The sequence below is a fragment of the Streptomyces sp. NPDC001027 genome (assembly GCF_040299045.1).
Taxonomy (GTDB): domain Bacteria; phylum Actinomycetota; class Actinomycetes; order Streptomycetales; family Streptomycetaceae; genus Streptomyces.
The window spans coordinates 1-57,175 of the sequence record NZ_JBEPBI010000022.1; the positions used below are offsets into that span (position 1 = coordinate 1).

The 57,175-nt window shown below is 72.9% G+C and carries 45 protein-coding genes and 2 pseudogenes (1 of these 47 cut by a window edge); 30 read left to right on the forward strand and 17 right to left on the reverse strand.

Annotated features, from left to right (window positions below; all coding sequences use genetic code 11):
- Positions 1 to 126 precede the first annotated feature (126 nt).
- Positions 127 to 690 (forward strand): hemerythrin domain-containing protein, encoded by a 564-nt coding sequence (locus ABT300_RS09660; RefSeq protein ID WP_351673728.1) that lies wholly within the window; start codon positions 127 to 129, stop codon positions 688 to 690.
- Between the two features lie 227 nt (positions 691 to 917).
- Here ABT300_RS09660 and ABT300_RS09665 read toward each other — a convergent pair whose 3' ends face one another.
- Complete coding sequence (locus tag ABT300_RS09665; RefSeq protein WP_351673729.1) at positions 918 to 1,436, reverse strand: hypothetical protein; 519 nt, start codon at positions 1,434 to 1,436, stop codon at positions 918 to 920.
- A 294-nt stretch (positions 1,437 to 1,730) separates the two neighbouring features.
- Positions 1,731 to 2,408, reverse strand: coding sequence for a TetR/AcrR family transcriptional regulator C-terminal domain-containing protein (locus ABT300_RS09670; protein ID WP_351673730.1), 678 nt, complete (start codon positions 2,406 to 2,408; stop codon positions 1,731 to 1,733).
- A 193-nt stretch (positions 2,409 to 2,601) separates the two neighbouring features.
- Between ABT300_RS09670 and ABT300_RS09675 the strand changes: the two genes are divergently transcribed.
- Positions 2,602 to 3,441, forward strand: a complete 840-nt coding sequence (locus tag ABT300_RS09675; protein WP_351673731.1) for an NAD(P)H-binding protein — start codon at positions 2,602 to 2,604, stop codon at positions 3,439 to 3,441.
- Positions 3,442 to 3,486: 45 nt separating this feature from the next.
- Here the strand turns inward: ABT300_RS09675 and ABT300_RS09680 are convergent, their stop codons facing one another.
- On the reverse strand, positions 3,487 to 3,945 hold the full coding sequence (locus ABT300_RS09680) for a hypothetical protein (protein ID WP_351673773.1): 459 nt from the start codon (positions 3,943 to 3,945) through the stop codon (positions 3,487 to 3,489).
- A gap of 250 nt (positions 3,946 to 4,195) precedes the next feature.
- Here ABT300_RS09680 and ABT300_RS09685 point away from each other — a divergent pair.
- The 3 genes and pseudogenes from ABT300_RS09685 to ABT300_RS09695 form a co-directional block, all read left to right on the forward strand.
- Positions 4,196 to 4,633, forward strand: a pseudogene (locus tag ABT300_RS09685) (RpiB/LacA/LacB family sugar-phosphate isomerase); the annotation flags it as partial.
- 379 nt (positions 4,634 to 5,012) lie between these two features.
- Positions 5,013 to 7,397, forward strand: a complete 2,385-nt coding sequence (locus ABT300_RS09690; protein ID WP_351673732.1) for a phosphoketolase family protein — start codon at positions 5,013 to 5,015, stop codon at positions 7,395 to 7,397.
- A gap of 364 nt (positions 7,398 to 7,761) precedes the next feature.
- Positions 7,762 to 8,739 (forward strand): ATP-grasp domain-containing protein, encoded by a 978-nt coding sequence (locus tag ABT300_RS09695; RefSeq protein WP_351673733.1) that lies wholly within the window; start codon positions 7,762 to 7,764, stop codon positions 8,737 to 8,739.
- Here ABT300_RS09695 and ABT300_RS09700 read toward each other — a convergent pair.
- Positions 8,723 to 10,531 (reverse strand): PAS domain S-box protein, encoded by a 1,809-nt coding sequence (locus tag ABT300_RS09700; protein WP_351673774.1) that lies wholly within the window; start codon positions 10,529 to 10,531, stop codon positions 8,723 to 8,725. The genes ABT300_RS09695 and ABT300_RS09700 overlap by 17 nt on opposite strands.
- Positions 10,532 to 11,042: 511 nt before the next feature.
- Here ABT300_RS09700 and ABT300_RS09705 point away from each other — a divergent pair.
- Positions 11,043 to 13,430 (forward strand): ATP-binding cassette domain-containing protein, encoded by a 2,388-nt coding sequence (locus tag ABT300_RS09705; protein ID WP_351673734.1) that lies wholly within the window; start codon positions 11,043 to 11,045, stop codon positions 13,428 to 13,430.
- Positions 13,431 to 13,526: 96 nt separating this feature from the next.
- Here the strand turns inward: ABT300_RS09705 and ABT300_RS09710 are convergent, their stop codons facing one another.
- Complete coding sequence (locus ABT300_RS09710) at positions 13,527 to 13,892, reverse strand: DUF6479 family protein (protein WP_351673735.1); 366 nt, start codon at positions 13,890 to 13,892, stop codon at positions 13,527 to 13,529.
- A gap of 178 nt (positions 13,893 to 14,070) precedes the next feature.
- Between ABT300_RS09710 and ABT300_RS09715 the strand changes: the two genes are divergently transcribed.
- The 3 genes from ABT300_RS09715 (at position 14,071) to ABT300_RS09725 (ending at position 16,492) form a co-directional block, all read left to right on the forward strand.
- A complete protein-coding gene (locus tag ABT300_RS09715) occupies positions 14,071 to 14,445 on the forward strand; it encodes a four-helix bundle copper-binding protein (protein WP_351673736.1) in 375 nt (124 codons plus the stop codon).
- Between the two features lie 118 nt (positions 14,446 to 14,563).
- Positions 14,564 to 15,742 (forward strand): acyl-CoA dehydrogenase family protein, encoded by a 1,179-nt coding sequence (locus ABT300_RS09720; RefSeq protein ID WP_351673737.1) that lies wholly within the window; start codon positions 14,564 to 14,566, stop codon positions 15,740 to 15,742.
- 93 nt (positions 15,743 to 15,835) lie between these two features.
- Complete coding sequence (locus ABT300_RS09725; protein WP_351673738.1) at positions 15,836 to 16,492, forward strand: maleylpyruvate isomerase N-terminal domain-containing protein; 657 nt, start codon at positions 15,836 to 15,838, stop codon at positions 16,490 to 16,492.
- Between the two features lie 95 nt (positions 16,493 to 16,587).
- Here the strand turns inward: ABT300_RS09725 and ABT300_RS09730 are convergent, their stop codons facing one another.
- Positions 16,588 to 17,715: a sensor histidine kinase gene (locus ABT300_RS09730; protein WP_351673739.1), complete on the reverse strand. Its 1,128-nt coding sequence runs from the start codon at positions 17,713 to 17,715 to the stop codon at positions 16,588 to 16,590.
- A complete protein-coding gene (locus ABT300_RS09735; RefSeq protein ID WP_351673775.1) occupies positions 17,712 to 18,380 on the reverse strand; it encodes a response regulator in 669 nt (222 codons plus the stop codon). The genes ABT300_RS09730 and ABT300_RS09735 overlap by 4 nt, the downstream gene beginning before the upstream one ends.
- 289 nt (positions 18,381 to 18,669) lie before the next feature.
- Between ABT300_RS09735 and ABT300_RS09740 the strand changes: the two genes are divergently transcribed.
- The 6 genes from ABT300_RS09740 to narI all read left to right on the forward strand — a co-directional run bounded on the left by ABT300_RS09740 (position 18,670) and on the right by narI (position 28,342).
- Entirely contained in the window at positions 18,670 to 19,911 is a 1,242-nt protein-coding gene (locus ABT300_RS09740; RefSeq protein ID WP_351673740.1) for a DUF418 domain-containing protein, read from the forward strand.
- 181 nt (positions 19,912 to 20,092) lie between these two features.
- Complete coding sequence (locus ABT300_RS09745) at positions 20,093 to 21,397, forward strand: MFS transporter (protein WP_502977906.1); 1,305 nt, start codon at positions 20,093 to 20,095, stop codon at positions 21,395 to 21,397.
- Between the two features lie 178 nt (positions 21,398 to 21,575).
- Entirely contained in the window at positions 21,576 to 25,259 is a 3,684-nt protein-coding gene (locus ABT300_RS09750) for a nitrate reductase subunit alpha (protein ID WP_351673777.1), read from the forward strand.
- 1 nt (position 25,260) lies between these two features.
- On the forward strand, positions 25,261 to 26,934 hold the full coding sequence (gene narH, locus ABT300_RS09755; RefSeq protein WP_351673741.1) for a nitrate reductase subunit beta: 1,674 nt from the start codon (positions 25,261 to 25,263) through the stop codon (positions 26,932 to 26,934).
- Positions 26,931 to 27,578 (forward strand): nitrate reductase molybdenum cofactor assembly chaperone, encoded by a 648-nt coding sequence (gene narJ, locus ABT300_RS09760; RefSeq protein WP_351673742.1) that lies wholly within the window; start codon positions 26,931 to 26,933, stop codon positions 27,576 to 27,578. The genes narH and narJ overlap by 4 nt, the downstream gene beginning before the upstream one ends.
- On the forward strand, positions 27,575 to 28,342 hold the full coding sequence (gene narI / locus ABT300_RS09765) for a respiratory nitrate reductase subunit gamma (protein ID WP_351673743.1): 768 nt from the start codon (positions 27,575 to 27,577) through the stop codon (positions 28,340 to 28,342). The genes narJ and narI overlap by 4 nt, the downstream gene beginning before the upstream one ends.
- A 58-nt stretch (positions 28,343 to 28,400) precedes the next feature.
- Here narI and ABT300_RS09770 read toward each other — a convergent pair whose 3' ends face one another.
- Complete coding sequence (locus ABT300_RS09770) at positions 28,401 to 28,847, reverse strand: anthrone oxygenase family protein (RefSeq protein ID WP_351673744.1); 447 nt, start codon at positions 28,845 to 28,847, stop codon at positions 28,401 to 28,403.
- A 90-nt stretch (positions 28,848 to 28,937) separates the two neighbouring features.
- Between ABT300_RS09770 and ABT300_RS09775 the strand changes: the two genes are divergently transcribed.
- Entirely contained in the window at positions 28,938 to 29,516 is a 579-nt protein-coding gene (locus ABT300_RS09775; protein ID WP_351673745.1) for a TetR/AcrR family transcriptional regulator, read from the forward strand.
- An 84-nt stretch (positions 29,517 to 29,600) separates the two neighbouring features.
- Here ABT300_RS09775 and ABT300_RS09780 read toward each other — a convergent pair whose 3' ends face one another.
- A complete protein-coding gene (locus tag ABT300_RS09780) occupies positions 29,601 to 30,035 on the reverse strand; it encodes a pyridoxamine 5'-phosphate oxidase family protein (protein ID WP_351673746.1) in 435 nt (144 codons plus the stop codon).
- A gap of 99 nt (positions 30,036 to 30,134) precedes the next feature.
- Positions 30,135 to 31,004 (reverse strand): universal stress protein, encoded by an 870-nt coding sequence (locus tag ABT300_RS09785; protein WP_351673747.1) that lies wholly within the window; start codon positions 31,002 to 31,004, stop codon positions 30,135 to 30,137.
- 308 nt (positions 31,005 to 31,312) lie between these two features.
- Between ABT300_RS09785 and ABT300_RS09790 the strand changes: the two genes are divergently transcribed.
- On the forward strand, positions 31,313 to 32,158 hold the full coding sequence (locus tag ABT300_RS09790; RefSeq protein ID WP_351673748.1) for an oxygenase MpaB family protein: 846 nt from the start codon (positions 31,313 to 31,315) through the stop codon (positions 32,156 to 32,158).
- 54 nt (positions 32,159 to 32,212) lie between these two features.
- Positions 32,213 to 33,304: pseudogene (locus tag ABT300_RS09795) on the forward strand (serine/threonine-protein kinase); the annotation flags it as partial.
- Positions 33,305 to 33,384: 80 nt separating this feature from the next.
- On the opposite strand, the gene ABT300_RS09800 reads toward ABT300_RS09795, so the two are convergent.
- Positions 33,385 to 34,275: an NUDIX hydrolase gene (locus tag ABT300_RS09800; RefSeq protein WP_351673749.1), complete on the reverse strand. Its 891-nt coding sequence runs from the start codon at positions 34,273 to 34,275 to the stop codon at positions 33,385 to 33,387.
- A gap of 169 nt (positions 34,276 to 34,444) precedes the next feature.
- Between ABT300_RS09800 and ABT300_RS09805 the strand changes: the two genes are divergently transcribed.
- From ABT300_RS09805 to ABT300_RS09820, 4 genes are all read left to right on the forward strand, one after another.
- The gene (locus ABT300_RS09805) at positions 34,445 to 36,067 is read left to right on the forward strand and encodes a phytoene desaturase family protein (protein WP_351673750.1); all 1,623 of its coding nucleotides are present in this window, start codon (positions 34,445 to 34,447) and stop codon (positions 36,065 to 36,067) included.
- A gap of 202 nt (positions 36,068 to 36,269) precedes the next feature.
- The gene (locus ABT300_RS09810; protein WP_351673751.1) at positions 36,270 to 37,379 is read left to right on the forward strand and encodes an NAD(P)H-dependent flavin oxidoreductase; all 1,110 of its coding nucleotides are present in this window, start codon (positions 36,270 to 36,272) and stop codon (positions 37,377 to 37,379) included.
- Positions 37,376 to 38,929, forward strand: coding sequence for an acyl-CoA synthetase (locus ABT300_RS09815; RefSeq protein ID WP_351673752.1), 1,554 nt, complete (start codon positions 37,376 to 37,378; stop codon positions 38,927 to 38,929). Before ABT300_RS09810 ends, ABT300_RS09815 begins: the two co-directional genes overlap by 4 nt.
- 217 nt (positions 38,930 to 39,146) lie before the next feature.
- A complete protein-coding gene (locus ABT300_RS09820) occupies positions 39,147 to 40,643 on the forward strand; it encodes an acyl-CoA synthetase (protein ID WP_351673753.1) in 1,497 nt (498 codons plus the stop codon).
- A 15-nt stretch (positions 40,644 to 40,658) separates the two neighbouring features.
- Here the strand turns inward: ABT300_RS09820 and paaK are convergent, their stop codons facing one another.
- Positions 40,659 to 41,957, reverse strand: coding sequence for a phenylacetate--CoA ligase PaaK (gene paaK, locus ABT300_RS09825; protein WP_351673754.1), 1,299 nt, complete (start codon positions 41,955 to 41,957; stop codon positions 40,659 to 40,661).
- Between the two features lie 132 nt (positions 41,958 to 42,089).
- On the reverse strand, positions 42,090 to 43,694 hold the full coding sequence (locus ABT300_RS09830; RefSeq protein WP_351673755.1) for an acyl-CoA synthetase: 1,605 nt from the start codon (positions 43,692 to 43,694) through the stop codon (positions 42,090 to 42,092).
- A gap of 177 nt (positions 43,695 to 43,871) precedes the next feature.
- Between ABT300_RS09830 and ABT300_RS09835 the strand changes: the two genes are divergently transcribed.
- From ABT300_RS09835 to ABT300_RS09860, 6 genes are all read left to right on the forward strand, one after another.
- The gene (locus ABT300_RS09835; RefSeq protein ID WP_351673756.1) at positions 43,872 to 44,672 is read left to right on the forward strand and encodes a crotonase/enoyl-CoA hydratase family protein; all 801 of its coding nucleotides are present in this window, start codon (positions 43,872 to 43,874) and stop codon (positions 44,670 to 44,672) included.
- A gap of 132 nt (positions 44,673 to 44,804) precedes the next feature.
- Positions 44,805 to 45,746, forward strand: a complete 942-nt coding sequence (locus tag ABT300_RS09840) for a Zn-ribbon domain-containing OB-fold protein (protein WP_351673757.1) — start codon at positions 44,805 to 44,807, stop codon at positions 45,744 to 45,746.
- Positions 45,743 to 46,813 carry a thiolase family protein gene (locus ABT300_RS09845; RefSeq protein WP_351673758.1) on the forward strand — a complete coding sequence of 357 codons (1,071 nt, stop codon included), beginning with the start codon at positions 45,743 to 45,745 and terminating at the stop codon, positions 46,811 to 46,813. Before ABT300_RS09840 ends, ABT300_RS09845 begins: the two co-directional genes overlap by 4 nt.
- On the forward strand, positions 46,810 to 47,976 hold the full coding sequence (locus ABT300_RS09850) for a thiolase family protein (RefSeq protein ID WP_351673759.1): 1,167 nt from the start codon (positions 46,810 to 46,812) through the stop codon (positions 47,974 to 47,976). The genes ABT300_RS09845 and ABT300_RS09850 overlap by 4 nt, the downstream gene beginning before the upstream one ends.
- An 83-nt stretch (positions 47,977 to 48,059) precedes the next feature.
- Positions 48,060 to 48,302 (forward strand): DUF397 domain-containing protein, encoded by a 243-nt coding sequence (locus tag ABT300_RS09855; protein WP_351673760.1) that lies wholly within the window; start codon positions 48,060 to 48,062, stop codon positions 48,300 to 48,302.
- 116 nt (positions 48,303 to 48,418) lie between these two features.
- Positions 48,419 to 48,916 carry a hypothetical protein gene (locus tag ABT300_RS09860; RefSeq protein ID WP_319165450.1) on the forward strand — a complete coding sequence of 166 codons (498 nt, stop codon included), beginning with the start codon at positions 48,419 to 48,421 and terminating at the stop codon, positions 48,914 to 48,916.
- A gap of 59 nt (positions 48,917 to 48,975) precedes the next feature.
- Here the strand turns inward: ABT300_RS09860 and ABT300_RS09865 are convergent, their stop codons facing one another.
- Together ABT300_RS09865 and ABT300_RS09870 are read right to left on the reverse strand one after the other, a co-directional pair.
- Entirely contained in the window at positions 48,976 to 50,967 is a 1,992-nt protein-coding gene (locus tag ABT300_RS09865; protein WP_351673761.1) for an N-acetylmuramoyl-L-alanine amidase, read from the reverse strand.
- Between the two features lie 170 nt (positions 50,968 to 51,137).
- On the reverse strand, positions 51,138 to 52,277 hold the full coding sequence (locus tag ABT300_RS09870) for an aminoglycoside phosphotransferase family protein (RefSeq protein WP_351673762.1): 1,140 nt from the start codon (positions 52,275 to 52,277) through the stop codon (positions 51,138 to 51,140).
- A 232-nt stretch (positions 52,278 to 52,509) separates the two neighbouring features.
- Between ABT300_RS09870 and ABT300_RS09875 the strand changes: the two genes are divergently transcribed.
- Positions 52,510 to 54,012 (forward strand): DNA-binding protein NsdB, encoded by a 1,503-nt coding sequence (locus ABT300_RS09875; RefSeq protein ID WP_351673763.1) that lies wholly within the window; start codon positions 52,510 to 52,512, stop codon positions 54,010 to 54,012.
- Positions 54,013 to 54,067: 55 nt separating this feature from the next.
- Here the strand turns inward: ABT300_RS09875 and ABT300_RS09880 are convergent, their stop codons facing one another.
- Positions 54,068 to 55,459 carry a PP2C family protein-serine/threonine phosphatase gene (locus ABT300_RS09880; RefSeq protein WP_351673764.1) on the reverse strand — a complete coding sequence of 464 codons (1,392 nt, stop codon included), beginning with the start codon at positions 55,457 to 55,459 and terminating at the stop codon, positions 54,068 to 54,070.
- Positions 55,460 to 55,808: 349 nt separating this feature from the next.
- On the opposite strand from ABT300_RS09880, the gene ABT300_RS09885 reads away from it, so the two are divergent.
- Positions 55,809 to 56,222 carry an SsgA family sporulation/cell division regulator gene (locus tag ABT300_RS09885; protein ID WP_351673765.1) on the forward strand — a complete coding sequence of 138 codons (414 nt, stop codon included), beginning with the start codon at positions 55,809 to 55,811 and terminating at the stop codon, positions 56,220 to 56,222.
- 13 nt (positions 56,223 to 56,235) lie between these two features.
- Here ABT300_RS09885 and ABT300_RS09890 read toward each other — a convergent pair whose 3' ends face one another.
- Positions 56,236 to 57,175: the 3' portion of a Gfo/Idh/MocA family protein gene (locus ABT300_RS09890; protein WP_351673766.1), read on the reverse strand. The gene runs 83 nt beyond the window's last position; the window shows 940 of its 1,023 coding nt (coding positions 84-1,023); its start codon lies off the right edge, out of view — the gene reads right to left on this strand; the stop codon is at positions 56,236 to 56,238.

Sequence of the window (57,175 nt, forward strand, 5' to 3'; positions counted from 1 at the left end):
GTTGAGTGGGGGCGTGCCTGGAGTTCCGCGGGGTGCTCTTCCGAGCGGGCGGCGCCTCGGCGCGGGGCACTCGGGCCGTGGCGGGCCCGTCCCGGGGCCGCCACGTCGAGACAGGAGGTGGAGGACATGGGCCATGGTGGGAACGTCATCGACGAGCTGGTGACCGATCACCGCGAGGTCGAGGAGTTCTTCGGCCGGATCGAGGCGCTGCCGGCCGGCGCGAAGGACCGCAGGCTCTACGCGGACCAGGCCACGATGGAGCTGGTCCGGCATTCGGTGGCCGAGGAGATGTACCTCTACCCGGCCGTGCGCGAGCACGTCCCCGGCGGCGGCGCGCTCGCCGACAAGGAGCTGCAGGACCACGCGCAGGCCGAGCAGCTGATGAAGGACCTGGAGGGCCGCTCGCCGGACGACCCCGAGTTCGACCGGCTGGTCGGCATGCTGATGAGCGAGGTCCGCGCCCATGTGGCCGACGAGGAGCAGAACCTGTTCCCCCGGCTGCGGGCGGCGTGCCCGGCGGAGGCCCTGGACGAGCTGGGCGACAAGGTCCGCAGGGCGAAGAAGACCGCCCCGACGCGTCCGCACCCCGCCGCCCCGGACAAGCCTCCGGCGAACAAGATGCTGAGCCCGGGCGCCGGACTGGTCGACCGGCTGCGGGACGCCCTGACGGGCCGCGGCAAGCCGGACTGACGGACTGACGGACTGGTGGACGGAGGGGACCGACAGACGCTCGCGTGGAACGGCCGTCCGCCTCAACGGCCGTTCGGTCCCCGGGCAGTTCGCCCGACCGGCGGGCGGACGGGGAGGCGCGGCGACGGGCAGGCGGCCGGACCGGGCAAGGGCCGGGAACCGAGCACAGGCCGCAACCGGGCACAGGCCGGATCGGGACGGACGGACCGGGTTCCTCGCGGAGCGCGTCAGGCGACGAGAGCCCGGCCCCGTCCGAGCCGGTCGAGGAGCTGAGCGCGGTGGAGCCGGGCCACCGGTGCGAGGAGGTCGGGATGGCGCAGCAGCGCCGCCGCCCGCCCGTCGCGCTCGTCGGGGGCCAGCAACCGTCGGAAGTCCGGCGTCGTCCCCCGCGTGTGGTCGCCCCCGGCGAGAGCGGCCACCGCGTCCGCCGCGAGCGCGGGATCGGCGAGCAGAGCGGCCGCCCAGCTTGCCGCGACCTCGTCCACCCAGCTGCGCCACGCCTCGTCGGTCCCGTCGGCCACGTCCGCGCCGCTGATCCCGTCGAGGCGGGCCGAGCCGCCGGCGCCGGCCATGCCGACCAGCGCGGCGTCCGTCGCCGTCGGGTACCGCAGCCACGCCGCGACCGTCGCGGCCTGGCGGGCCTGGGCCTCGCACAGGGCGGAGGCGAACGCGCCCCCGGACGCCGGGTAGGCGCGGGTCAGCCATTCGGCGGTGGCGGCGATGAGCGGGGAGAGATCTGCGAGCACGGGCGGCCGTCCGGGGTCTGCGGCGGGGAGCGAAGAGCTGCGGAAACCGTAGCCTGCTGCTCCCGGGGGAGGACATGGCCCAGAACCCTCCGGGCACGTGGTCTCGGCCACACGCCGGCCGCGGCGGGCGGGCTGCCGGCCGTTCCACCGCGCGCGGGAGTGCCAGGCCAGGAGCCCCCGCCCAGGGAGTTCGGGCCGACCGCTCGACCGCTCGACCGCCCGATCGGAGCCGGAGCCCGGAGCTGGAGCCGGACCGGGAGCCGGTGCCGGAGCCGGTGCGGGGCCGCCCGGTTGTCAGCCGGCGGGGGTGTGGAGGAGGCCGTTGATGAGGACGTTCAGGCCCCAGGCGTCGCGGTCGCCGGGCGACAGCAGCGCCCGGCGCAGTGAGGTGACCATCGGATAGCGGTCCGCGGGCAGGGAGGCGTAACGGCGGTCGGCCGCGGCGACGACGCTCTCCTCGCCCGCCGCCTGGGCGTTGTGGACGCTCTGCTCGGCGGCGGCCGCGGCGATGTGCAGATAGAGCAGGTCGACCGCCCAGGCGGCGGTGACGTCGTCGAGGCCGCCCTCCTTGAGCAGCGCGAGCATGCGGTCCAGGACGAGCAGTGCGTGGTCACCGGTCGGGATGGCGCCGAGGGCGACGGCGGCCAGACCCTCGTGACGGCTCATGGCCTCGATCGTGGCGACGGCCAGAGCCCGCAGGCGCTCCCGCCAGGAAGCCCCGGGGGCGCAGGGCGGGGTGAGGGGGACCTGGGCCAGGGCCGCGTCGAGCATGGCGGCCATGAGGTCGTCGCGGTTGGCCACGTAGACGTAGAGCGAGGCCGGGCCGGTGTCCAGCTCCTTGGCGACGCGACGCATGGTCAGGGCGTCCAGTCCGTCGCGGTCGAGGATCCGCAGGCCGGTCCGCACGACGGCGTCGCGGCTGAGGGGGGCCTTGGCGGGGCGCGTGCGGCGGCTGATCGGCTGCGAGCTCATGGGGAGAGCGTAGCCCCGGGCGAACGGCGTTTGGCACGAACATCGTTTGACACGAACACTGTTCGCTGCCTAGCGTGACACAAGTTGACGAACGACGTTCGTCACGAACATCATTCGCGGCCTGTGCCGGCCCGGCCCGTCTCGGACCTTTCGGCGCCCCGCGCCTCTGACCAGCAGAAAGACCCACGTCATCATGATTCTGATCACCGGTGGCCGCGGCGCGGTCGCCGCCCGCCTCACCACGCTGCTGCACCAGGCCGGCCTGCCGGTCAGGCTCGGCTCCGCCCGCCCGGAGGACCTCTCACCCCCCGCGGGCGTGCCCACCGTCAGGCTGGACCTCACCGACCCGGGCTGCTTCCCGGCCGCGCTGGCCGGCGTCACGTCCGTGTTCCTCTACGCCAGTGCCGACCGCATCACCGACTTCGTCGCCCACGCCCACCGGGCCGGGGTCGAACACGTCGTGCTGCTGTCCTCGGCCGGCGTGCTCGGACCCGACGCCGAGAACGACCCGCTCGCCAGGTCCCACCTCGACGTCGAGAAGGCCCTGCTCGCCTCGCCGATCACCACCACGATCCTGCGACCGGGCTCCTTCGCCTCCAACGCCTCGGCCTGGGCCTGGCCCGTGAAGGCGGGACGGCCGATCAGCCTGCCCTTCCCCGACGCGCACACCGATCCGGTCCACGAGGCGGACCTCGCCGAAGCCGCCCACGCCGTCCTCGTCGATCCCCGCCACCGCGGGGGCCGCTTCACCCTCAGCGGCCCCCGGTCGCTGACCTTCACCCAGCAGATCGACCAGCTCGCGGCCGTCATCGGCCGTCCCGTCAGGGCCGAGCGGGTCACCCCGCAGGAGTGGAAGCGGGAGATGGCGGACTACATCCCCGGCGTGTACGCCGACGCCCTCCTGAACTGGTGGGAGGCGAACGACGGCAAGCCCGTCGCCCTCACCTCCACCGTCGAGGAGCTCACCGGTCACCCCGCCCGCCCCTTCACCGTCTGGGCGGCCGACCACGCCGCCGACTTCACCGACGCCTGACCCGGGGCCGGCGGCGTGGCGGGCCCCCGACGTCTCGGCGGTCGGCTATCGGCTCGGCGCGTCCAGCCCCGACGACGTGTCCGGGTCCGGGTCGAACACCGGGTGGTAGCTCTCCGGCGGCGCGAGGCGGGCGGCGGGCAGGCCGCCGGTGTCGATGACGATCTGGTCCACGGCGATCGCCGGGTCGACCATGAAGACCCGCAGGACGTGCTCGCCGGGCTCGGCGACGGTCACCGACGCGGTCAGCTTCTCCACCCCCTCCTCGACGTTGCGCGCCCAGGCGTCGCCGCGGTTGCCGGTGGCCACGGCCCGCCCCGACAGGACGGCGGGCGGCTGGTCGTCCAGGGCGACGGCGAGCCGCCGAGCGCCCCGCTCGTCCAGCGAGGGCAGCCGGAAGAATCTCGTTCCCCTCGGCGGCGATCCCCAGCCCGGACGTCTCCCGCCCGGTGACCCGGGTGAGCGCCGGACGGCCCGGCGCCTTCGGGATCTGCGAGGGGTACGGATTGACGCAGCCGTTCCACTTCCCGCCCGCCACCTCGGTGTTGTATCGCTGGGTCAGCGCAGCCTCCTCGGCGTGCGCCGCCTCCGCGAGGTCCGCGAAGCGGTTGGTCCCGGCGCCGCGCCCCTGCCGTGCCGCCAGGGCGTTGCGGTCCTACACCCTGGGCCAGGGGGACGCCGCCGTCCACCACCGGGCAGCGCTGCGGTGAGGCGTTCCGGGCGACAGCGCGGGCCTGCCGTCAGTAGGCTCGCGGGCATGCGGATCTCCGTCTCCTCGGACATGGACGAACCAGTGGCCCGCGCCCTCGTCGCGGAGCTGCGCGGCCGCGGGCACGACGTCGTGCCGCACGGCGCGCTGCGCTCCGGCGACGACCCCCGGTGGGCGATCTGCTCCGCCGCGGCGGCGCGGGACGTGGCCGACGGGACGTCCGAGCAGGCGGTGGTGTGCTGCTGGACCGGCACGGGCGCGTCCCTCGCGGCGAACAAGATCGCCGGCGTCCGGGCCGCCCTGTGCACCGACGCCGGCACCGCCGAGGGCGCACGGCGCTGGAACGACGCCAACGTCCTCGCGCTCAGCCTGCGCCTGACCTCCGAGCCGCTGCTCAAGGAGATCCTGGACGCCTGGTTCGCCGCCGAGGCCGCCCAGGACGCCGAGGACCGGCAGAACCTCGCGTACGTCGCCGCACTGGACGCGTCAGGCGCGGCGGCAGGCGCCGCGGCCGGTGCGACAGGTGAGTCACATGCGATCGGTGTGTCACATGCGGCAGGCGCGGCCCACGGGTCGGGGGCGTCGGGCGGGTCGGGTGCGGCCCACGGGTCGGGGGCGCCGGGCGGGTCGGCGGCGTCGGGCAGGCCGGGTGCGTCGGACGCGGCCCGTGGTCACGTCCCCGCCCCTGACGGCTTCGGCGCGGGCGGGGCGCACTCGGGCCCGTAGGGTCCGCGCCCCCTTACGGACGGCTTCGCTGCTCCGTATGGGTCGCTCGGCCGTGTGGGGTACCCGCCCGGCGGGGAGGGTGGGCAGGTACGGACCGGCACGCACCTCCGAGCGAACCCGATCGGGAAGGGAACCCGAGATGCCCGTCGACCCGCAAGCGACGTCCGCCCGGCTCACCGACGACGAGCTCAGGACGCTGCACGCCCACTGGCGCGCCGCGAACTACCTGGCCGTCGGCCAGATCTACCTCATGGCCAACCCGCTGCTCAACGAGCCGCTGCGACCGGAGCACGTCAAACAGCGGCTGCTGGGCCACTGGGGCACCTCGCCCGGGCTGAACCTCGTCTACACCCACCTCAACCGTGTCATCAGCACCCGTGATCTGCGTGCCCTGTGCGTCTGGGGACCCGGTCACGGCGGGCCCGCGGTGGTGGCGAACTCCTGGCTGGAGGGCTCCTACTCCGAGATCTATCCGGACGTCAGCCAGGACGAGGCCGGCATGGCCCGGCTCTTCAAGCAGTTCTCCTTCCCCGGCGGCGTCCCCAGTCACGTCGCCCCGGAGACGCCCGGCTCCATCCACGAGGGCGGTGAGCTCGGCTACTCGCTCTCCCATGCGTACGGCGCCGCCTTCGACAACCCGGAACTGCTGGTGGCGTGCGTGATCGGGGACGGGGAGGCGGAGACCGGGCCGCTGGCCGCCTCCTGGCACTCCAACAAGTTCCTCGACCCGGTCCACGACGGGGCGGTGCTGCCGATCCTGCACCTCAACGGCTACAAGATCGCCAACCCGGCGGTGCTCGCCCGCCTCCCCGAGTCCGAGCTCGACGACCTCCTGCGCGGCTACGGCCACGACCCGATCCATGTCACCGGCGACGAGCCGAACGCCGTCCACCGCGCGATGGCGCAGGCCATGGACACCGCGCTGGACCGCATCGCCGCTCTCCAGCGCGCCGCCCGCGAGGAGGGCTCCGGCGAGCGCCCCCGCTGGCCGGTGATCGTGCTGCGCACCCCGAAGGGCTGGACCGGCCCCGCCCACGTCGACCGCGTCCCGGTCGAGGGCACCTGGCGCGCCCACCAGGTGCCGCTGTCCGCCGTCCGCGACAACCCCGAACACCTGCGGCAGCTGGAGGCGTGGCTGCGCTCCTACCGGCCGGAGGAGCTCTTCGACGAACGCGGCGCGCCGCGCCTCGACGTGCAGGCGTGGATCCCCGAGGGGGACCGCCGACTCGGCGCCGCCCCGCACGCCAACGGCGGGCTGCTGCTGCGCGGACTCCCGTTGCGCGCCTTGGACGCGTACGCCGTCCCCGTGGACAAGCCGGGCTCCGCCGTGCACGAACCGACCGCCGTGCTCGGCGACCTGCTCGAGGACGTGATGCGCTCCACCGCCGACCGGCGTGACTTCCGGCTCGTCGGCCCGGACGAGACCGCCTCCAACCGGCTCCAGGCCGTCTACGGCGCCACCGGCAAGGCCTGGCAGGCGCAGACCCTCCAGGTGGACGAGAACCTCGACCGGCACGGCCGGGTGATGGAGATCCTGTCCGAACACACCTGCCAGGGCTGGCTGGAGGGCTATCTGCTGACCGGCCGGCACGGACTGTTCTCCTGCTACGAGGCGTTCGCGCACATCGTCGACTCGATGGTCAACCAGCACATCAAGTGGCTGCGGGTGACCCGCAGGCTGTCCTGGCGGGCGCCCGTCGCCTCCCTCAACTACCTGCTCACCTCGCACGTCTGGCGCCAGGACCACAACGGCTTCTCCCACCAGGACCCCGGCTTCGTCGACCACGTCCTCAACAAGAGTCCCGAGGTCGTACGGGTCTACTTCCCGCCGGACGCCAACACCCTGCTGGCCGTGGCCGACCACGTCCTGCGCAGCCGCGACTACGTCAACGTGATCGTGGCCGGAAAGCAGCCCTGCTTCGACTGGCTGACGATGGACCAGGCCCGCGCCCACTGCGCGCGGGGGGCCGGTGTGTGGGAGTGGGCCGGCGCCGAGGACGGCGGCCGCGAACCCGACGTGGTGCTCGCCTGCGCGGGGGACGTGCCCACCCAGGAGGTGCTGGCCGCCGCCCAGCTGCTGCGCCGTCATCTGCCGGAGTTGGCGGTCCGCGTGGTCAACGTCGTCGACATCGCCCGGCTGCTGCCGAGCGGCGAACACCCGCACGGGATGGGCGACTTCGAGTACGACGGCCTGTTCACCGCCGACAAGCCGGTGATCTTCGCCTACCACGGCTACCCCTGGCTGATCCACCGCCTCGCCTACCGCCGCGCCGGCCACCGGAACCTGCATGTGCGCGGCTACAAGGAGATCGGCACCACGACCACGCCGTTCGACATGGTCGTGCGCAACGACCTCGACCGCTACCGCCTCGTCATGGACGTCATCGACCGCGTCCCCGGCCTCGCCGTGCGCGCCGCCGCGGTGCGACAGCGGATGGAGGACGCGCGACTGCGTCACCACGACTGGATCCGCGCCCACGGCACCGACCTTCCCGAGGTGGCGGACTGGGCCTGGGACGGCTGAGGCGACGGCCCGGCCACCGCCCTCCGGGAGCCCGGCCAGGGCGCACGGGGCGGGGCGGACGGCGCAGGGGAAGGGGCAGACGCCGAGCCGTCGTGCGCCCTGGCACGCTGGCGCGCCCGGTGCTTACAGTGGTCGGCCGGCCCCGCACACGGATCCCCGGGGCCCGCCCCACATCCCTGGTCACCGGCCGTCCGGCCCGGCGCCCGTCCGGGCCCGGCGACGGCCCGCACACCGGCGCGGCTTTCGCGGCGACGGGTGCGCGACCACCCGCGCGACAGGCACCATCCGTGACACCGCTCGGGCCGTGCGAGGGCCGTCCGCGGTACGAGCGTGCGTCGTGAGCCCGAGAGGCCTGGAGGCCGCTGTGTCCCGACCGTGCATCGCCCTGATCGCCGATCCCACCTCTCCCGAGGGGTGCCGTGAGTACCTCGCCGACGCCGTGGCACTGCTCACCGGCGCGCCGCCCGTCCGGGTCGACTCCCGGCACTTCGCCACCGGCGGAACAGGGCGGGCGACCCGCCACGACAACCGGTTACGGCTGCGGGTCCCCGAGGAGCGGCTCGACGTCGCGCCCGACGTCGTCCTGCTGTACGAGATCCCGCCGCACCGCCGCCGGGGCCTCGCCGGATTCCAGGAGCTCCTGGAAGCGCACGGCGTGGTCACCCTGGCCGCCGGTCCCGACGCCTGGCGGACGGCGACCGAGAAGAATCTGACCGTCGAACGCTTCCGCCGGGACGGCGTCGCCCAGATGGAGACCGTCGTGCTGTCCCGTCCCTCCGGGCAGGAGGCGGCCGACGCGTTCGACCGGCTCGGCGGCGACACCTGGGCCAGGCCGGTCGTCGGCACCGGCGGCAACGACACCTTCCATGTCACGACGTCAGCCCAACTTGCGGACGCCGCCGCCTACTACGCCGAGCGCGGCACCGACTGGCTGCTCTCCCGCGACGCCGGCAACCTGACGGCCGACGGAAGGCGCCATCAGTTCCGCGTCTTCGTCCTCGGCGACCGCGTCGTGCACGCCCGTGAGCACCTCCAGCCCGAGACCGACGCCCCCTGCAACACCTGTCAGGGCGCGACCGCCGTCCACATCGCCCCGCCGGACCTGGATCCCCGGCTGGCCGAGCTCGCCGTCGCCGCCACCGCCTCGGTCGGGCTGCCCTTCGCGGGCGTCGACCTGGCCGTGGAGCACGGCGGAGTCGTCTTCGAGGTCAACGTCCAGCCGGCCTTCGTCGACGGGGAGCGTGAACTGCACGCGGTGGCCGTGCCCTACGTCCAGGCGCACCTCGACGCCCTCGACTGGGGTTGCGGCGGCCCGCCCCGGGGGCTCACAGCCTCAGCGTGAACCAGGTCGTCTTGCCCTCGTCCGTCGGCCGCACGCCCCAGCTGGCGGCGAGGGCGCGGACCAGGAGCAGACCGCGGCCCGACTCCTCGTCCTCGACCGCCGAGCGCGGCTGGGGAAGCTGCGCGCTGCCGTCGCTCACCTCCACCGTCAGGTCGGTCGCCGTCCGGTGCAGATGCAGTCCGACCGGCCCCGTGGCGTGCTGGACGGCGTTGGTCAGCGTCTCCGACAGCAGCAGGAGGGCGTCGGCGGCGCTGTCCGCGCAGTTCCACGAGGTCAGCGCCTTGTGGAGGATGGCGCGCCCCTCCGGCACAGACGCCGGGACGGCCGGGAGGTGGGTGGTGACGGTGGCCAGCGGCGCGGCCGGGAGCTGCGCGAGCAGCAGGGTGACGTCGTCGTTGTGGCTGTCGGCGTCCGGCAGCAGACCGGCGAGGACGTGGTCCGCGGCGGCCTCCAGACACGGCGTGCCGACGAACAGGTCGTCCAGCAGCACGCTCAGTTCGCCGATGCGCACCTCGATGTCGCAGCCCGGCGTCTCGATCAGTCCGTCGGTGTAGAGCACCAGCGTCGCGCCCGGCGGTATCTCCGAGCTGGACTGCTCGTACAGCACGTCGCCCACGCCGAGCGGGGCGTTGACCGGACAGGGCAGGGCGCTGATCCCGTCGCCCGCCCCGGCCACCAGGACGGGCAGATGTCCTGCCGAGCAGACCGTCACCGTGCCCGCGTCCGGGGCGATCACCAGATAGCAGCAGGTGACGAGCTGGTCGGGCACGTCGAGGTCGGCGACGCAGGTGTCCAGCGCCCGCATCAGCTGCCGCGGCTGCATCCCGGTCTTCGCCAGTGCGTGCGCCGCCGACCTCAACTGGCCCATCACCGCGGCCGCTTCCAGCCCGCGGCCCATGACGTCGCCTATCAGCACACCGACCCGGTCGGCGCCCAGCGGAATCAGGTCGAACCAGTCGCCGCCCACGCCGGCGCCCTGGGTCGCGGGACGGTAGCGGCTCGCGGTGGCCAGGCCCGGCAGCGCGGGCGGCGTCCCCATCAGACTGCGCTGCAGCGTCAGCGCGATGTGTCGCTGCTGCTCGTACAGAGCGGTGAGCTCGGCCTCCGCGCGCTTGCGGTCGCTGATGTCGCGCACGATCGCGCAGGCCCCGACCACCGTGCCGTTCGTGTCGCGGGTCGGCCACAGCGTCACGTCCACGTCCAGCAACTGCCCGGTGGCGGTCAGCCGCAGCGTCTCGTAGTGCTCGACCTTCTCGGCGTGCCGCAGCCGCTTGAGCAGCTCGCTGACCTCCCCGCGCCGCTCCGCCGGGGCCAGCATCGACACATGCCGGCCGATGGCGTCCTCGGCGGTGTACCCGTACAGGCGCTGAGCGGCCGCGTTCCAGTAGGTGATGTAGCCGTCGAGGGTCTTGGCCAGGATCGCGTCCTGCGAGGACTCCACCAGAGCGGCGAGTTCGTTGATGCGCGCCTCGGCCGCCTTGCGGTCGCTGACGTCGCGCACGGCCGCCGACACCAGCAGGCCGTCCGGGGTCTCCAGCGGGCTCAGGCTGATCTCGACGGGGAACTCCGTGCCGTCCTTGCGCAGCCCGTGCAGTTCGAGACCCGCGCCCATCGGGCGCACCTGCCGGTTCGTCGTGTACCCGCTCCGGTGCGCGGTGTGCTGGCTGTGGAACCGGTGCGGGATCAGCAACTCGACGGGGCGGCCGAGCAGTTCCTCACGGCCGTGCCCGAACAGGGCCTCGGTCTGGGCGTTGACGAGCCGGATGGCGCCCGTGTCGTCGACGATGACCATGGCGTCCGGAGCCGCCTCGAGCAAGCCCCGGAACCGCTCCTCCGCCCCGCCTACCGCGTCCTGCGCCGGCTGGCAGGCGCACCGTTTTTTCTGCCCACCAGCCAGTGGGAAGCCCTGCTGTACGCCCTTCCCGTCCCTTTTCGCGTCCTGCCTCGCGTCCTGCTTCGCGCCTTGCTGTGCAGCGCCCGCCCCCGCCTTCGCGCGCCGCGCCGGTACCGCCCGCATCACGCCGGCCATCTTCCACCTCATCCCGCACGACGAATCAGGCCATCTCAGCGCCTCCGGCCCGGCGCCGCCGCGGGTTGTCGTTTACTGTCCGTCCCCTGTTCGAACCTGAACGTCACCGGACTCATCAGTATTCGAGAAGCGGCCGACCCCGGCCCGTGGATAGCGTGGCGTCGGATGGCCGGACGGCCAACTGGTCAGGTGGCCGGGCGGCCGGGTGCCCGGACGGGCCGGCCGGGCAACGGGGGAGCGCGCGGGTGCTCCCGAGCGAGTCGAGGGAGAGACGATGAGCATGGCCAGGAGGACGGACGCGCGGCAGTCCGCGTCCCACGTCGCGGACAGCCACGACCTGATCCGGGTGCACGGCGCGCGCGAGAACAACCTCAAGGACGTGAGCATCGAGATTCCCAAGCGCCGGCTGACGGTGTTCACCGGCGTCTCGGGCTCGGGCAAGAGCTCGCTCGTCTTCGACACGATCGCCGCCGAGTCGCAGCGGCTGATCAACGAGACCTACAGCGCCTTCGTGCAGGGCTTCATGCCGAACCTGGCCCGCCCCGAGGTCGACGTGCTCGACGGGCTCACGACCGCCATCATCGTGGACCAGCAGCGGCTCGGGTCCGACCCCCGTTCCACCGTGGGCACCGCCACCGACGCCAACGCGATGCTGCGCATCCTCTTCAGCAGACTGGGCGAGCCGCACATCGGGCCGCCCAGCGCCTACTCCTTCAACACCGCGTCCGTGCGGGCGAGCGGTGCGATCACCGTGGAGCGCGGCGACAAGAAGACGGTCAAGGCGACGTTCTCCCGCACCGGCGGCATGTGCACCCGCTGCGAGGGCCGGGGCACCGTCTCCGACATCGATCTGACCCAGCTCTACGACGACGCCAAGTCGCTGAACGAGGGCGCGCTGACGGTCCCCGGCTACAGCATGGAGGGCTGGTACGGGCGCATCTTCTCCGGCTGCGGCTTCTTCGACCCGGACAAGCCGATCCGCAGGTTCACGAAGAAGGAGCTGCACGACCTCCTCCACAAGGAACCGACCAAGATCAAGGTCGACGGCATCAACCTCACCTACGAGGGACTGATCCCCAAGATTCAGAAGTCGATGCTGTCCAAGGACATCGACGCGTTGCAGCCGCACATCCGCGCTTTCGTGGAGCGGGCCATGACGTTCACCGTCTGCCCAGAGTGCGACGGCACGCGGCTGAGCGAGGGAGCCCGGGCGTCGAAGATCGACGGGGTGAGCATCGCCGACGCCTGCGCGATGCAGATCAGCGACCTGGCCGAGTGGGTGCGCGGCGTCGAGGAGCCGTCGGTGGCCCCGCTGCTCACCGCGCTGCAGCACACGCTGGACTCCTTCGCGGAGATCGGTCTCGGCTATCTCTCGCTCGAACGGCCCTCGGGCACGCTCTCGGGCGGCGAGGCGCAGCGCGTCAAGATGATCCGCCATCTCGGCTCCTCCCTGACCGACGTCACCTACGTCTTCGACGAGCCCACGACGGGTCTGCACCCGCACGACATCAACCGGATGAACAACCTGCTGCTGCGTCTGCGGGACAAGGGCAACACGGTGCTGGTCGTGGAGCACAAGCCGCAGACCATCGCCATCGCCGACCATGTCGTCGACCTCGGCCCCGGCGCGGGCACGGCGGGCGGCAGCGTCTGCTTCGAGGGCGCCGTGGAGGGGCTGCGGGCCGGCGACACCGTCACCGGCCGCCACCTCGACGACCGGGCGGCGGTCAAGGAGACGGTGCGCAAGCCCACCGGCGCGCTGGAGGTCCGGGGCGCGTCGGCGCACAACCTCCAGGGGGTCGACGTCGACATCCCGCTCGGGGTGCTGGTCGTGGTCACCGGCGTGGCCGGCTCCGGCAAGAGCTCGCTCGTGCACGGGTCGATCCCGCCCGGGGAGGGCGTGGTGGCGGTCGACCAGGGGGCGATCCGCGGTTCCCGGCGCAGCAACCCGGCCACGTACACCGGACTGCTCGACCCCATCCGCAAGGCGTTCGCAAAAGTGAACGGCGTGAAGCCGGCGTTGTTCAGCGCCAACTCCGAGGGGGCCTGCCCCACGTGCAACGGCGCCGGCGTCGTCTACACCGACCTGGCGATGATGGCGGGCGTCGCGACGACCTGCGAGGAGTGCGAGGGCAAGCGGTTCCAGGCGTCGGTGCTGGAGTACCGTTTCGGCGGCCGTGACATCAGCGAGGTGCTGGCGATGTCGGTGACGGAGGCGGAGGAGTTCTTCGCCGCGGGCGAGGCGGCCACGCCGGCCGCGCACCGCGTCCTGCAGCGGCTCGCCGACGTCGGCCTCGGCTACGTCAGCCTCGGTCAGCCCCTCACCACGCTCTCCGGCGGCGAGCGGCAGCGGCTCAAGCTGGCCACGCACATGGCCGACAAGGGCGGCGTCTACGTCCTCGACGAGCCGACCACCGGTCTCCACCTGGCCGACGTCGAGCAACTGCTCGGCCTGCTCGACCGGCTGGTCGACGCCGGGAAGTCGGTCGTCGTGGTCGAGCACCATCCGGCGGTGATGGCGCACGCCGACTGGATCATCGACCTCGGGCCCGGAGCCGGCCATGACGGCGGTCGCATCGTCTTCGAGGGCACCCCCGCCGACCTCGTCGCCGCCCGTTCCACCCTCACCGGCGAGCATCTGGCGGACTACGTCGGCGCGTGACGTCCCCCGGGGCGGCGCACCGCCGCCCCGGCACGCCGCCCCTGTACGCCGTCCCTCCCTCGGGGGTCCGGGGGAGGGGCGGGCGGGCGTGCCGAGTCAGTGTGCGCCGAGTCCTCCGCCGCCGAACGAGCCGCTGCTGCCGCGGCTCCAGCGCGGCCGTTTCTGGTCCGCGCTGGCTCTGGTCTGCATGTTGGTCAGCTCGTAGGGGGTGAGGGGGCGTCCGCCGTCCGGCGTCCGCGGCACCTCCTCGGGCTCCCGGTGCTCGCGGATCTCGCGCACCGCCCCGCCGGGCGGGAGGTGCGGCTGTTCGTCGGGGCGCGGTCGATCCGACTCGCGCGACTTGATGCGCGCGCCCAGCCAGAAGCTCCCGCCCAGAACGATCACGAGGAGCACCGGGACCATGAACAACCCGAGGCTGAGCAGGCCGCTCGTGGCGGCCAGCTGCTGGCTTGCGGTAGTCATATCAGAAAAATACCCCTGAAACGGACCACGAACCGAACATTCCGCTTCCGGTTCCTGGCGCACCCGCGCGCCCCGCGCACCCCGTGCGCTCCGCTCAGGGTGCGCGCGCTCTGGTCGGCCGTCCGCATGGCCGCCGCCGCACGGTTTGGTCCTGCGAACACCGGCTACCCGATCCGACGTGACTTCGACGACATCCCAGCAGGAGCTCTTCCGGTTCCTGGAGGACCGCTTCGCCTGCGCGCAGGCGTGCGCCGAGTGCGCGCAGGCGTGTGCGCTGCGCGCGAGCCTCGTGGACCCGGACCGAACCGACCGGCAGGCGCTGGTGCGCCGCAAGGGCATCATGTGCGCGGAGGTCTGCGACGCGACCTGCCGCGTGCTGTCCGAGGAGAACCGGATGGACGAGGACGGCATCCGCGCCCAGTTGGAGTGGTGCCGCACCGTCTGCCTGGAGTGCGCGCACGCCTTCGACGGGCACCCCGGCGCCGAGGAGAGCGCGGCCGCCTGTCGGGCGTGCGCGCAGGCCTGCACGGAGTTCATCGCGACGCTGAACTGAGCCGGCCGCGTCGCCGGAGCTTCGTGGCTTTGCGTCGCCCCTTGTGCATTCCCAATTTCTGGAACACGTTCTACGGTGTGCGCCGTCAGGACACCGGCCTTGGGAGCCAGGAGGCGCCGTGCACCTCGACCACACGCCCGAGCAGCTGCGGCTGCGCGCGGAACTACGCGCCTACTTCGCCGAGTTGGTGCCGGACAACGCCTACGCCCGGCATTCCGACCCGGTCGGCGCGAAGGTCTTCTACCGCGCCACCATCCGCCGGCTCGGCGCCGACGGCTGGCTCGGCGTCGGCTGGCCGGAGGAGTACGGCGGCCGCGGCCTGACCCCGATCGAGCAGTTCGTGTTCTTCGACGAGGCCGCCCAGGCCGGCGTGCCGCTGCCCCTGATGGCGCTGAACACCGTCGGGCCGACGATCATGCGGTACGGCACCGACGAGCAGAAGGCGTACTTCCTGCCGAAGATCCTCGCCGGGGAGATCGACTTCGCCATCGGTTACAGCGAACCCGACGCGGGCACCGACCTCGCAGCCCTCAAGACCCGCGCGGTACGCGACGGCGACGCCTACGTCGTCAACGGGCAGAAGATCTGGACGACCAACGGCGACACCGCCGACTGGGTGTGGCTCGCCGTGCGCACCGACCCCGAGGCCCCGCCGCACAAGGGCATCTCCATGCTCCTCGTGCCGACCACCGACCCCGGCTACTCCTGCACCGTCATCCGCACGCTCGCCTCGCACGACACCACCGCCAGCTACTACGAGAACATCCGCGTCCCCGTCTCCCGGCGCGTCGGCGCGGAGAACCAGGGCTGGCGGCTGATCACCAACCAGCTCAACCACGAGCGCGTCACGCTCGCCGCGCACGGCACCATGGCCATCCGCGCCCTGCACGACGTGCAGCGCTGGGCGACCGAGACCAAGCTCGTCGACGGCCGCCGCGTCATCGACCTGGCCTGGGTGCGCCGCCGGCTGGCGCAGACCCATGTGAAGCTCGACGCCCTCAAGCTCCTCAACTGGCAGATGGTCACGGCCCTGCAGAACGGCACCCTCACCCCGCAGGACGCCTCCGCCGTCAAGGTGTACGGCTCCGAGGCCCGCCGCGACGCCTACGCCTGGCTCATGGAGGTCGTCGCCGTGCCCGGGACGCTCCAGGAGGGCTCCGCGGGCGCGGTGCTCCACGGCGAACTGGAACGCGGCTACCGCTCGGCCGTGATCTTCACCTTCGGCGGCGGCAACAACGAGATCCAGCGGGAGATCATCTCGTGGATCGGCCTGGGGATGCCCCGGGTACGGCGGTAGTGCTGTGACCGCGAACCTTTCGCCGGGTGGATGAGCCGCTGATCGATAAAAGAGGGGTCGGGTCGCTTCCTCCGGGCGAGGTACGGTCCTGCCATGTCCCGATCAGTCGATGTCGCCCTCTCCCAGCCCCCCGTGACAGCGGACGACCTCGACCTTGCCGTGCAGCTCGCCGTGTCGGCCCTTCGCGAGGCGCCGCCGGTCGCGTGGGAAGGAAAGGCCGGTTCGCTGGAATGGGACTGCTGGGAAACCGTCGAGCACCTCAGCGACGACCTCTTCGCCTACGCTGCGCAACTGGGCCCCAGAACGCCGCCCTTGGACGGCGAGGTGCCCTTCGTATGCGAGAGCCGACGGCCCGGCGGCCCGGCGAACGCCGTTCACGCGAACCGCGAGGCGGGGCCCGCCGGTCTGCTGCAGGTGCTGGAAGCGAGCGGTGCGCTGCTGGTCGCCATGGTGCGCACGACGCCTCCGCAGACCCGCGCCCACCACGTCTTCGGCGTCTCGGACCCCGAAGGCTTCGCCGCGATGGGGATCGTGGAGACGCTGGTGCACACGCACGACCTGGCACAGGGGCTCGGTCTCGCATGGAGCCCGCCTGCCGATCTGTGCGCCCGGGTGCTCGCCCGGCTGTTTCCGGATGCGCCGTCGCCCACGGACCCCTGGCGCACCCTGCTGTGGGCCACCGGACGCGCCGAACTGCCCGGGCGTCCTCGTCTCACCGCCTGGCGCTGGGACGGTACACCCCGGGCATAGGCTCGCGTACGTGCGCCGCCGCGCCGTGCCGCGCCGACGGTTCACATGCCGCCTCAAGTCCGCTGTTTCGGCCCCGGGGCGCCGAGTCGGGGGCGTCAGGCGTTGCGATGGGCCGGAATCCGCAGACTCACTTCGTAGCCGCCCCCGGAAGTGGGCCCGGACTCGAAGGCGCCGCCCAGGAGTTCGGCCCGCTCCCTGAGCCCGATCAGCCCATGACGGCTCCCGGGGAGAGGCAGCGAGGGCCGGGTCGGGGCGGTGTTCGTGATCGTCACCCCGAACGCCGTGCCGTCCTCGGCACGCCACAGCCGTACGACCGCCGAGGCTCCCGGCGCGTGCTTGCGGACGTTGGTCAGGGCCTCCTGGACCGTGCGGTAGACGGCCCGTTGGGCGGTGGTGCCGACCTCGGAGGGAAGTTCGCCGGAGATCTCGGCGTCGATGGCGCTGGTCGTGACCAGTGTGCGGAGGTCGGCGAGGGTGGGCTGCGGGGTGAGTTCGGTGGACCGGCCGCCGGACGCCCGCAACAGGGTCACCATGTGCCGCAGTTCGTCGAGGGTGTCGACGCTGAGGGAGCGGATCGTGCGTGCGCCGTCCCTGAAGTGCGGTTCGGTGGCGGCGACTTGGAGGGCGCCCGCCTGCACGGCGATGAGGCTGACCTGGTGGGAGACCACGTCGTGCATCTCCCGGGCGAGCTGGGCGCGTTCGCGGGCGAGGACGGCCTGGGAGTGCAACAGCCGTTCGTGTTCGCGGGCTTCCTCGATCTCGACGAGCCTGCGCGCCAAGTCACGCCGGGCCTGGACGAGTTGGCCGAGGAGCACGGGGGCGGCGGCGGTGGCGAGCGTGTAGAAGAAGTAGACCAGGGTCCAGGTGCGCTCGTGCGCGGAGAGGTCGTCCAGCGGCCAGGGGGCGGCCGAGGCGAGGGCGAACAGGACGGCGCATCCGACCAGGAGACGGCGGTTGCGGGAGCGTTCGGCCAGCGTGAACAGGGCGGCGAACGGGGCGAAGACGATGTCCAGCGCGAGGCTGGCGGGGAGGGTGAGCAGGAACACCGGGAGCGGGAAGCGGCGTCGTACGGCGAGCGAGGCGCAGGCGAGAGCGGCGGCCGCCAGTTCCGGGCGGCCCACGTCCTCCAGGTTGAGCAGGACGTCCACGACGGCGACCGCGACGACCAGGGCGTCGACGACCGGTTCGGGGACCCGTGCCCGGCGGGCCGCCGGCGTGCTCATCGCCCGGACTCCGGGCGCCGTCGCTCCGTGTCCGCGTCGAGGAGCCCCGCGCGCTGGGCGAGCAGCGCCGCCTGAACCCGGCCGCCCACCCGCAGTTTGGTCAGGATCGCGCTGACGTGGTCCTTGACGGTGCCCGCGCTGAGATGGACGCGGGCGCCGATCTCGGCGTTGGACAGCCCCTCCGCGATCAGCACGAGCACCTCGCGCTCGCGTTCGGTGAGCCGTCCGACGCGGGCGGCCTCCTGGTCGTCGGCCGCCGTCGCGCCGGGGTGGCTCTGCCAGACGGCCTGGGACGCCTTCGGCGACATCACGACCCCGCCTGCGGCCAACGTGCGTACGAGTTGGGCGAGTTGGTCCGGCTCGGTGTCCTTGAGCAGGAAACCGGCCGCGCCGGAGCGCAGTGCGGTGAGGATGTACTCGTCGGCGTCGAAGGTCGTCAGCATCGCCACCACCGGCGGTTCCGCAAGAGCGCGCAGTCGGCCCAGCACGGTCAGTCCGTCCACGTCCGGCATCCGGATGTCGAGCAGGACGACGTCGGGGCCGGTACGGCGCACGGCGTCGACGGCCGCGGCGCCGGTCGCGGTCGCGACGACCTCGATGTCGTCGGCCGCGCTCAGGATGAGCTCGAAGCCGGAGCGCACCAGCGCCTCGTCGTCCACCACCATGACCCGGATCACGCGCGTCCCGCCTCGCCGTTCCTGTGCGCACGGCTTCGCCGCGCGTGGATGTCGATCGTCATCGCCTCGACGATAGGACAGCAACCACCTGCTGAGACGGTTCGATCGGGCACTCCCGCCGTCCGGGGGGTGCGTTCCCGCCGAACGGGGGTGCCGCGGAGACGGCCGACGCCGTCGCCGGACCGCCGCCCGGCGGGGGCCCGACCCGCCGGGCGGCGGGGGAGGACCGGACGGCCGCCGGATACCGCGGGCCGGGCTCGCTCGCCAACCTCGAAGGATGACGCAGAACGCACACGACACGGCGCTCACGGCGCCGAGCACGGACCGCCCTCGGGCCACCGAGAAGGAGCCGTCGAAGGCCCCGGATACGCCGCGAGTGCCGGTCGGCCGCCTCATAGGCGTCGACCTGGCCCGAGGCCTCGCGGTCTTCGGCATGTACGCCGCCCACGTGGGCCCCGACCCGTCCCAGGGCGGCGTCACCGGGCACGTCATGGAACTGGCGCACGGTCGTGCCTCCGCGCTCTTCGCCTTCCTCGCCGGCTTCTCGATCATGCTGATCACCGGCCGCCGCAGTCCGAAGACGGGCCGGGCGGGCCGCCAGGCGGTGGCCAAGGTGGTGATCCGGGCGCTCGTCCTGCTGGCCCTCGGCACCGCGCTGACCATGAGCGGCACACCGGTCGAGGTGATCCTCGCCTTCTACGGCCTGTACTTCCTGCTCGTCCTGCCGCTGTACCGGCTCGCCGCCGGCCCGCTGGCCGTCATCGCCGCAGCCAGTTCCCTCCTCCTGCCGCAGGTCCTGTACGTCGTCCAGCACGCCCTCCCCGAAGGCGGCGCCGACGGGATCTGGGCCCGGCCCGCGAGCGCGGACGGCATCGTGTCGCTCCTGTTCACGGGCAGTTACCCGGCCCTGACCTGGATCCCCTTCGTCATCGCCGGCATGGCGGTGGCCCGCCTCGACCTCGCCGCCGCCGTCGTCCGCACCCGCCTCGCGATCACCGGCGTGTCCCTCGCCGTCCTCGGCTACGGCGGCTCCTGGCTGGCGCTTCATCTGGTCCCCGGCGCCCTGTCGAAACTGAGCGCGGGCGGCTGGGGCGAGGGAGGATCGGTCGCGTCGGCCTGGTGGTCCGACACCTGGGGCTATCCCGACGGCAGCACCCCGGTGGGGCTCCTGGTGGCCTCGCCGCACAGTGAGACGACGCTCTCGGTCCTCGCCAACGCCGGCGTGGCGATCGCGGTCCTGGCCGCCTGCCTCGCCGCGGTCGACGCCTTCCCGCGCTTCCACCGATGTGCCCGTCCGGTCATCGCGGTCGGCTCGATGTCCCTGACGGCCTACGTCTTCCACATCGTCGGCATCCGCTTCCTCGGCATCGAGGAACTGCCCGGCTCCCCGCTGCACGTCCTCGTCGGCTTCATCGCCGCCGTCACCGTGTTCGCGACGCTGTGGTCCCGCTTCTTCCGGCGCGGGCCACTGGAGTGGCTGCTCGGCAAGGCCGCCAAGCCCGCCCAACTCGTCCGGTAGGTGTGCCGCCGAAGGCCCCATGGGCGCCGTCCGGCCGACGGTAGGGCCTGTCGGCCCATTCCTGCGGCAGGTCCTGATGAGGACAGTGGTGACGGAACGCCGCTTCGTGGGCAAGAGGCCCGCGGTGCGCGAGCGCTCTCGGCGGTGCGGTCCACCGTGCACAGGAGAGGGGCGGACGGACATGGCTCAGGGGTCGAGGTCGAAGAGCGGCGGTGCGTCGCCGGGTGCGTCGGCGCCCGGCAGGGCGTGGCTGATGCTGGCGACGGCCACGGTCGGGTTCGCCGTGAACTTCTGGGCGTGGGCGCTGCTCAGTCCGCTGGGCCCGCGCTTCAAGGACGGCCTCGACCTGTCGTCGTTCCAGCAGTCGCTGCTCGTGGCGGTCCCGGTCGTCGTCGGCTCCCTGGGGCGTGTGCCGGTCGGTGCTCTCACCGACCGGTTCGGCGGTCGGGTCATGTTCCCGATCGTGTCGGGGGCCGCCATCGTCCCGGTGCTCTATCTCGGCCTCGCCGGGCATTCGTCGCTGACGGCCCTGCTGGTGGGCGGGTTCTTCCTGGGAATCGGCGGAACCGCCTTCGCCGTCGGCGTCCCGTTCGTCAACGCCTGGTTTCCGCCCGAGCGGCGGGGGCTGGCCATCGGCGTCTTCGGCGCCGGGATGGGCGGCACCGCGATCAGCGCCCTGACCACGGTGAAGCTGGTCGACGCGCACAGCATGCCCACCCCGTTCCTGATCACCGCGGCCGTGCTGGCCGCCTACGCCGTGATGGCCGCGTCGGTGCTGCGTGACGCGCCGGGTCGGACCGTGCCCACCGAGCCGCTGTCGCGTCGCCTGGCCGCCGCCCTCCGCCTCGGGATCACCTGGCAGGCGTCCGCCCTCTACGCGGTGGCGTTCGGCGGCTATGTCGCCTTCTCCGTCTACCTGCCCACCTACCTCAGGACCGGCTACGGACTCACCCAGGCCGACGCCGCGAACCGCATGGCCGGGTTCGTCCTGCTGGCGGTGGCGATGCGGCCCGTCGGCGGCTGGCTGTCCGACCGGCTGGGCCCGGTCCGGATCCTGGCCGGCGCCCTGACCGTGGTCGTGGCGGGGGCGGTCGTGCAGTCGTTCACCCCGGTGCTGGCGCCGGTGGGCGCCCTCGCCTTCCTGGCCATGGCGGCCGCGCTCGGTGCGGCCAGCGGGGCGACCTTCGCGCTGGTGGCCCTGCTCACCCCGGCCGACCGGGTCGGCTCCGTCACCGGTGTGGTCGGCGCCGCGGGCGGCTTGGGCGGCTTCCTGCCGCCGCTCGTGATGGGCTCGCTCTACGGCGCGTACGGGACGTACGCGGCCGGTCTGGCCCTGCTCGCGATCGTGGCCGCGGCGGCGCTGGTCTACACCCTCACCGTCGTACGCGCGGCAGCCGGAGCCGGAGCCGGAGCCGGAGGCGGCGAGCGTGAGCCGCGCGCCGGCCGCCGACGCGGCCGCCACCACACCGCGGACACCCCCGCGTGAGAGCGAGCGGACGAGATCGACGGACCGAAGACATCGGCCGTGGCGTGGCTGTCGGCCCTGTCGGGGGCGGCGGTCGTAGAGTCGGGCGGCCGGAACCGATCGCGATGCGAACGGGCCGCGGTGCCCGGGACGGAGTGGCACGGTGAGCACGGAGAACAGCCGGGGACGGACCCCGGGCATGGACGGCGACCTGGCGCAGGCCCTGGTGCGCAGCCGCCGGTTCTTCACCCGGGCGGAGGTCTCCGACGATCTGCGCACCCTGCACCGCGCGGGCGGCCGGCAGGCGGACGCGTTCTACCGGGACCGCTGGTCGCACGACAAGGCAGTCCGCTCCACGCACGGGGTGAACTGCACCGGCTCCTGCTCGTGGAAGGTGTACGTCAAGGACGGCATCATCACCTGGGAGGCCCAGCAGACCGACTACCCGTCGGTCGGCCCGGACCGCCCCGAGTACGAGCCTCGCGGCTGCCCGCGCGGCGCCGCCTTCTCCTGGTACACCTACTCGCCGACCCGGGTCCGCTACCCCTACGTCCGCGGCGTCCTGCTTCAGATGTACCGCGAGGCCAAGGCACGTCTCGGCGATCCGGTGGCGGCCTGGGCGGACATCGTCTCCGACCCCGGGCGCGCCCGCCGCTACAAGGCGGCACGCGGCAAGGGCGGCCTGGTGCGGGCGAGTTGGGACGAGGCGGTCGAGATGGTCGCCGCCGCGCACGTGCACACCATCAAGGAGTACGGTCCGGACCGGCTGGCCGGGTTCTCGCCGATCCCCGCGATGTCGATGGTCTCCCACGCGGCCGGCGCCCGCTTCTACTCCCTCGTCGGCGGGGCCATGCTGTCGTTCTACGACTGGTACGCCGATCTGCCGGTGGCCTCGCCGCAGGTGTTCGGCGACCAGACCGACGTGCCGGAGTCGGGGGACTGGTGGGACGCCGGGTACCTGATCATGTGGGGATCGAACCTGCCGGTGACCCGTACGCCGGACGCCCACTGGATGGCGGAGGCCCGCTACCGGGGCCAGAAGGTCGTCGCCGTCTCGCCCGACTACGCGGACAACGTGAAGTTCGCCGACGAGTGGCTCGCGGCCCAGCCGGGCACCGACGGGGCGCTGGCGATGGCCATGGGGCACGTCGTCCTCAAGGAGTTCTTCGTCGACCGGCAGACTCCGTACTTCGCCGACTACGTCAAGCGCTACACCGACCTGCCCTTCCTGGTCGCCCTCGACGAGGCGGAGGGGGAGCCGGGGACGTACACGGCCGGCAAGTTCCTGACGGCGGCGGACCTGGGCGGTGAGCACGCCGCGGCCGAGCACGCCGAGTTCCGGACCGTGCTGCTGGACGCGGCCACCGGAGGGCCGGTCGTGCCGGGCGGCACGCTCGGCGACCGCTACGGCGAGGCCGGGGCCGGGAAGTGGAACCTGGACCTCGGCGAGATCCGGCCGCTGCTGTCCGCGCACGGCGGTGACGAGGCGCCGGTCGCCGTCGCCCTGCCGCGCTTCGACGCCCCGGACGGCGGCGCGGGCCGGCTGCGGCGCGGAGTGCCCGTCAGACGGGTCGCCGGACGCCTGGTGACCACGGTGTACGACCTGCTGCTCGCCCAGTACGGGGTGCGGCGCGACGGACTGCCCGGCAGCTGGCCGGCGTCGTACGACGACGCCGAGGAGCCGTACACGCCCGCCTGGCAGGCGGCGATCACCGGTGTGGGCGCGGACAGGGCGGCGCGCATCGCGCGGGAGTTCGCCGCCAACGCCGAGGAGTCCGGCGGCCGTTCGATGATCATCATGGGGGCGGGGACGAACCACTGGTTCCACTCCGACACCATCTACCGGGCGTTCCTCACCCTCACCACGCTCACCGGCTGCCAGGGCGTCAACGGCGGCGGCTGGGCCCACTACGTCGGTCAGGAGAAGGTCCGCCCGATCACCGGCTACTCGGCCGTCGCCACCGCCGCGGACTGGAACCGGCCGGCCCGGCTCATGATCCAGACGGCGTACTGGTACCTGCACAGCGACCAGTTCCGCTACGACCCGTTCTCCGCCGACACGCTCGCGGCGGCCGGCGCGGGCGGTCCGTTCGCCGGGAAGTCCACGGCGGACGTGATCGCGCAGTCGGCGCGGATGGGCTGGATGCCGTCGTACCCGACCTTCGACCGCAACCCCCTCGATCTGGCCGACGAGGCGCAGGCGGCCGGGCGAGCCGTCGATGAACACGTGGTGCAGGAGCTCAGGGCGGGCCGCCTGCGGTTCGCGGGGGAGGACCCGGACGCCCCCGAGAACTTCCCGCGCGTCCTGACCGTGTGGCGCGCCAACCTGCTGGGCTCCTCGGCCAAGGGCAACGAGTACTTCCTCAAGCACCTGCTCGGCGCCGACGCGTCGGTGCGTGCCGCCGAGGCGCCGCCGGACGCCCGCCCGCGGGACGTGGTGTGGCGGGAGGAGGCCCCCGAGGGCAAGCTCGACCTCCTGCTGACCCTTGACTTCCGCATGACCAGCACCACGGTCTTCTCGGACGTCGTCCTGCCGGCCGCCACCTGGTACGAGAAGCACGACCTGTCCAGCACCGACATGCACCCCTTCGTGCACGCCTTCAACCCGGCGATCGCCCCGCCCTGGCAGACCCGCACCGACTGGGACGCCTTCCACACCCTCGCCGAGGAGTTCAGCCGCCAGGCGGCCGGCCATCTGGGCGTCCGCAAGGACGTGGTGGCGGCGCCGCTGCTGCACGACACCCCCGACGAAATGGCCACCCCGCACGGCCGGGTTCGCGACTGGAAGGCGGGCGAGTGCGAACCGGTGCCCGGCCGCACCATGCCGAGACTCGTCACCGTCGAACGGGACTACGCGGCCGTCGCCGAGAAGATGGCGGCCCTCGGCCCGCTGCTGGACACCCTGGGCGCCACCACCAAGGGCGTCACCTTCACGGTCGACCGCGAGCTGGAGTACCTGCGGCACAAGAACGGCGCCGTGCGCGGCGGCACGGCCGACGGGCGCCCGTCGATCGCCCGCGACACCGACGCCTGCGAGGCGATCCTCGCCCTGTCCGGCACCACCAACGGGCGCCTCGCCGCCCAGGGCTTCCGCACCCTCGAAGCCCGCACCGGCACACCGCTCGCCGACCTGGCCGCCGAACACGAGGGCAGGCAGATCACCTTCGCCGACACCCAGGCCGCGCCCGTCCCCGTCATCACCTCCCCGGAGTGGTCCGGCTCGGAGACCGGCGGACGCCGCTACTCGCCCTTCACCGTCAACGTCGAGCGGCTCAAGCCCTGGCACACCCTCACCGGCCGCCAGCACTTCTACCTCGACCACGACTGGATCACCGCGCTCGGCGAGGGCCTCCCCGTCTACCGGCCGCCGCTGAACATGGACGCGCTGTTCGGCGAGCCGCGACTCGGAGAGGTCGGGGAACTGGGCGTGACCGTGCGCTACCTGACCCCGCACAACAAGTGGTCCATCCACTCCGAGTACCAGGACAACCTGCTCATGCTGTCCCTGTCCCGGGGCGGCCCGTCGATCTGGATGAGCACCCAGGACGCGGCGAAGATCGGAGTGAACGACAACGACTGGATCGAGGCGGTCAACCGCAACGGCGTCGTCGCCGCCCGCGCGGTCGTCTCGCACCGCATGCCCGAGGGCACCGTCTACATGCATCACGCCCAGGACAGGCTGATCGACGTGCCCCGCACCGAGACCACCGGCCGGCGCGGCGGCATCCACAACTCCCTCACCCGCCTGCTCATCAAGCCCAGCCACCTCATCGGCGGGTACGCCCAGCTCTCCTACGCCTTCAACTACCTCGGTCCCACCGGCAACCAGCGCGACGAGGTGACGGTGGTCCGCCGCCGCGCCGACCAGGAGGTGACGTACTGACATGCGCGTCATGGCCCAGATGGCGATGGTGATGAACCTCGACAAGTGCATCGGCTGCCACACCTGCTCGGTGACCTGCAAACAGGCGTGGACCAACCGCACCGGCGTCGAGTACGTGTGGTTCAACAACGTGGAGACCCGCCCCGGCCAGGGCTATCCGCGCCGCTACGAGGACCAGACCACCTGGAAGGGGGGCTGGGAGCTGAACAGTAAGGGCCGTCTCGCGCTGAAGGCGGGCGGCCGGTTCAAGAAGCTGATCCAGATCTTCTCCAACCCGGTGCTGCCGTCCCTCGACGACTACTACGAGCCGTGGACGTACGACTACGAGACCCTGATCAACGCCCCGCTGCAGGAGCACACCCCGGTCGCCCGCCCCAAGTCCCTGATCAGCGGCAAGGACATGAAGATCGAGTGGTCGGCGAACTGGGACGACGATCTCGGCGGCTCTGCCGCGACCAGCGAGAAGGACGTGCTGCTGAACCAGGTCTCCGAGAAGATCAGGTTCGAGTTCGAGCAGACCTTCATGTTCTACCTGCCGCGGATCTGCGAGCACTGCCTCAACCCGTCCTGCGCCGCCTCCTGCCCGTCCGGCGCGATCTACAAGCGGGAGGAGGACGGCATCGTCCTCGTCGATCAGGACCGCTGCCGGGGCTGGCGGATGTGCGTGACCGGCTGCCCGTACAAGAAGGTGTACTTCAACCACCGCACCGGCAAGGCCGAGAAGTGCACCTTCTGCTTCCCCCGCGTCGAGGTCGGCCTGCCCACCGTCTGCTCCGAGACCTGCGTCGGCCGGCTGCGCTACCTCGGCCTCGTCCTCTACGACGCCGACCGCGTGCTGGAAGCCGCCTCCACGCCGGACGAGACCGGCCTGTACGAGGCCCAGCGGAAGGTCTTCCTCGACGCCGACGACCCGGAAGTCGTCGCCGAGGCCGAGAAGGCGGGGATTCCCCGCGACTGGATCGAGGCCGCCCGGCGCTCCCCGGTCCACGCCCTGATCAACACCTACCGGGTGGCGCTGCCGCTGCACCCCGAGTACCGCACGCTGCCCATGGTCTGGTACATCCCCCCGCTCTCCCCGGTGGTCGACGCCGTCCGCGACACCGGCCGGGACGCGGAGGACCACCGCAACCTGTTCGCCGCCGTCGACGCCCTGCGCATCCCCGTGGACTACCTGGCCCAGCTCTTCACCGCGGGCGACCCGGCGCCCGTCGACGCGGTCCTGCGCCGACTCGTCGCCATGCGCTCCTACCTGCGCGACATCAACCTCGGCCGTGAACCGGACGACGCCATCCCCGAGTCGGTCGGCATGACCGGCGAGCAGCTCTACGACATGTACCGGCTCCTGGCGCTCGCCAAGTACGACGAGCGGTACGTCATCCCGCCCGCCCACGCCGAACAGGCGCACCGACTCGAGGAGCTGGCCACCGAGTGCAGCCTCGACTACGAGGGCGGCCCCGGCATGGGAGGCTCCGGCCCCTTCGGCGAAAGCTCCGGCGGTGCGGCTCCCGTCGCCGTCGAGAACTTCCACGCCCTGCGCGAGCGCCAGACGTCCGAGTCGTCGGCCGCCCCCGGCGACAGGGCCGCCCGCGTCAACCTCCTCAACTGGGACGGCAAGGGCGCCCCGCCCGGCCTCTTCCCGCCCGCCGCCGACGACGAGAACGGCTCCCTGTCATGAAGCCCCCTAACACCGCCGTCCGCAACGCTGCGGCCTGGCAGGTCCAGTCCCTGCTGCTCGCCTACCCCGACCAGCGGCTGCCCGACCGCCTCACCCTGGCGCGCAGGGTCGCCGCCACCCAGCCGCGGGCGGTCGCCGACCCCCTCGAGGCCTTCGCCGAACACGCCGGGCGCACCGCGCCGGGGGACCTGGCGGCCGACTACGTCGCCACCTTCGACCACCGCAGACGCTGCTGCCCCTATCTGACCTACTACGCCCATGGCGACACCCGGAAGCGGGGCGTCGCCCTGCTGCGGCTGAAGCAGGCCTACGCCAGGGCCGGATGGCGGCTCGGCGACGACGAACTGCCCGACCATCTCGCCGTCGTCCTCGAGTTCGCCGCCGCCGAGCCGAGCGCCGGCGCCCGCCTGCTCACCGAGCACCGGGCCGGCCTGGAACTGCTGCGCCTGGCCCTGCGCGACGCGGGCTCGCCCTGGGCGCCGGTCCTGGCCTCCGTCTCCGCCACCCTGCCCGCACTCCGCGGCGACGACCGCGAGGCCGTCGCCCGTCTCGCCGCCCAGGGCCCGCCCGACGAACAGGTCGGACTCGACCCGTACGCACCCCCGGGGTTTTTGCCCGATCCGGTCGTGGGAGGCCCCCGATGACCGCGCCCGCCCAGCACTCCTCCCTGGCGGCGCAGGCAGGCGCCACGGGCGTCCTGCTGTGGGTGGTGCTCCCGTACGTCGCCCTCGCCGTGTTCGTGCTCGGCCATCTGTGGCGCTACCGCTACGACAAGTTCGGCTGGACCACCCGCTCCTCCCAGCTCTACGAACGACGGCTGCTGCGCGTCGGCAGCCCCCTGTTCCACTTCGGCATCCTCCTCGTGCTGCTCGGCCACGTCGGCGGCCTCGTCATCCCGAAGAGCTGGACCGAGGCGGTCGGCATCGGCGAGAGCGCCTACCACCTCTCGGCCATTGTCCTCGGCACGATCGCGGGCGCCGCCACCGTCGTCGGGCTGGTCGTCCTGATCTACCGGCGCCGCACCGTCGGCCCGGTCTTCTCCGCCACCACCCGCAACGACAAGGCCATGTACGTCTCCCTGGCCCTGACCATCGCCCTGGGCCTGTCCGCCACCGTGGCCGCGAACGTCGTCGGCGGAGGCTACGACTACCGCGAGACCGTCTCCCCCTGGTTCCGCTCCGTCTTCTGGCTCCGGCCCGATCCCGCCCTGATGACCGGAGCCCCGGTGCTGTTCCGGCTGCACGCCCTCAGCGCCCTGCTGCTGTTCGCCTTCTGGCCCTTCACCCGGCTCGTCCACATGCTCACCGCACCGCTCGGCTATCTCACCCGCCCCTACATCGTCTACCGCAGCAGGGACGCCCGGCTCGGCGCCCGAGCCCCGCGCCGCGGCTGGGAGCGCACGAACTGACGACGGGCGACCGTTCCCGCCCTGCTCGGACCCCACCGACACGCGACGGCACGCGGGCTCAGGTGAGGGCGGCGACGAGCAGGGCGAACGCGGCGACGAGACCGGCGACGCGGACGTAGTGGTAGCGGTTCCAGCGGTTCAGCTGCTCCTTCCAGTCGGCGGGCCGGTTCTCGGGGGTCCACGTCTTGCCCCGGTTGTTGATCGGGACGAGCAGCAGGAGCGACATGATCACGTTGAGGACCAACAGCGCGCCGGCGGTGACGACGAGGCCGGTGTCGTGGTGGTGCCGCCCGGCGACGGCCCAGACCGCGACGAGGGCGAGCGAGGTGAGATACCAGACCGGCATCACGGCGCCGAGCATCCGGCCTCCGTGGGCGCTGGCCAGTTGGCCGCTGTCCTCCGGGAGGGCCTTGAAGATCGGGTTCATGACGAAGGCGACGGAGAACTCCACCCCCACCATCACGCCGAAGGACACGGTGGTGACGACCTCGAGTGCGTCGAGCATGATGCCTCTCCCTTGATCTAGCGCTGCTAGCTGTTGAGGCAACGCTAGTACTGCTGCCGCTCGCCTGTCTAGCGGTGCTAGGGTCGAATCATGTCGGTACAGGAACGCAAGCAGCGCGAACGGGCGGAGCGCGAGCGCCTCATCGTGGCGACGGCCCGTGAACTCGCCGAGCAACAGGGCTGGGACGCGGTCACCACCCGCCGGCTCGCCGAGCGCATCGAGTACAGCCAGCCCGTGCTCTACAGCCACTTCCGCGGCAAGCGGGAGATCATCGGCGCCGTCGCCCTCGAAGGCGCCGCCGAGCTGGCCGCGGCGGTGCGCGCGGCGACCTCCGCCGCGGACGGCCCGCGTGAGCGGGTCGCCGCGCTCGCCGGTGCCTACCTCGACTTCGCCGCGGGCAACCCGGCGGTCTACGACGCCCTCTTCCAGCTCGACGGCGGCCTGCCGTACGCGCAGGAGGACACCCCGCAGCCTCTCAAGGACGCCTTCGCCGCGCTGCTGGAGAGCCTGGCCGAGGTCGCCGGGGACGGCGTCGCCCCGGGGCTGTTCACCGAGGTCTTCTGGGCGTCCCTGCACGGCCTCGCGACGCTGAGCCGGGCGGGACGGCTGCTGCCGGAGGACGCCGCACGGAGGGTGGAGCTGCTGGTGGAGCGACTGGCCGTGCTCTGACCCGGTCCGACGCACCCTCCCGGCGGGCACGCGGCCGGGGGCCCGGGCCCTCCTGGAACGCCCCGCGGCGGTGTCGGGCCCTGCTCAGGCGGACAGGCGGCGCAGCGGCAGACCGCCCCCCAGTTCGCGTCCGGAGATCATCCCGGGTTCGATCCGTACGAACACCGGGTCGTGTATCGGCGCCCACGAGCGGGGGCCGGACCGTGACAGCCGGTCGTGCTCCGCGGGCTCGGTCACCACGCTCGCCCGTCCGGTGACCGTCACACTCCAGGCGCACCGGGTCTCGACGTCGAAGTCGTCCGCCTCGAACGCGACCACGACGCCGTCGATGGCGCGGACCAGGTCCGAGCCCCGTCCCGTGCACAGCACCACGCAGTCGTCCGCGTCCAGGGAGAAGTTCACCGGAAGGACCGCGGGCAGCGCGTGCCGGGTGTAGACGACACGGCCGACCGGGACGTGCGGGAGCAGCCGCAGGCACTCCTGCCGGTCGAGTCCGCGAAAGCCGTCGTCGTGGAGCATTCGCCCATCGTCTCCCCGCCGGGGGCAGGGGCATAGGGCCGAGCGGCCCTTCACGACGGCTGCCGGGCCGCCCGTTGACTCACATGGCCCGGGCCGGTTTCAGTCATGGGGGACGACGGCGACGGGGCAGCGTCCGTGATGGACGGCGGCCTGGGCGATCGGACCGAGGTGGTGTCCCGTGCCGCGCCGGTGGGCCCGTCGGCCCACGACCAGCAGGGCCGCGCCCTCGGCGGCCCGCACGACCGCCTTGGCCGGACTCGCGAGCCGGACGCTCTCGGCGACCTCCACCTGCGGGTACTTCTCCTGCCAGGGGCGAAGCGCGTCGCTCAGCGCCCTGCGCGCCTCCTTGGTCATCTCCTCGGTGACGGTGTGGTCGGCGCCCCACGGCATGCGTGCGTGGAGCGGCACGCTGCGGCTGTGGAGGGCCACGAGGGGAGCGCCGCGGGCCGCGGCGGTGTGGAAGGCGAAGTCGAGCAGTCCGTCCCCGGGAGTGTGCAGTTTCAGCGCCACGACCACGCGGGCCGACGGGGCGGGAGCGAGGTCGTCGTCGGCCGGCTGCGCGCGGACGAGGACCACGGGCCGCTCGGCCCGCGCCACGACCGGCAGGCTGACGTCGCCCATGAAGTAGCTCTCGACGGCCTCCATGCCCCGCGAACCGAGCACCAGCATCTCGGCCTCCGAGGCCGCGTGCAGCAGGGCGTCGTGGGCGTCCTCGGCGATCAGGCTCCCGACGACGGTCAGGCCCGGGTGGCGGGTCTGCAGCTCCGCCTGCGCGGTGTGGACCAGACGCTTCGCCCAGTAGTTCTGGTCGATCTCGGAGGGCAGCCGCGCGGGTTCCGGCGCCAGGAGGGGCCAGGCGTGCAGCAGCCGCAGGGTCAGCTTGCGCTTCTCTGCCTCGTCGGCGGCCCAGCGGGCGGCGGCGAGGCTGGCGGGTGAGCCGTCGAGGCCCACGGTGACGACCTGTTGCATGGCGGCCTCCGTCTCGTTCGAAGCCGGATGCGACGGTGAGCGAGGGGGTGCGGGATGGGGCCTGCTGCGACATCGTCGGCATGCCGGGCGTGGGGCGTTGTCTCCCTTCGAGGAGTACCGCAGTTCGCTCCGCGGCGCATGTGGGCCCGTGAGGACGGCCCGGCCCGCCGGGGGACCGCCCCCTGCGGCCCCCCCCGGGGACCGTCCGCCCGACGGCAGGGAGAGCCGGCCCGTTCCCACGGCGGGTCCGCGCGCCTTTCGTCGCCGAGCAGGCCCGGCACGTCGGCGATTCCTGTCAGACTGCCGCCATGACGGGCGACCCGGGGCTGTTCTCTCCGCGCAGCGTGACGTGGCAGGTGCACAGCGACCCGATGATGTGGGTCGCCGGGATCCGCGCGCTCTACCTCCAGGCGCTGCACCCGCGAGCCGTGCGCGGCGTCACCCAGAACTCCGACTTCCGGCACGACGCCTGGGGCCGGCTGATGCGGACCGCCGACTTCGTCGGCACCACGGCGTACGGCACGGCCGAAGCGGCCGAGGAGGCGGGCGCCCGGGTCCGCAGGATCCACCGCAAGCTGTCCGCGACCGACCCGGAGACGGGGGAGCGGTACGGCGTCGACGAGCCCGCACTGCTGCTGTGGGTGCACTGCGCCGAGATCGACTCGTATCTGCACGTGCTGCGCCGCTCCGGCTGTCCGCTCACCGACGAGGACGCCGACCGCTACCTCGGCGAACACCGCGTCAGCGCCCGTCTGGTGGGCCTCGACCCCGAGACCGTGCCCGCCGACCGGGCGGCGATGGCGGCCTACTTCGACGGGATCCTCCCCGAGCTCGCCGCGGGAGAGGAGGCCCGCGAGGTCGACGACTTCCTGCGCCGCCCGCCCGTCCACCCCCTGCTGGTCCCGGCGCGCGAGGTGCTGTGGCAGCGCGTCGCGAACCTGGCGTACGCCTCGCTGCCGCCGTACGCCCACGCGCTGTACGGCAGACCGGCCCCCGAACCCGACGTCGTCACCCGCCGGCTGCGCGCCACAGGCGCCGCGCTGCGCTGTGTTCCCGCGCGTCTGCGATGGCAGCTCCCGCCCAGACACATCCTGCGGGCGATGGCGAGACTGGGCCCCGAAAGCCGACCGGCGCCGTACAAGGTGCGACGATAGGCGGCCATACTGAACCCTCGGGGGAGGGCAGGAAGGCGACGGGGGCGGCACACCATGGCGGAGAGCAGGCTGATCCAGGGCCGGTACCGGCTGCTGGACCGGATCGGACGCGGTGGCATGGGCGAGGTGTGGCGGGCCCGCGACGAGTCCCTCGGCCGGCAGGTCGCCGTGAAGTGCCTCAAACCGGCCGGACCGCACCACGACCCCTCGTCGGGCAGCGTGCTGCGCGAGCGGTTCCGGCGCGAGGGGCGGGTGGCCGCCGCTCTCCAGCACCGCGGGGTGACGGTCGTCCATGACTTCGGCGACCACGACGGCGTCCTCTTCCTCGTCATGGAGCTCCTGGACGGCCGCAACCTGTGCCAGCTGCTGGACGACGGCGAACGCCGGCCGCTGCCCGTGCCGGAGGTCGTCGACATCGCGGAGCAGGTGGCCGGCGCCCTCGACTACACCCATCGGCAGGGCGTCGTGCACCGCGACCTGAAGCCGGCGAACATCGTGCGCCTCGGCGACGGCACCGTGAAGATCTGCGACTTCGGCATCGCCCGCCTCAGCCACGACGTGGGCTTCACCTCCCGGCTCACCGGCACCGGCATCGCCATGGGCACCCCGCACTACATGTCGCCGGAGCAGATCGCGGGGGAGGAGGTCGACCGGCGCAGCGACCTGTACTCGCTGGGATGCGTGCTCTACGAGATCGCCACCGGCCGCCCGCCGTTCGACCTGGACGACCCCTGGGCGATCCTCGTCGGGCACCGGGACACCCCGCCCCGGCCGCCGCGCGAGCACCGCGCCGAGCTGCCGGCCCACCTCGACCGGATCATCCTCGACCTGCTCGCCAAGCAGCCGTCCCAGCGCCCCGACGACGCCCGGGAGATCGTCCAGCGTCTCGCCGAGGCCCGCAGCACGCCGGGCCGCCCGACCGCGCCCGTGCCGTCGCGGCCCGGGCCGAGGCCGCCCGAACGCCGTGCGGCGGACGGCGGCGGCCCCCGCCTGCCGTCCTGGACCCGGGGCATGACCGTCGGCCACCCTGCCGTGAGCACCGGACCGCGGCGCGCGCGCCCGGACGCCGGTGCTGCGCTCACCGACGAGTGGATACCCCGGCCGACCCTCGTGGCCGTCCCGACCCCGGACGGCGCGCAGATCCCGTGAACCGGCCGCGCCCGGACCGCCGCCGCGCGCCGCACGACGACAGGCCCGACCCCGGCCCGCCCCGCCGGCGCCCGCCGTCACGCCGGGGCCGGTTGCCACTCCCAGCCCAGCTCCGAGTAGGGCCGCCCGGCACGGATCCCGGCGACGGCCGTGCGCGCGTAGGCGACCATCGGCTCCGGCAGCGCGTCCAGCGGCCACCAGTCCCAGCTCAGGCACTTGTCCGGCTCCAGCAGCCGCGGCTCGCCGCCCCAGCGCCGGGCCCGGAAGACGAGCTGCAGGCGCGGTCGGGCGGCGGACGAGTCGGCGACGTGCACGACGTGCGCGAGCTCGATGTCCCGCGCCGCGATCTCCAGTCCGGCCTCTTCCCGGGCCTCGCGGACGAGACACGCCACCGCGGACTCCTGCTCGCAGTGCCCGGCCAGGAAGTGGTGGTGCAGGGGCGCGAAGGGCGAGTCGGGGTGGCGCAGTCCGAGGAGGATCTCGCCGTCGCGTTCCAGATAGAGGTGGACGCCGACGGCGTTGAGGACGGTCCGCCGTACGGGCGGCTGGGGCGTCGGCGCGACGGGGGCTGCCAGGTGATCGGCGATGACCTGCGCGGCGCCCGGCGCCATCGTCAGGTGCGCGGTGGTCGCCGCGTCGAAGAAGGCGAACATGATGCCCTCGGTGACCGGCAGCCGCGAGGGATCGCCGTCCCAGCCGCCAAGGAAGATCTGGATGCCGTCGACGACCGTGTACCGGGTCAGCCCCTCGAGGACCAGACCCGTCTCCTCCAGCAGTTCGCGGGCGACGGCCTCCTCGAGCGTCTCGTCGCCCTCGCACGCCCCGCCGGGCAGCGACCACAGGCCCGCGTCACAGATCGGCTTGTGCGCGTCCCGCAGATGCAGGAGGTACTGGCCGCGCCGGTTGACCAGCAGGGCGGCGCAGTTGCGGGGCTCGGCCGCGGGCGTGGCGGGCGTCTGGGCGGTCATGGGCTCCCCCTCGATCCAACGCGCTTGCGCCTCAACGGACTTGAGACCATGACGATCGTAGGGGAGCCGACCGCGCCGACTGTGCTGCGGCTTGCGCCGCCGCAAGCCGGAGCGCGGGCCGCTGCCGCTCCCTCTGGCCGACCTTGATCGGCTCGTGTTACGAAGAACCATGGCCGCACACGAGGGACACCAGGGACAGCGACACGAGGGCGATCACGATCGGCGGGATCACCGGGGACGCCGCGTCTACGACGCCGTCGTCGTCGGCGGCGGGCACAACGGCCTGGTCGCCGCCGCCTACCTGGCGCGCGCGGGACGGTCCGTGCTGGTGCTGGAGCGACTGGACCACACCGGGGGCGCCGCCGTCTCCACCCGGCCGTTCGCCGGGGTCGACGCACGGCTCTCGCGCTACTCCTACCTGGTCAGCCTGCTGCCGCAGAAGATCGTGCGGGACCTCGGGCTCCGTTTCCGCGTCCAGGGCCGCACGATCTCCTCGTACACGCCCGTGGAGCGCGACGGACGGGCCACCGGCCTGCTCGTGGGCGGCGGCGCCCGTCGCACACAGGAGGCGTTCGCGAGGCTGACCGGCGGCGAGCGCGAGTACGCGGCCTGGGAGCGCTTCTACGAGATGACCGGGCGGGTCGCCCAGCGGGTGTTCCCCACGCTCACCGAGCCGCTGCCGTCCCGCGAGGAGCTGCGCTCGCGCGTCGACGACGAGGAGGCGTGGCGGACCCTGTTCGAGGAGCCCATCGGCGTCGCCGTCGAGGAGCGCTTCGCGGACGACCTGGTGCGCGGCGTGGTCCTGACCGACGCCGTCATCGGCACCTTCGCCGACGCCCACGACCCCTCGCTCCAGCAGAACCGCTGCTTCCTCTACCACGTGATCGGCGGCGGCACCGGCGCCTGGGACGTCCCCGTCGGCGGCATGGGCGCGCTCACCGACGCGCTGGCCGCCGCCGCCCGCGACGCGGGCGCGGTCCTCGCCACCGGCCACGAGGCCGTGCGGATCGACACGGACGGCCGTACGGCGGAGGTCGCCTACCGCACGGCCGACGGCGAGGGCGTCGCCGTGGCCCGGCACGTCCTGGTGAACGCCTCGCCGCAGGCGCTCGCGGCCCTCACCGGCGACGCGCCGCCGGCCCCCGCCGAAGGCGCCCAGCTCAAGGTGAACATGCTGCTGAAGCGGCTGCCGAGGCTGCGGGACAGCTCCGTCGACCCGCGGGAGGCGTTCGCCGGCACCTTCCACATCGCCGAGGGCTACGGTCAGCTGGCGGCCGCCCACGCCCAGGCCGCCGCCGGGGAACTGCCCGCCGCCCCGCCCTCCGAGATCTACTGCCACTCCCTGACCGACCCGAGCATCCTCGGCCCGGAGCTGGTCGAGCGGGGGTATCAGACGCTGACGCTGTTCGGACTGCACACGCCCGCCCGGCTCTTCGCACGGGACAACGACGGCGTGCGCGAGGAACTGCTGCGGTCGACCCTCGCCCAGCTGGACGCCCATCTCGCCGAGCCCCTGGCGGACTGCCTGGCCACGGACGCCGACGGTCGCCCCTGCATCGAGGCGAGGACCCCGCTCGACCTGGAGCGCGACCTCGGGCTGCCCGGCGGCAACATCTTCCACCGCGACCTGAGCTGGCCCTACGCCCAAGAGGGCGCGGGGCGCTGGGGGGTGTCGACTCCGCACGCCAACGTGCTCCTGTGCGGGGCCGGCGCGGTGCGCGGCGGCGGCGTGAGCGGCGTGCCGGGGCACAACGCCGCCATGGCGGTGCTCGAGGAGCACGCCGGAGTCTGACGACGGCGGTCAGATCCGGCGCCCGCTCAGGCGTCGGCCAGGCATCCGAGTCGGCGCCCGGCCAGGCGCCCGGCCCGGCATCCGATCCGGCAACCCGCTCGGGCATCCGAGCGGCCGTCCGGGCGGGCCTCGGTCGGCAAGAATCTGACGGCCTATCAGAAAACCTCTTCCGTCGTCCGCGTAGCTGCGGCATCCTGCGCCCATGCAGACGGAGCTGAGCACACAACTGGGAGTCGAGCACGCCGTCTTCGGCTTCACGCCGTTCCCCGCAGTCGCCGCGGCCATCAGCCGCGCGGGCGGCTTCGGCGTGCTCGGCGCGGTCCGCTACACCGACCCCGACGACCTCAAACGCGACCTCGACTGGATCGAGGCGCACGTCGACGGCCGGCCGTACGGGCTCGACGTCGTCATGCCCGCCAAGAAGGTCGAAGGGGTGACCGAGGCCGACGTCGAGGCGATGATCCCCGAGGGGCACCGCACGTTCGTGCGCGACACCCTCGCCGCGTACGGGGTGCCCGAGCTGGCCGAGGGCGAGGCCTCGGGGTGGCGGATCACCGGCTGGATGGAGCAGGTCGCCCGCAGCCAGCTCGACGTCGCCTTCGACTATCCGATCCGGCTGCTGGCGAACGCCCTCGGCTCACCGCCGGCCGACGTCGTCGCCCGCGCCCACGAGCGGGGCGTCCTCGTGGCCGCCCTCGCCGGCAGCGCCCGGCACGCGCGCAAGCACAAGGACGCGGGCATCGACATCGTCGTCGCCCAGGGATACGAGGCGGGCGGCCACACCGGCGAGATCGCCTCCATGGTGCTCACCCCGGAGGCCGTCGACGCGGTCGCTCCGCTGCCGGTCCTCGCCGCGGGCGGCATCGGCAGCGGGCGGCAGATCGCCGCGGCCCTCGCGCTGGGCGCCCAGGGCGTCTGGCTCGGGTCGCTCTGGCTGACCACCGCGGAGGCCGACCTGCACTCGCCCGCCCTCACCCGCAAGCTCCTCGCGGCCGGCTCCGGCGACACGGTCCGCTCCCGCGCCCTGACCGGCAAACCCGCCCGCCAGCTGCGCACCGAGTGGACCGACGCCTGGGACGGCCCCGACGGCCCCGGCGCCCTCCCGATGCCCCTGCAGGGCCTGCTGGTCGCCGAGGCCGTCTCCCGCATCCAGAAGTACGAGGTCGACCCGCTGCTCGGCACCCCGGTCGGCCAGATCGTCGGCCGGATGAACGAGGTCCGCAGTGTGCAGGAGGTCTTCGACGACCTCACCCGCGGTTTCGAGCAAGCCGTCGACCGCGTCAACCGCATCGCCGGAAGGAGCGGCCAGTGACCAGCACGCCCCCCGCGGGATTCTGGGCCCAGGCGACCCTGGACCCCGACCGCGTCGTCCTGACCGCCCCGGACGGCGAGGAGTGGACCGCCGGACGCCTGCACGCCGCCGCCAACCGGCTCGTGCACGGTCTGCGCGCCGCCGGGCTGGAACGCGGCGACGCCTTCGCCGTCGTCCTGCCCAACTCGGCCGAGTTCTTCACCGCCCACCTCGCCGCCAGCCAGGCCGGGTTCTACCTCGTCCCGGTCAACCACCACCTGACGGGTCCCGAGATCGCCTGGATCGTCTCCGACTCCGGCGCCAAGGTGCTGCTGGCCCACGAACGGTTCGCCGACCAGGCCCGCCGCGCCGCCGACGAGGCGTCGCTGCCCGCCGGTCAGCGGTACGCCGTCGGTGCGGTCGACGGGTTCCGGCCGTACGCCGAACTCCTCGCCGGACAACCCGACTCGCCGCCCGCCGACCGCACCCTCGGGTGGGTCATGAACTACACGTCGGGCACGACGGGCCGCCCGCGCGGCATCCGGCGGCCGCTGCCCGGCAAACCGCCCGAGGAGGCGTACCTCGGCGGCTTCCTCGGCATCTTCGGCATCAAGCCCTTCGACGACAACGTGCATCTCGTCTGCTCGCCGCTCTACCACACGGCGGTGCTCCAGTTCGCGGGCGCGTCCCTGCACATCGGCCACCGACTGGTCCTGATGGACAAGTGGACGCCCGAGGAGATGCTCCGGCTGATCGACGGCCACCGCTGCACCCACACCCACATGGTCCCCACCCAGTTCCACCGGCTGCTCGCCCTCCCCGAGGAGGTGCGGGCGCGCTACGACGTGTCGTCGATGCGGCACGCCATCCACGGCGCCGCGCCCTGCCCCGACCATGTGAAACGGGCGATGATCGACTGGTGGGGCCACTCGGTCGAGGAGTACTACGCGGCCAGCGAGGGCGGCGGCGCGTTCGCCACCGCGGGGGACTGGCTGAAGAAGCCCGGCACGGTCGGAAAGGCGTGGCCCATCAGCGAGCTGGCGGTCTTCGACGACGACGGCGAACGGCTGCCGGCCGGTGAACTCGGCACCGTGTACATGAGGATGACGACCGGCGGCTTCGCCTACCACAAGGACGAGGACAAGACCCGCAAGAACCGCATCGGCGACTTCTTCACCGTCGGTGACCTCGGCGTGCTCGACGAGGACGGCTACCTGTTCCTCCGCGACCGCAAGATCGACATGATCATCTCCGGCGGCGTCAACGTCTACCCCGCCGAGATCGAGTCCGTCCTGCTCGCCCACCCGGCCGTCGCCGACGCCGCCGTCTTCGGCATCCCGCACGACGACTGGGGCGAGCAGGTGAAGGCCGTCGTCGAACCGGCGGCCGGCCATGAGCCGGGACCCGCCCTCGCCGCCGCGCTCCTCGACCACTGCGCCGACCGGCTGGCCGGCTACAAACGGCCCAGGAGCATCGACTTCCTCGCCGAGATGCCCCGCGATCCCAACGGCAAGCTGTACAAGCGGCGGCTGCGGGAGCCGTACTGGGAGGGTCGGACGCGCCCCGTATGACCACGGACGGCCAACGGCACGTCGACGCCCCTTCGACGAGGGCCCGGCCCGGCCGCTCGGCGACGGCCCGGCCGCAGTGCGCGGCGGTCCGGGCCCGTGCCGGCCGGCAGGAGCGCTCGGGCCGGGCCTGCGGCGCCGGCGTCGGGAGCGGCCCGACCGGTCCCGGTCCCGACACGGCGACTTGACCTGCCCCGGCCCTCACCCGAGGATCATGGTCATGACGCCCGGACACGGCAGCACGGTCGACGGGGTGCTGCGGCGCAGCGCCCGCCGCACCCCGGCGCGCGTCGCGATCGAGTACCGCGACCGCACCTGGACCTACGAGGAGCTCGACGAGGCCGTCTCGCGCGCGGCGAGCGTCCTGCTCGGCGCCGGCCTCGCCCCCGGCGACCGGGTCGGGGCCTACGGCCACAACTCCGACGCCTACCTCATCGCCTTCCTCGCCTGCGCCCGCGCCGGCCTGGTCCACGTCCCCGTGAACCAGAACCTGACCGGCGACGACCTGGCGTACGTGCTCCGCCAGTCGGGCAGCGCGCTGGTGCTCGCCGATCCCGACCTCGCGGCCCGACTCCCGGACGGCGTGCGCGCCCGGGCCCTGCGCGACGCCGACGACTCGCTGCTGGCCCTGCTGCCCGCGGCCGACCCGTACGACGGTCCCGAGCCGCGCCCCGAGGACCTGGTGCAGCTGCTCTACACCTCCGGCACGACGGCCCTGCCCAAGGGCGCGATGATGACGCACCGCGCCCTGGTGCACGAGTACCTGAGCGCCATCGCCGCCCTCGACCTGAGCGCCGGCGACCGTCCCGCGCACGCCCTGCCGCTGTACCACTCGGCGCAGATGCACGTGTTCCTGCTGCCCTACCTCGCGGTCGGCGCGACCAACCTCGTGCTGGACGCCCCCGAGGGCGACCTTCTCCTCGACCTGATCGAGGCGGACCGCGTCGACAGCCTGTTCGCGCCGCCGACCGTGTGGATCGCACTCGCGGGCCGCCCCGACTTCGACGAGCGTGACCTGAGCGGCCTGCGCAAGGCGTACTACGGCGCGTCGGTCATGCCGGTGCCCGTCCTGGAGCGGCTGCGCGCACGCCTGCCGAAGCTCGGCTTCTACAACTGCTTCGGGCAGAGCGAGATCGGTCCGCTCGCCACCGTCCTCGCCCCCGACGAGCACAAGGGGCGCCTGGACTCCTGCGGGCGCACGGTGCTGTTCGTGGACGCCCGGGTCGTCGACGAGGACGGCGCGGAGGTGCCCGACGGGACGCCCGGCGAGATCGTCTACCGCTCCCCGCAGCTGTGCGAGGGCTACTGGGACAAGCCCGAGGAGACCGCCGCGGCCTTCCGTGACGGCTGGTTCCGCTCCGGGGACCTCGCCGTGCGCGACGCCCACGGCTACTTCACGATCGTCGACCGGGTGAAGGACGTCATCGACACCGGTGGCGTACTGGTCGCCTCACGCCAGGTCGAGGACGTCCTGTACGCCCACGACGCCGTCGCGGAGACGGCCGTGATCGGGCTGCCCGACGAGAAGTGGATCGAGGCGGTGACCGCGGTGGTGGTCGCGCGCGGCGAGGTGACCGAGGAGGAGCTCATCGCGCACGCACGGGAGAGGCTCCCGTCGTTCAAGGTCCCCAAACGGGTGCTCTTCGTCGACGGACTCCCGCGCAACGCCAGCGGGAAGATCCTCAAGCGGGAGCTGCGCGAGCGGTTCGGCTCGTGAGCCGCGCGGCCCTCGTCACTCACGGGGCCGCAGGTCCACGATCCGCCTGATCTTGCCCACCGACCGCTCCAACGACTCCGGGTCGACGATCTCCACGGCAGCGGACACGCCGATGCCGTCCTTCACCGCGGCCGCGATGGCCCGGGCGGCCGAGTCGCGGTCGGCGGGCGTGGCGTCGCGGCGGGCCTCCGCGCGGATCGTGAGGGCGTCGAGGCGGCCCTCACGGGTCAGCCGGAGCTGGAAGTGGGGCGCGACGGCCGCAGTGCGCAGCACGATCTCCTCGATCTGGGTGGGGAAGAGGTTCACGCCGCGCAGGATGACCATGTCGTCGCTGCGGCCGGTCACCTTCGCCATGCGGCGGAAGACGCGGGCCGTGCCCGGCAGCAGCCGTGTCAGGTCCCGGGTGCGGTACCGGACGATCGGCATGGCCTCCTTGGTGAGCGAGGTGAACACCAACTCGCCCTCCTCGCCGTCCGGCAGGACCTCGCCGGTGATCGGGTCGACCACCTCGGGATAGAAGTGGTCCTCCCAGACGTGGAGCCCGTCCTTGGTCTCCACGCACTCCTGCGCCACCCCGGGCCCGATCACCTCCGACAGTCCGTAGATGTCGACCGCGTCGATCGCGAACCGTTGCTCGATCTCCTGCCGCATCCGCTCGGTCCAGGGCTCGGCGCCGAAGATCCCCACCCGCAGCGAGGTGGCGCGCGGATCGACGCCCTGCCGCTCGAACTCGTCCAGCAGGGTCAGCATGTAGGACGGGGTCACCATGATGACCCGGGGCTCGAGATCCTGGATCAGCTGTACCTGACGGGACGTCATGCCGCCGGAGGCCGGGATCACCGTGCAGCCGAGGCGTTCGGCGCCGTAGTGCGCGCCGAGGCCTCCGGTGAACAGGCCGTAGCCGTACGCCACATGGACCGTGTCGCCCGGCCTGCCGCCCGCCGCACGGATCGAACGGGCCACCAGATCCGCCCACAGGGACAGGTCGGCGTCCGTGTAGCCGACCACCGTCGGGCGGCCCGTGGTGCCGCTGGAGGCGTGGATGCGGCGGATGCGCTCCCTGGGGACGGCGAACATGCCGTACGGGTAGTGCGCGCGCAGGTCGGCCTTGCCGGTGAACGGGAAGCGGGCCAGGTCGGCGAGGTCGCGGCAGTCGTCCGGGTGGACGCCCGCCTTGTCGAAGGCCTCGCGGTAGAAGGGCACGCCGGTGTACGCGTGACGCAGTGAGGCGCGCAGACGCTCCAGCTGCCGCGCGCGCAGGGCGTCCTCGGTGAGGCGCTCGCCGTCGTCCAGCGTGTTCCCCGTGTCGGCCATCGAGGGTCTCCCTCACCAGAATCGTGCCAAAAAGGGCGACCGATCATTCGGTCGATCTTCCTCGGGATCAGTAATCCAGGACCGAGGCCCTCAGGCAAGAGTTCGGCTACGGGTTTTGCCCGCGGATCGCGTTCAGGAGTTCTCCGCCACCGCCGCCTCCCGCGCCCACCGGTAGTCCGCCTTCCCGCTCGGGGAGCGCCGGATGGACTCGGTGAGCACCAGCCGACGCGGGATCTTGTAGCCGGCCAGGCGGGTGCGGCAGTGGGTCTGGATGTCCTCCAGGGACAGGGGCGGGGCGCCCCGCCGCACCTGGACCACCGCCGCCACGCGGGCGCCCCACGTCGCGTCCGGCACCCCGGCCACCAGGGCGTCGTACACGTCCGGATGCGCCTTCAGCGCCTGCTCGACCTCCTCGGGGTACACCTTCTCGCCGCCGGTGTTGATGCACTGCGAGCCGCGGCCGAGCACGACGACCACGCCCGCCTCGTCGACCGTCGCCATGTCACCGAGCAGGACCCAGCGCTCGCCGTCCTTCTCGAAGAACGTCTCGGCGGTCTTCACCGGGTCGTTGTAGTAGCCGAGGGGTACGTGGCCGCACTGGGCGACCCGGCCGATCTCGCCCGGCGCGACCACCTCCTTAGTGGCCGGATCGACCACGCGGGTACGGGAGTTGACCCGGACGCGGAAGCCGCGCTCGGGGCCCGAGTCCTCCGTGGCCGTGCCGTTGAAGCCGGACTCGGAGGAGCCGAAGTTGTTGAGCAGCGTCGCGTTCGGCATCAGGGCCCGGAACTGCCGGCGGACCGTGTCCGACATGATGGCCCCGGACGAGGAGACGCTGAACACGGACGAGCAGTCCGTGCCCCGCATCGGACCCTCGAGCGCGTCGATCAGCGGCCGCAGCATGGCGTCGCCGACCAGGGAGATGGCGTTGACCTTCTCCTCGGCGATGGTGCGCAGCACCTCCTCGGGCACGAACTTGCTGTGCAGCACGACCCGTTGGCCGAAGTTGAAGCCGATGAAAGCGGTGAGGGTCGACGTGCCGTGCATCAGCGGGGGAGTGGGGAAGAAGGTGATCCCGAAGCCGCCCGCGGCGACCCGCTCGGCGAGCTCCTCCGGCTTCTTCACCGGCTCCCCGGTCGGCGCCCCGCCCCCGAGGCCCGCGAAGAACAGGTCCTCCTGACGCCACATCACGCCCTTGGGCATGCCGGTCGTGCCACCCGTGTAGATGATGAACTGGTCGTCCCCCGAGCGGGCCGGGAAGCCGCGTCCGGGGGAGCCGCCCGCCTCGGCGTCCGTGAAGGACACGACCCCCTCGCCCGCCGGCCCGACCCGTATCAGATGCCGCAGCGCCGGAGCCTGCGGCAGCGCGGCCGCCACCCGGTCGGTGAACTCCGCGTCGAACACGAGCGCGGCCAGATCGGCGTCCCGGTAGAGATAGACCAGCTCCTCCTCGACGTACCGGTAGTTGACGTTGACCGGCACGATCCGGGCCTTGAGGCAGCCCAGCACCGTCTGCAGGTACTCGACGCCGTTGTACAGGTGCAGGCCGAGGTGCTCGCCGGGGCGGATCCCGCTGTCGAGGAGGTGGTGGCCGATGCGGTTGGCCGCGGCGTCCAGCTCCGCGTACGTCAGTCGGCGTTGCGCGCCCGAGCCCGGGTGGTCGACGTGGACGAGCGCCTCACGCTCGGCCGCCACGTCCACGACGGACTCGAACAGGTCGGCAAGGTTGTACTCCACCGTTCCTCCTGACCTCGCGACGGCCTGGCTCCCAGACGGTTCGCCGGTCATCAGAGCAAAGGGCGCGGCAAGTGGGAAGGGCTCCGGACAAGAAATCTGACTGACTGTCAGAAAACCCTTGAAGTGCCATCACGCCTCCTGCAACCTGTTCTCGTTCTTTCCGAGGGGAGATCTGAGATGGGCGGTACCGAACACCTCACCGTGCGGCGCGAGGGCGCCACACTGGTGCTCACGCTCAACAGGCCAAAGGCCAAGAACGCGCTCTCGATCGGCATGCTCGTCGGCCTGTACGACGGCTGGCTCGAGGCCGACGCGGACGACTCGGTCCGATCGGTCGTCCTCACCGGCGCCGGCGGCTGCTTCTGCGCCGGCATGGACCTCAAGGCGCTCGCCGGCAAGGGCATGGAGGGCGAGCAGCACCGCGACCGCCTCAAGGCCGACCCGGACCTGCACTGGAAGGCGATGCTGCGCCACCACCGCCCCCGCAAGCCGGTGATCGCCGCCGTCGAGGGCCACTGCGTGGCGGGCGGCACCGAGATGCTCCAGGGCACCGACATCCGCGTCGCGGGGGAGTCCGCCACCTTCGGCCTCTTCGAGGTCAGGCGCGGCCTGTTCCCGATCGGCGGGTCCACGGTCCGTCTGCCGCGGCAGATCCCGCGCACCCACGCCCTGGAGATGCTGCTCACCGGCCGGCCCTACAGCGCCCGGGAAGCAGCCGACGTCGGCCTGATCGGACACGTCGTGCCCGACGGCGCCGCGCTCGAGACGGCCCTGGAGATCGCCGAACGCGTCAACGCCTGCGCGCCGCTCGCCGTGGAGGCCGTGAAGGCGTCCGTGTACGAGGCCGCCGAGCTGACCGAGGCCGACGGGCTGGTCGCCGAACTGGCGCGCGGCTGGCCGGTGTTCGACACCGACGACGCGAAGGAGGGCGCCCGTGCCTTCGCGGAGAAACGGGCGCCGGTCTACCGACGCACGTGACGCTCCGCCGGGCGAGAGGGCGGTAAGCGCAGTTCGCCACCTACTGCGGGTCCGTTGCGGCTGGCCGCGCAGTTCCCCGCGCCCCCTTCGGGGCGCTCCCGCTGACGTCGGCTTCCCAGGGAGGCAGCTCCGATGCCCGAAGTGCTCAAAGCTCCGCTCGTCGTCGAGTTCCCGTTCACCCGGTCCCTCGGCCCCGTCCAGAGTGCCTTCCTCACCGGCCTGCGCGAACGCGTCGTCCTCGGCGTGCGCACCGGCGACGGCCGCACCCTCGTCCCGCCCGTCGAGTACGACCCCGTCACCGCCGAGGAGCTCCACGAGCTCGTCGAGGTCGCCGCCACCGGCACGGTCACCACCTGGGCCTGGAACCACGCCCCCCGACGCGGCCAGCCCCTCGCCACCCCGTTCGCCTGGGTCCTGGTCCGGCTCGACGGCGCCGGCACCGCCCTCCTGCACGCCCTCGACGCCCCCGGCCCCGACGCCGTCCACACCGGGATGCGGGTCCGGATCCGCTGGGCGGAGAACCGCACCGGCGCCATCACCGACATCGCCTGCTTCGAGCCCCACGACGGCGGACCGGCCGAACCCACCGGCGTCACCGGCGAGTTCACGGACCCGGTCACCGGCATCGTCGCCCCCGCCCGGCTCGACTACACCTACTCGCCCGGCCGGGCCCAGTCCGCGTACATCGACGCCCTCTCCACCCGGCGCACCGTCGGCGAACGCTGCCCGTCCTGCCGCAAGGTGTACGTCCCGCCGCGCGGAGCCTGCCCCACCTGCGGAGTGCCCACCGCCGAGCAGGTCGAGGTCGGACCGCGCGGCACCGTCACCACCTTCTGCATCGTGAACATCAAGGCGAAGAATCTCGACATCGAAGTCCCCTACGTCTACGCCCACATCGCCCTCGACGGCGCCGGCCTCGCCCTGCACGGCCGCATCGGCGGCATCCCCTACGACCAGGTCCGCATGGGCCTGCGCGTCGAACCCGTGTGGACGGACGGGGCCCGCTACCCCGACCACTACCGGCCGACCGGCGAACCCGACGCGGACTACGACGCCTACAAGGAGCTGCTGTGACCCGCGAGGAAACCCCGGGCGTCCGCGACATCGCGATCGTGGCCTTCGCGCAGACCGACGTCCTGCGCACCACCGACGAGCTCTCCGAGGTCGAGATGCTCATGCCGGTCCTGCACAGCGTCCTCGACCGGACCGGCCTGAAGACCGCCGACATCGACTTCACCTGCTCCGGCTCCAGCGACTACCTCGCCGGCCGTGCCTTCTCCTTCACCCTCGCCCTCGACGGCGTCGGCGCCTGGCCGCCCATCTCCGAGTCGCACGTCGAGATGGACGGCGCCTGGGCGCTGTACGAGGCGTGGACCAAGCTCCTCACCGGCGACGCCGACACCGCGCTCGTCTACTCCTACGGCAAGTCCTCGCCCGGCTCCCTGCGCGACGTCCTCACCCGCCAGCTCGACCCGTACTACGTCGCCCCCCTGTGGCCGGACTCCGTCGCGCTCGCCGCGCTGCAGGCCCAGGCCCTGATCGACGCGGGCGAGGCCGACGAGAGCGCCCTCGCCGCGATCGGCGCCCGCAGCCGACGGGTCGCGACCCTCAACTCCCACGCCCAGCTGCGCGGCACGGTCGCCCAGGGCGACTACGCGGTACGGCCGCTGCGCACCGGCGACTGCCCGGCCGTCGGCGACGGGGCCGCCGCCGTGATCCTCGCGGCGGGGGAGCGGGCCCGCGAGCTGTGCTCGCGGCCCGCGTGGATCCGGGGCGTCGACCACCGCATCGAGGCCCACTCGCTCGGCGTGCGCGACCTCACCGACTCGCCCTCCACCCGCCTGGCCGCCGAGCGGGCCGGCGTCTTCGAACGGCCCGTCGACACGGCCGAGCTGCACGCCCCGTTCAGCGCACAGGAGATCGTCCTGCGCAAGGCGCTGAGGCTCGACGACAGCGTGCGGGTGAACCTCTCCGGCGGCGCCCTCGCCGCCAACCCGATGATGGCCGCCGGTCTCATCCGCCTGGGCGAAGCCGCCGCCCGCATCCACCGGGGCGAGTCCGACCGGGCCGTCGCCCACGCCACGTCCGGCCCGTGTCTGCAACAGAACCTGGTCGCCGTACTCGAAGGGGATGCGCGATGAGCAAGGAGCCCGTGGCCGTCGTCGGGATCGGCCAGACCAAGCACGTCGCCGCCCGGCGCGACGTCTCGATCGCCGGGCTGGTCCGGGAGGCCGCCCGGCGGGCGCTCGACGACGCCGAGCTGACCTGGGCCGACGTCGACGCCGTCGTCATCGGCAAGGCCCCCGACTTCTTCGAGGGCGTCATGATGCCCGAGCTGTACCTCGCCGACGCGCTCGGCGCGGTGGGCAAGCCCATGCTGCGCGTGCACACGGCGGGCTCCGTCGGCGGCTCGACGGCGCTCGTCGCCGCGGGCCTCGTCGCCGCCCGCGTCCACGGCACCGTCCTCACCCTCGCCTTCGAGAAACAGTCCGAGTCCAACGCCATGTGGGGGCTGTCCCTGCCCGTCCCCTTCCAGCAGCCCCTGCTCGCCGGGGCGGGCGGATTCTTCGCCCCGCACGTGCGCGCCTACATGCGACGCAGCGGCGCGCCCGACGCCGTCGGCTCCCTGGTGGCCTACAAGGACCGCCGCAACGCGCTGAAGAACCCATACGCCCACCTCCACGAGCACGACATCACCCTGGAGAAGGTCCAGGCCTCGCCGATGCTGTGGGACCCGATCCGCTACTCGGAGACCTGCCCCTCCTCCGACGGGGCCTGCGCGATGGTCCTCACCGACCGGGCCGGCGCCGCCCGCGCGCCCCGCCCGCCCGCCTGGATGCTCGGCGGGGCGATGCGCAGCGAACCGACCCTCTTCGCCGGCAAGGACGCCGTCTCGCCGCAGGCCGGCAAGGACTGCGCCGCGGACGTCTACCGCCAGGCCGGGATCGGCGACCCGCGTCGGGACATCGACGCCGTCGAGATGTACGTGCCGTTCTCCTGGTACGAGCCCATGTGGCTGGAGAACCTCGGCTTCGCCGACGAGGGCGAGGGCTGGAAGCTCACCGAGGCCGGCGTCACCGAACTCGACGGCGACCTGCCGGTCAACATGTCGGGCGGCGTCCTGTCCACCAACCCGATCGGCGCCTCCGGCATGATCCGCTTCGCGGAGGCGGCGCTCCAGGTGCGCGGACAGGCCGGCGAACACCAGGTGGAAGGGGCCCGCAGGGTCCTCGGGCACGCCTACGGGGGCGGCTCGCAGTTCTTCTCCATGTGGCTCGTCGGAGCGCGACCGCCGGAGTCCTGAAAGGTCCTTCCCACGTGCTCTGTCGGCGTCCGGACCCGGTCGCTAGGCTGGCCCGCGGACGACGAACCGGGAGGAGCACGGACGTGGCCGAGAGCACCATCCAGCAGCCGCCGCTCACAGGCTGGAACAAGCCGGAGCTGGACCTCAGCAACGCCGAGTGGCAGTCCAGCAGCCGGGGGCGGGGGGATGTCCAGATCGCCTTCGTCGAGGGATTCATCGCGATGCGCAACAGCGGCAGCCCCCAGAGTCCTTCTCTGATCTTCACCCCCGCCGAGTGGGGCGCGTTCGTGTCGGGGGCCCGGGAAGGGGAGTTCGACCTGACTTGAGACCGGCCAGCCCCCGGGGACCGGAGCCGGGCGGGCCGTCCCCGGGACGCGTCGAAACGACCGAACGCGACGCTCCCACCCGTCGCCGAACGGCCGCGGCCACGTACCATGGCCGCATGTCGTTCCTCCGCCGCCGCAGCGCCACCCCCGCCGGGCCCGAATTCGACGTTCTGGCCATGGACCCGGGCGACTGGCCCGGCAATCTGGGCGCCGGGCTGCTGCCCGCCCCCGACGGCAGCTGCCAGGGCGTGTTCCTGCGCTACGACCTCTTCGGCGGTCGCGGCCCCGCGATGATCATCGGCAATCTGCCCGAAGGATCCCCGGCCCGTGAGGTGGAGGAGGGGGAGATCCCCTTCGAGGTGGCCCAGCTGCTGCTCGCGCTGGAGAACGACGAGGAGGTGACCGTCGTCGGCGTCGAGGACATGCCGGTGATGCAGGGCGACAACCTGCTGATCGTGCGCCGGCTGAAGCTGTCCGAGGGGCGCGTCTCCTGCGTGCAGTTCGACCGCAGCGACAACGTCCTGGTGACCATCGCCGCCTGGGACCGCCCCATCACCGACGACCTGTACGCCCTGCTGAAGCCGCTCCCGGCGGAGCTTTTCCAGCAGGGCTGAGGCACGGTCGGACCTGGGGCGATGCCCTGAGGCGTGTTTCGAAAGTCCCGTCTGCCGGGCTAGGCGGCCGGGGAATCCGACGGCAACAGCTTGACGTCCGCAGCCTTCACGAACGCCACCCGGTGGCCGTACTGGATCTCGTAGTACTGCTCGCGGCCGACGACGAGCCGGTGCGAACCGGTGGCGAAGGTGGTCGCGTAGTAGTACTCGCCCGGCGCCTTCCCCCCGACCACGTACCGCTGGCCCCGGGGCAGCTTGTACGGCAGTGCGGAGATCGGCTGGACCGGGACGCCCGCCGGATAGGCGGACGCCTCGGGGTAGGCGCGGCCGTACAGCGCGACGCTCGCCACGCCGTCCCTGGGAGTGACCACCTGCCCCGCCGCGGGCACCGCCGTCGGCTGCGCGGCCGGGTTCTCGAACCACGCCTTCTGGCCGAGATACCAGATTGCCGTCCAGTCGCCCCACCGGTCGGCGACCGCGTACTGCTGCCCGGTGGACGCCCGTGACGAGGTGTCGTTGAGGCCCTTGGTCGGGCCCGAGCCCTGGCCGACGTCGTTGATCAGCGCGGACTTCTCGTCGTGGTCGGCGTACAGCCGCACCGCGCTGGAGCCGTGCGCGACGCAGGCTCGCCGGCCGGCGGCGCAGTCCGTGTACACCGGCCGGTTCGCGGCGTAGTCCGGCCGGATCGTCACCAGGTCGCCGCTGCCGTCGGCGGTCGCCGTGAAGGGGGCCTCCAGCAGCTCGAAGTAGTGCCGCCAGTCCCAGAAGGGGCCGGGATCGGTGTGCATCCCCGAGATGCTCGCCGCCGTCGGGCCCGGCACGTTGTCATGGCCGAGGACGTGCTGCCGGTCGAGCGGGATGTCGTACCTGTCGGCCAGGTACTTCACCAGCCGGGCGGACGAGCGGTACATGGCCTCCGTGTACCAGGAGTCCGGGGCGGAGAGGAACCCCTCGTGCTCCAGGCCGATCGACTTGGAGTTGACGTACCAGTTGCCCGAGTGCCAGGCCACGTCCTTGGCCTTCACATGCTGGGCGACATGCCCGTCCGTGGCGCGCAGCGAGTAGTTCCAGGACACGAAGGACGGGTCCTGGACCGAGGCCAGCACGCCCTCCCAGCCGCCCTCGGTGTCGTGGACGACGAGATAGTCGATGTCGGGCGAGGCGGGCCGGTCGGCGATGTCGTGGTTGCCGTAGTCGTCGTCCCCGAACTGCTCGTACGGCGCCGGGATCCACTCGCAGGACACCGTGGACGGGCATTCGGCGCCCGCCGCCGAGACATGGCGCAGGCCCGTCCCGCGCAGCTGGGCCGTCCGCGTCGCGAGGCGCGGCTGCGCGGCGAGGGCGACCCTCTGGCCGGCGTCCGTGGTGCGCCGTTCGCCGGCGCGCAGCACGCCGAACACGTCGTTCGCGTAGGCGGCGGCGGTCGCGGTGTCGTCCGCGCCCGAGAAGCGCGCCACCGCGCCGTACCAGTCGGCCGGGTCGGCGCTCAGGGGCCGGCCCAGGCGGCGCTGGGCGTCGGCGAGCAGCGCGGCGCCCCCGGCGATGTTGGCCGCGGGGTCGGTGCGCAGCTCCTCGGCGGCGAGACCGGTGAGCTTCGCGGCCCGCGGCAGGGTCTTCAGGCGGGCAGGGAGCCGCTCGTTCGACGGCGCCCGGACGTGCGGGGCCGGGGCCGCCGGCCGGGTCGTGCGGTCCTTGCGGGCGGAGTCGCCGCGCGGGTTCCCCGGGCCGGCGCCGTGGCGCGGGACCGCGGCGAGGGCCGCACGGACGTCGGTGAGATGCATCGGGCCGTAGCCGCCGGTCACACTCGGCGCTCCGGCGTGCGCGTCCCAGCGGGACTGCAGGTAGGAGACGCCCAGCAGCACGCTCTGCGGCACGTGGTACTCGGCTGCCGCGGCTGCGAAGGCCCGCTGGAGGCCGTCCACCGGACGGGGTGCGGCGTCGGCCGGGCGGGCGGCGCCGAGGAGCGGCAGGACGAGAGCCGCCGACGCGAGTGCGCCTGCGGCTCTACGGGTACGTCTGTGCGCTCCGGGGGGAGTGGCGGGTCTGCGCAATGCGGCCTCCTGGGCGAGAGAGCGGGGGTGCGGGCCGGCCGCAGTCGGCCGGCGGCCGGGCCGACAACCCGTCAATCATGCCCATAGCGGGATGAATTCCCTCGTCAAGACACCGCATACGTCAGCCGACGGTGCGCCGCCGTTCAGGCGCACCGTCGACCGAGACCCGCTCAGCGCGTGCCGACCGCCGCGCGTACGGCGCGGCGGGCCAGCTGGCAGTCGTCGTGCAGTCGCCGCAGCAGCAGACGCTGTTCCTCGCCCGACGGCGCGGCTCCCGCGTGGACCGCCCCCGGGGGCGTCGGGGAGGTGTCGTGCATCGAGCGCTGCACGGCCGTCTCGTACGTGCGGATCTCGCGGGTCAGGACCAGCATCAGGTTCACCAGGAAGGCGTCCCGGGAGGCGGGGCCCGCCGACTGGGCGATCTGGCTGATCTGACGGCGTGCCACCGGCGCGTCGCCCAGCGCCGACCACAGCGTCGCCAGGTCGTAGCCCGGCAGGTACCAGCCGGCGTGCTCCCAGTCCACCAGCACGGGACCGGCCGGTGACAGGAGGATGTTCGACAGGAGGGCGTCGCCGTGGCAGAACTGGCCCATGCCCTGTCGCCCCGCGGTGGCCGCGATGCCGTGCAGCAGCTTCTGCAGGTCGCCGAGGTCCCGGTCGGTGAGCAGACCCAGCTCGTGGTAGCGGGAGATGCGGGCGGCGTAGTCCAGCGGCGCGTCGAACGAACCGGCCGGGGGCCGCCAGGCGTTGAGTCGGCAGATCGCGCCGAGCGCGGCCCTGACGTCCGCCCGCGGCGGCGCTTCGGCGGGGTGCCGCTGCAGGGCGGCCGCCCGCCCCGGCATCCGCTCGATGACCAGAGTGCAGTTGTCCGGGTCCGCCGCGATCAGTCTCGGCACCCGCACCGGGGGGCGCTGCCGGACGAACGTGCGGTATGCCGCTATTTCGTGCCGGATCCGCTCGGCCCAGACGGGGGAGTGGTCCAGTAAGCACTTGGCGACGGCTGTGCTGCGTCCCGTCGTGCCGACCAGCAGCACGGAACGTCCGCTGCGGCGCAGCACCTGTACCGGCGCGAACTCCGGACAGATGCGGTGCACGGAGGCGATGGCCGCGCGCAGCTGGGCGCCCTGGGGGCCGGACAGGTCGAGCCTCCCGCTGAGCGGTTGCGTGCCGAGCCCCGCGGGGCGGCGCACGCCGCCCGCGCCGAGCGCGGGAGCCGCCGTTCGCGCGGGGGCGAGATAGGGGCCGCCGCCGCCCGGGCGGGTGTGCAGCGACCGGGGCGGGGCGGACACGGAGGACGATGCTGCGTACATGGGGGAAACAGATCCCTTCGTGTGCCGGACGTCAGAGCGCTGCCCCGACCGGCCCTTTCGGGTGCACCCTGGGGAGTGTCCCTCGGCGACCGGGTCGGGGTGGCGCACTCCTACCTGACACCCGTCGCCCAGTGGCACACCATCTGGCGAACCCTGGCGAACCCTGGCGAATAGTCGCCCGGCAACTTTCCCGGGGCTACTGTCAACTCAGCCGAGAACCTGGGGGCTTGACGTGAGCGGACAACCCAACACCCGTCTCTCGGATCTGTTCGGCCTGGCCGGCTGGTCCAAGGGCGAACTCGCGAGGCTGGTCAACCGGCAGGCGGCGGCCATGGGCCACCCCCAGCTGTCGACCGACACCTCACGGGTGCGGCGGTGGATCGACACGGGAGAGATCCCGCGCGATCCGGTGCCGCGGGTGCTGGCGGCCCTGTTCACCGAGCGTCTCGGCCGTGTCGTGACCATAGGAGACCTCGGTCTGGTCCGGCACGGGCGTACAGGTAGACGGCCCGGCGGCGGGAGTGCTGAACACCCCGACGGCGTGCCGTGGGCGCCCGAACGGACTGCCGCGGTCCTCACCGAATTCACGGGAATGGACCTCATGCTCAACCGACGCGGTCTGGTGGGCGCGGGTGCCGCGCTCGCCGCGGGATCAGCTCTCAGCAGCGCCATGCACGACTGGCTGCACACCGACCCCACCCTCTCCGCCGATGCTCCCACCGTCGACCATCCGCTCGTCCATCATGCCGATCCCGCCGGGTTCGACCGCTACGAGGCCGCCCCCATCGGGGCGGAGGAGGTCGACGAACTGGAGCGTTCGGTCGAGGTGTTCCGGGCCTGGGACGCGGCCCGCGGAGGCGGGCTGCAACGCAAGGCGGTGGTGGGACAGCTCAACGAGGTGGGCGGCATCCTGGCCTACCGTCACCCCGCCCATCTGCAGCGACGCCTGTGGGGCGTCGCTGCCAACCTCGCCGTCCTCGCCGGCTGGATGTCGCACGACGTCGGCCTCGAACCCACCGCCCAGAAGTACTTCGTCATCGCCGCCCATGCCGCACGGGAGGGCGGCGACCGGCCGAGGGCCGGCGAGGCGCTGTCCCGGGCAGCCCGGCAGATGGTGCACCTCGGACGGCCCGACGACGCCCTCGACCTGATGAAACTGGCCCAGTCCGGCTCCGGCGAGGAGGTGCTGCCGCGCACCCGGGCGATGTTCCACACCATCGAGGCCTGGGCACAGGCGGCGATGGGCAAGGGGCAGGCGATGCGGCGCACCCTCGGCCGGGCGGAGGACCTCTTCGTCTCCGACAAGGGCGACGTCGTCCCGCCGTCCTGGATGCAGACCTTCAAGGACGAGGACCTGTACGGGATGCAGGCGCTCGCCTACCGCACGCTGGCCGAGTTCGAGCCACAGGCGGCCGCGCACGCCCAGTACTACGCGGAGAAGGCCCTGGCGTTGCGCGTCGACGGGCGCGAGCGCTCGAAGATCTTCGACCATCTGTCCATGGCGTCCGCCTGCTTCATCGCGGACGACCCCGAACAGGCGGACCGGTTCGCACGGTTGGCCCTGATGTCGATGGGGTCGAACTCCTCCCGGCGCACCTGGGACCGGCTGAGCCAGATGTACCGGCTCACCGCCCAGTACGCCGGCTCCCCGAGGATCAGCGAGCTGCGCGAGGAGATCAGGCTGGCGCTGCCGAAGCAGAAGGGGGCGAAAGGGGGCGGCAGCGCCCGGGCGTGAGCGAGTCGGTCGTCTCCGTCGTCACCCGCCGCCCGTCACCGGGTCGCCCGGCTGCCTACCGGGTCACCCGGGCGACGAGCACACAGGCGTCGTCGGTGCGTTCGGCCGCGCCGCACTCCTGCACGGCCGCTTCGACGCACTCCTGGGCGCTGCGCGCTCCGTGCAGGCGCGGGGCCAGTGCGAGGAGACGGTCGGCGGGGGCCAGGCCGTCGGTGTGCAGCAGGATCAGGTCGCCCTCACGCAGGGTCTCCTCGGCCTGCTCGTACGCGGTGCGGGGGGCGGTTCCGAGCAGGGAGCCCTGCGGCGCGCGCAGCCGGCGACCCGTCCCGTCGCGGAACAGCAGCGGGGCGGGGTGGCCGGCCCGCGCCCACATCAGGGTGCGGGTCCGTGGCCGGTAGCGGCAGCAGACGGCGCTGCCGAGGACCGGTCGGGCGGTGGCGTCCAGCAACTGGTTCAGCCAGCACAGCAGCCGGTCCGGCTGGGCGCCCGCCATGGCCATGCCGCGCAGCGCCCCCAGCAGCATCGCCGTGTTCGAGGTGACGGCCGGGCCGTGTCCGGTGAGATCGCCGACGCTCAGCAGCGTCTCGTCGTCGGGGAGTTCGAGCGCGTCGTACCAGTCGCCGCCGATCAGAGAGGTGGTGGCGGCGGGCAGATACCGGGCGGCGACGTCGAGTGTGCTGGGGCCCTCGTGCGGCAGGCGCAGGGGGACGCGGTGCGGGGGGAGGACGGCTTCCTGCAGCTCGACCGCCCGTCGGTGGTCGGTCTGCGCCTGCTGCCGGGCCTGCAGCGAGTCGTGGCTCTCGCGCACCGCGCGCTGGTTGCGGCGCAGTTCGCTGACGTCCCGGAGCACGGCCCACATGGACGCGGTGGCGCCGTCGGAGTCGAGCACCGGCTCGCCCATCATGTGCACGGTGCGCGGGGCGCCCGTCGGGCGAAGGACGCGGAACTCGCCGTCGATGGGGCGGGCGTCGACCAGGCAGTCCGTGACCATGGCGGTCAGCTTGGGCCGGTCCTCCTCGAGGACGAGACAGGGGAGCTCGTCGAGGGTGAGCGGGGCGGTGGCGGGGTCGCGGCCGAGGATCCGGAAGAGCTCCTCGGACCACACGGCTTCGTCCGTCAGCAGGTTCCACTCGGCGCTGCCGACCCGGCTGACCAGGGATCCGTGCCGGGGCGTCGCGGCGGCGGGCGGAGGTCCGGCGGGCGGCGCGGGCCGGGGGCCGTCGCGTAACTGGGCCAAGTGCGCGTCGAGATCGTCGAGTTGGTGCCGTGCCAGATCGTAGAGGGCGCGCTGCCAGCGTCCCTCGGGGTCCGCCGGGTCGCCCTGGGCGTCCTGCCGTACGGCGTCCATGTCGCCCTTGAGCCGTCGGGTCTGCGAGATCAGCGCGTCCACCGAGCCGCGCGGCGGCGGCTGGGCGGCCGGGTGATCCGCGAAGACGTGGGGCGGCATGAGGCTCTCCGATGCGGGACGGTACGACGAAGGCTGACGCGAGGGCCGTTACGACTGTGGCACAGCCCGCGACGCGGTGTAAGGGATTTGGCAACACACGATTCGGTGGTGCTTCCGGCATATGCCAGTGTCTTCACGGAGGGCTGGAGAAGTGCGGTGCGGACGCCTCGAAGATGCTTCAAGTCGTAGACAGGGTACGTGACTTGAGGGACTCATGAGGGGGTTGGGGTGAGTGTCATCCGGGTGTTCGACGGGCGTATGTTCTACGCTTCCAGCGGTGTGATGTAGGTCACATTAATTGATGCGGGGAAAGGCGTAATGCGATCGGCCTCCGCGAGGTCCTATGTGCATGGACACCACTCTGGAACAACCCGTCCGCGCCCGGTTGATCACCGCGGAGGACCAGGCGCTGCCCGTGCCCGCCACGCTCCGCTACGACTCCGCCGATCCGTTCGCCGTGCACGTCGACTTCCCGCCCGAGGTCTCCCTGGCGGGCGAGCCGGTCACCTGGACCTTCGGCCGCGGGCTGCTGGAGCAGGGCGTGGACGGTCCGGCCGGGAGCGGCGACGTGCACATCTGGCCCTGCGGGCAGGCCCGCACGGTGATGGAGTTCCACTCACCGCTCGGGATGGCCCTGCTCCAGTTCGACACCGCGGCCCTGCGCCGCTTCCTGCTGCGCAGCTACGCGGTCGTCGCCCGCGGCGGGGAGGACGTCGCCGGCGCGGTCGACCGGGGTCTGCAGGCCCTGCTCGGCAACGTCTGAGGAGAGCCCGGGCTCAACGGCCGACGGCGTACAGGCCGGGGCGCGGGGCGAGTTCGACGGCGACGCGCGCCCCGCTCCCGAGCGCCCGGACCCCGGCCTCGGCGACGGCCGAGGCCGCGTAGCCGTCCCACACGGACGGACCGGTGACCCGACCGCGCCGCGTGGCGTCGACCCAGGCCTGCACCTCACGGTCGTAGGCGTCCGCGAACCGTACGAGGTAGTCCTGCGGCACCTCCGTGCCGGCGGCGCCCCGAGCGGTCACGAGCACGCCGTGGTCGTCGCCGATGCGCGCGCTGCCCGCCTCGCACACGGCCTCGCAGCGCACCTGGTACCCGAAGCCGCAGTTGACGAAAACCTCCACGTCGACCAGGGCGCCGTCCGCCGTCTCGAAGAGGACGAACTGGGGGTCGAGCAGGCCCTGCGGGGCGCCGGACGAGGGGCGCGGGCGCAGCACGGTGACCGACGTCAGCTCCTGCCCGAGCAGCCAGCGGGCGGCGTCGATCTCGTGCGACACCGAACTGTCGACCAGCATCGCGCTGGTGAAGTCGGGCGGCGAGGAGACGTTGCGGTGTACGCAGTGCAGCATCAGCGGCCGGCCCAGCCGCCCGTCGTCCAGCAGCGCCTTCAGCCTGCGGTACTCGGCGTCGTAGCGCCGCATGAACCCGATCTGCGCCAGCCGCCGTCCCAGCCGGGCCTCCGCCTCCAGCACGCGCAGCGCCCCCGCCGTGTCCGGCGCCATGGGCTTCTCGCAGAGCACCGGAAGGCCGCGGTCGAACGCCGCGAGCAGCGCCTCCTGGTGGGCGGGACCGGGCGAGGCGATCAGCACGGCCTCGACGCCGGGCGCGTCGAGCGCGGCCTCCGCCTCCGGGTGCACCGTCACCGCGTCGAGGCCGGCCACGGCCGCCTCGGCGCGCGCCGTGTCGGGGTCGGCCACCGCGGCGACCCGCGCTCCG

What these genes read in the sequence shown, in the direction of transcription:
- ABT300_RS09660 (WP_351673728.1), top strand. Translation starts at nt 127, where the DNA reads ATGGGCCATGGTGGGAACGTCATCGACGAGCTGGTGACCGATCACCGC.
- ABT300_RS09670 (WP_351673730.1), bottom strand. Translation starts at nt 2,408, where the DNA reads ATGAGCTCGCAGCCGATCAGCCGCCGCACGCGCCCCGCCAAGGCCCCC.
- ABT300_RS09675 (WP_351673731.1), top strand. Translation starts at nt 2,602, where the DNA reads ATGATTCTGATCACCGGTGGCCGCGGCGCGGTCGCCGCCCGCCTCACC.
- ABT300_RS09690 (WP_351673732.1), top strand. Translation starts at nt 5,013, where the DNA reads ATGCCCGTCGACCCGCAAGCGACGTCCGCCCGGCTCACCGACGACGAG.
- ABT300_RS09700 (WP_351673774.1), bottom strand. Translation starts at nt 10,531, where the DNA reads ATGGTCATCGTCGACGACACGGGCGCCATCCGGCTCGTCAACGCCCAG.
- ABT300_RS09705 (WP_351673734.1), top strand. Translation starts at nt 11,043, where the DNA reads ATGAGCATGGCCAGGAGGACGGACGCGCGGCAGTCCGCGTCCCACGTC.
- ABT300_RS09710 (WP_351673735.1), bottom strand. Translation starts at nt 13,892, where the DNA reads ATGACTACCGCAAGCCAGCAGCTGGCCGCCACGAGCGGCCTGCTCAGC.
- ABT300_RS09725 (WP_351673738.1), top strand. Translation starts at nt 15,836, where the DNA reads ATGTCCCGATCAGTCGATGTCGCCCTCTCCCAGCCCCCCGTGACAGCG.
- ABT300_RS09730 (WP_351673739.1), bottom strand. Translation starts at nt 17,715, where the DNA reads ATGAGCACGCCGGCGGCCCGCCGGGCACGGGTCCCCGAACCGGTCGTC.
- ABT300_RS09735 (WP_351673775.1), bottom strand. Translation starts at nt 18,380, where the DNA reads ATGGTGGTGGACGACGAGGCGCTGGTGCGCTCCGGCTTCGAGCTCATC.
- ABT300_RS09740 (WP_351673740.1), top strand. Translation starts at nt 18,670, where the DNA reads ATGACGCAGAACGCACACGACACGGCGCTCACGGCGCCGAGCACGGAC.
- ABT300_RS09745 (WP_502977906.1), top strand. Translation starts at nt 20,093, where the DNA reads ATGGCTCAGGGGTCGAGGTCGAAGAGCGGCGGTGCGTCGCCGGGTGCG.
- ABT300_RS09750 (WP_351673777.1), top strand. Translation starts at nt 21,576, where the DNA reads ATGGACGGCGACCTGGCGCAGGCCCTGGTGCGCAGCCGCCGGTTCTTC.
- narH (WP_351673741.1), top strand. Translation starts at nt 25,261, where the DNA reads ATGCGCGTCATGGCCCAGATGGCGATGGTGATGAACCTCGACAAGTGC.
- narJ (WP_351673742.1), top strand. Translation starts at nt 26,931, where the DNA reads ATGAAGCCCCCTAACACCGCCGTCCGCAACGCTGCGGCCTGGCAGGTC.
- narI (WP_351673743.1), top strand. Translation starts at nt 27,575, where the DNA reads ATGACCGCGCCCGCCCAGCACTCCTCCCTGGCGGCGCAGGCAGGCGCC.
- ABT300_RS09770 (WP_351673744.1), bottom strand. Translation starts at nt 28,847, where the DNA reads ATGCTCGACGCACTCGAGGTCGTCACCACCGTGTCCTTCGGCGTGATG.
- ABT300_RS09775 (WP_351673745.1), top strand. Translation starts at nt 28,938, where the DNA reads ATGTCGGTACAGGAACGCAAGCAGCGCGAACGGGCGGAGCGCGAGCGC.
- ABT300_RS09780 (WP_351673746.1), bottom strand. Translation starts at nt 30,035, where the DNA reads ATGCTCCACGACGACGGCTTTCGCGGACTCGACCGGCAGGAGTGCCTG.
- ABT300_RS09785 (WP_351673747.1), bottom strand. Translation starts at nt 31,004, where the DNA reads ATGCAACAGGTCGTCACCGTGGGCCTCGACGGCTCACCCGCCAGCCTC.
- ABT300_RS09790 (WP_351673748.1), top strand. Translation starts at nt 31,313, where the DNA reads ATGACGGGCGACCCGGGGCTGTTCTCTCCGCGCAGCGTGACGTGGCAG.
- ABT300_RS09800 (WP_351673749.1), bottom strand. Translation starts at nt 34,275, where the DNA reads ATGACCGCCCAGACGCCCGCCACGCCCGCGGCCGAGCCCCGCAACTGC.
- ABT300_RS09805 (WP_351673750.1), top strand. Translation starts at nt 34,445, where the DNA reads ATGGCCGCACACGAGGGACACCAGGGACAGCGACACGAGGGCGATCAC.
- ABT300_RS09810 (WP_351673751.1), top strand. Translation starts at nt 36,270, where the DNA reads ATGCAGACGGAGCTGAGCACACAACTGGGAGTCGAGCACGCCGTCTTC.
- ABT300_RS09820 (WP_351673753.1), top strand. Translation starts at nt 39,147, where the DNA reads ATGACGCCCGGACACGGCAGCACGGTCGACGGGGTGCTGCGGCGCAGC.
- paaK (WP_351673754.1), bottom strand. Translation starts at nt 41,957, where the DNA reads ATGGCCGACACGGGGAACACGCTGGACGACGGCGAGCGCCTCACCGAG.
- ABT300_RS09835 (WP_351673756.1), top strand. Translation starts at nt 43,872, where the DNA reads ATGGGCGGTACCGAACACCTCACCGTGCGGCGCGAGGGCGCCACACTG.
- ABT300_RS09840 (WP_351673757.1), top strand. Translation starts at nt 44,805, where the DNA reads ATGCCCGAAGTGCTCAAAGCTCCGCTCGTCGTCGAGTTCCCGTTCACC.
- ABT300_RS09850 (WP_351673759.1), top strand. Translation starts at nt 46,810, where the DNA reads ATGAGCAAGGAGCCCGTGGCCGTCGTCGGGATCGGCCAGACCAAGCAC.
- ABT300_RS09860 (WP_319165450.1), top strand. Translation starts at nt 48,419, where the DNA reads ATGTCGTTCCTCCGCCGCCGCAGCGCCACCCCCGCCGGGCCCGAATTC.
- ABT300_RS09870 (WP_351673762.1), bottom strand. Translation starts at nt 52,277, where the DNA reads ATGTACGCAGCATCGTCCTCCGTGTCCGCCCCGCCCCGGTCGCTGCAC.
- ABT300_RS09880 (WP_351673764.1), bottom strand. Translation starts at nt 55,459, where the DNA reads ATGCCGCCCCACGTCTTCGCGGATCACCCGGCCGCCCAGCCGCCGCCG.
- ABT300_RS09885 (WP_351673765.1), top strand. Translation starts at nt 55,809, where the DNA reads ATGGACACCACTCTGGAACAACCCGTCCGCGCCCGGTTGATCACCGCG.